Source organism: Acinetobacter sp. CY73, from assembly GCF_059515865.1.
The window spans coordinates 57,672-115,342 of the sequence record NZ_JCAKMZ010000001.1 but is presented as its reverse complement, the minus strand read 5'-3'; the positions used below and the strand labels follow the sequence as shown (position 1 = coordinate 115,342).

53 protein-coding genes and 3 pseudogenes (2 of these 56 cut by a window edge) are annotated in these 57,671 nt (G+C 38.8%); 12 read left to right on the top strand and 44 right to left on the bottom strand.

The genetic code is table 11. The features are described from left to right. Nucleotides 1–447: pseudogene (gene rluB / locus AC5YD2_RS00545) on the top strand (23S rRNA pseudouridine(2605) synthase RluB); its annotated part reaches 519 nt to the left of the window's first position; the annotation flags it as partial. Between the two features lie 352 nt (nucleotides 448–799). Here rluB and bioD read toward each other — a convergent pair. The 8 genes from bioD to rlmF all read right to left on the bottom strand — a co-directional run bounded on the left by bioD (nucleotide 800) and on the right by rlmF (nucleotide 8,103). Further along, nucleotides 800–1,441 (bottom strand): dethiobiotin synthase, encoded by a 642-nt coding sequence (bioD, locus tag AC5YD2_RS00540; protein WP_496124442.1) that lies wholly within the window; start codon nucleotides 1,439–1,441, stop codon nucleotides 800–802. Further along, nucleotides 1,438–2,310: a malonyl-ACP O-methyltransferase BioC gene (gene bioC / locus AC5YD2_RS00535; protein ID WP_496124441.1), complete on the bottom strand. Its 873-nt coding sequence runs from the start codon at nucleotides 2,308–2,310 to the stop codon at nucleotides 1,438–1,440. The genes bioD and bioC overlap by 4 nt, the downstream gene beginning before the upstream one ends. A gap of 7 nt (nucleotides 2,311–2,317) precedes the next feature. Beyond that, nucleotides 2,318–3,475 (bottom strand): 8-amino-7-oxononanoate synthase, encoded by a 1,158-nt coding sequence (locus AC5YD2_RS00530; RefSeq protein WP_496124440.1) that lies wholly within the window; start codon nucleotides 3,473–3,475, stop codon nucleotides 2,318–2,320. Next, on the bottom strand, nucleotides 3,472–4,755 hold the full coding sequence (gene bioA / locus AC5YD2_RS00525; RefSeq protein ID WP_496124439.1) for an adenosylmethionine--8-amino-7-oxononanoate transaminase: 1,284 nt from the start codon (nucleotides 4,753–4,755) through the stop codon (nucleotides 3,472–3,474). The genes AC5YD2_RS00530 and bioA overlap by 4 nt, the downstream gene beginning before the upstream one ends. Before the next feature lie 84 nt (nucleotides 4,756–4,839). Further along, nucleotides 4,840–5,562, bottom strand: coding sequence for an alpha/beta hydrolase family protein (locus tag AC5YD2_RS00520; protein ID WP_496124438.1), 723 nt, complete (start codon nucleotides 5,560–5,562; stop codon nucleotides 4,840–4,842). A gap of 164 nt (nucleotides 5,563–5,726) precedes the next feature. Further along, complete coding sequence (locus AC5YD2_RS00515; RefSeq protein WP_496124437.1) at nucleotides 5,727–6,050, bottom strand: DUF6176 family protein; 324 nt, start codon at nucleotides 6,048–6,050, stop codon at nucleotides 5,727–5,729. A gap of 233 nt (nucleotides 6,051–6,283) precedes the next feature. Next, nucleotides 6,284–6,748: a heteropolymeric bacterioferritin subunit Ftn gene (ftn, locus tag AC5YD2_RS00510; RefSeq protein WP_496124436.1), complete on the bottom strand. Its 465-nt coding sequence runs from the start codon at nucleotides 6,746–6,748 to the stop codon at nucleotides 6,284–6,286. A 389-nt stretch (nucleotides 6,749–7,137) separates the two neighbouring features. After that, nucleotides 7,138–8,103 (bottom strand): 23S rRNA (adenine(1618)-N(6))-methyltransferase RlmF, encoded by a 966-nt coding sequence (gene rlmF, locus AC5YD2_RS00505; RefSeq protein WP_496124435.1) that lies wholly within the window; start codon nucleotides 8,101–8,103, stop codon nucleotides 7,138–7,140. 329 nt (nucleotides 8,104–8,432) lie between these two features. On the opposite strand from rlmF, the gene AC5YD2_RS00500 reads away from it, so the two are divergent. Together AC5YD2_RS00500 and curA are read left to right on the top strand one after the other, a co-directional pair. Beyond that, nucleotides 8,433–9,497 carry an SDR family oxidoreductase gene (locus tag AC5YD2_RS00500; RefSeq protein WP_496124434.1) on the top strand — a complete coding sequence of 355 codons (1,065 nt, stop codon included), beginning with the start codon at nucleotides 8,433–8,435 and terminating at the stop codon, nucleotides 9,495–9,497. Nucleotides 9,498–9,863: 366 nt separating this feature from the next. After that, a complete protein-coding gene (gene curA / locus AC5YD2_RS00495) occupies nucleotides 9,864–10,928 on the top strand; it encodes an NADPH-dependent curcumin/dihydrocurcumin reductase (RefSeq protein WP_496124433.1) in 1,065 nt (354 codons plus the stop codon). 78 nt (nucleotides 10,929–11,006) lie between these two features. Here curA and AC5YD2_RS00490 read toward each other — a convergent pair whose 3' ends face one another. The 7 genes and pseudogenes from AC5YD2_RS00490 to AC5YD2_RS00460 all read right to left on the bottom strand — a co-directional run bounded on the left by AC5YD2_RS00490 (nucleotide 11,007) and on the right by AC5YD2_RS00460 (nucleotide 21,715). After that, entirely contained in the window at nucleotides 11,007–12,977 is a 1,971-nt protein-coding gene (locus AC5YD2_RS00490) for a glycine betaine transporter (protein WP_496124432.1), read from the bottom strand. 321 nt (nucleotides 12,978–13,298) lie between these two features. Continuing rightward, entirely contained in the window at nucleotides 13,299–15,338 is a 2,040-nt protein-coding gene (ligA, locus tag AC5YD2_RS00485) for an NAD-dependent DNA ligase LigA (RefSeq protein WP_496124431.1), read from the bottom strand. A gap of 169 nt (nucleotides 15,339–15,507) precedes the next feature. Further along, a pseudogene (locus AC5YD2_RS00480) lies at nucleotides 15,508–16,065 on the bottom strand (cell division protein ZipA C-terminal FtsZ-binding domain-containing protein); the annotation flags it as partial. A gap of 302 nt (nucleotides 16,066–16,367) precedes the next feature. Continuing rightward, nucleotides 16,368–16,584, bottom strand: a pseudogene (locus AC5YD2_RS00475) (cell division protein ZipA C-terminal FtsZ-binding domain-containing protein); the annotation flags it as partial. A gap of 1 nt (nucleotide 16,585) precedes the next feature. Then, nucleotides 16,586–20,050 (bottom strand): chromosome segregation protein SMC, encoded by a 3,465-nt coding sequence (gene smc, locus AC5YD2_RS00470; RefSeq protein WP_496124430.1) that lies wholly within the window; start codon nucleotides 20,048–20,050, stop codon nucleotides 16,586–16,588. Between the two features lie 10 nt (nucleotides 20,051–20,060). Next, nucleotides 20,061–20,756 carry a GntR family transcriptional regulator gene (locus AC5YD2_RS00465; protein WP_496124429.1) on the bottom strand — a complete coding sequence of 232 codons (696 nt, stop codon included), beginning with the start codon at nucleotides 20,754–20,756 and terminating at the stop codon, nucleotides 20,061–20,063. Nucleotides 20,757–20,914: 158 nt separating this feature from the next. Further along, nucleotides 20,915–21,715 carry a sulfite exporter TauE/SafE family protein gene (locus tag AC5YD2_RS00460; protein WP_496124428.1) on the bottom strand — a complete coding sequence of 267 codons (801 nt, stop codon included), beginning with the start codon at nucleotides 21,713–21,715 and terminating at the stop codon, nucleotides 20,915–20,917. Between the two features lie 27 nt (nucleotides 21,716–21,742). Between AC5YD2_RS00460 and AC5YD2_RS00455 the strand changes: the two genes are divergently transcribed. From AC5YD2_RS00455 to AC5YD2_RS00445, 3 genes are all read left to right on the top strand, one after another. Continuing rightward, nucleotides 21,743–22,495 (top strand): biotin--[acetyl-CoA-carboxylase] ligase, encoded by a 753-nt coding sequence (locus AC5YD2_RS00455; RefSeq protein WP_496124427.1) that lies wholly within the window; start codon nucleotides 21,743–21,745, stop codon nucleotides 22,493–22,495. A 36-nt stretch (nucleotides 22,496–22,531) separates the two neighbouring features. Then, nucleotides 22,532–23,260 (top strand): type III pantothenate kinase, encoded by a 729-nt coding sequence (locus tag AC5YD2_RS00450; RefSeq protein ID WP_496124426.1) that lies wholly within the window; start codon nucleotides 22,532–22,534, stop codon nucleotides 23,258–23,260. Nucleotides 23,261–23,471: 211 nt separating this feature from the next. Further along, a complete protein-coding gene (locus AC5YD2_RS00445; protein WP_496124425.1) occupies nucleotides 23,472–24,170 on the top strand; it encodes a toxin-antitoxin system YwqK family antitoxin in 699 nt (232 codons plus the stop codon). A 125-nt stretch (nucleotides 24,171–24,295) separates the two neighbouring features. Here the strand turns inward: AC5YD2_RS00445 and AC5YD2_RS00440 are convergent, their stop codons facing one another. Together AC5YD2_RS00440 and ffh are read right to left on the bottom strand one after the other, a co-directional pair. Then, nucleotides 24,296–24,859 (bottom strand): RBBP9/YdeN family alpha/beta hydrolase, encoded by a 564-nt coding sequence (locus tag AC5YD2_RS00440; protein ID WP_496124424.1) that lies wholly within the window; start codon nucleotides 24,857–24,859, stop codon nucleotides 24,296–24,298. Between the two features lie 107 nt (nucleotides 24,860–24,966). Continuing rightward, nucleotides 24,967–26,373 carry a signal recognition particle protein gene (gene ffh, locus AC5YD2_RS00435; protein ID WP_496124423.1) on the bottom strand — a complete coding sequence of 469 codons (1,407 nt, stop codon included), beginning with the start codon at nucleotides 26,371–26,373 and terminating at the stop codon, nucleotides 24,967–24,969. A 143-nt stretch (nucleotides 26,374–26,516) separates the two neighbouring features. On the opposite strand from ffh, the gene AC5YD2_RS00430 reads away from it, so the two are divergent. Continuing rightward, complete coding sequence (locus AC5YD2_RS00430) at nucleotides 26,517–27,329, top strand: cytochrome C assembly family protein (protein WP_496124422.1); 813 nt, start codon at nucleotides 26,517–26,519, stop codon at nucleotides 27,327–27,329. A gap of 99 nt (nucleotides 27,330–27,428) precedes the next feature. Further along, nucleotides 27,429–28,358, top strand: coding sequence for a tRNA dihydrouridine synthase (locus AC5YD2_RS00425; protein ID WP_496124421.1), 930 nt, complete (start codon nucleotides 27,429–27,431; stop codon nucleotides 28,356–28,358). A gap of 176 nt (nucleotides 28,359–28,534) precedes the next feature. On the opposite strand, the gene AC5YD2_RS00420 is transcribed toward AC5YD2_RS00425, so the two are convergent. The 21 genes from AC5YD2_RS00420 to acnD all read right to left on the bottom strand — a co-directional run bounded on the left by AC5YD2_RS00420 (nucleotide 28,535) and on the right by acnD (nucleotide 48,666). Continuing rightward, on the bottom strand, nucleotides 28,535–29,353 hold the full coding sequence (locus tag AC5YD2_RS00420; RefSeq protein WP_496124420.1) for a putative type VI secretion system effector: 819 nt from the start codon (nucleotides 29,351–29,353) through the stop codon (nucleotides 28,535–28,537). Nucleotides 29,354–29,367: 14 nt separating this feature from the next. Continuing rightward, nucleotides 29,368–32,304 (bottom strand): T6SS effector BTH_I2691 family protein, encoded by a 2,937-nt coding sequence (locus AC5YD2_RS00415; protein ID WP_496124419.1) that lies wholly within the window; start codon nucleotides 32,302–32,304, stop codon nucleotides 29,368–29,370. Then, nucleotides 32,297–33,253, bottom strand: coding sequence for a DUF4123 domain-containing protein (locus AC5YD2_RS00410; RefSeq protein WP_496124418.1), 957 nt, complete (start codon nucleotides 33,251–33,253; stop codon nucleotides 32,297–32,299). Before AC5YD2_RS00410 ends, AC5YD2_RS00415 begins: the two co-directional genes overlap by 8 nt. Next, nucleotides 33,250–35,871, bottom strand: coding sequence for a type VI secretion system Vgr family protein (locus tag AC5YD2_RS00405; protein WP_496124417.1), 2,622 nt, complete (start codon nucleotides 35,869–35,871; stop codon nucleotides 33,250–33,252). The genes AC5YD2_RS00410 and AC5YD2_RS00405 overlap by 4 nt, the downstream gene beginning before the upstream one ends. 162 nt (nucleotides 35,872–36,033) lie before the next feature. Beyond that, the gene (locus AC5YD2_RS00400; RefSeq protein ID WP_496124416.1) at nucleotides 36,034–36,402 is read right to left on the bottom strand and encodes an SseB family protein; all 369 of its coding nucleotides are present in this window, start codon (nucleotides 36,400–36,402) and stop codon (nucleotides 36,034–36,036) included. A 74-nt stretch (nucleotides 36,403–36,476) separates the two neighbouring features. Continuing rightward, nucleotides 36,477–36,833 (bottom strand): hypothetical protein, encoded by a 357-nt coding sequence (locus tag AC5YD2_RS00395; RefSeq protein ID WP_496124415.1) that lies wholly within the window; start codon nucleotides 36,831–36,833, stop codon nucleotides 36,477–36,479. A gap of 8 nt (nucleotides 36,834–36,841) precedes the next feature. Continuing rightward, nucleotides 36,842–37,255, bottom strand: coding sequence for an NUDIX hydrolase (locus AC5YD2_RS00390; RefSeq protein WP_496124414.1), 414 nt, complete (start codon nucleotides 37,253–37,255; stop codon nucleotides 36,842–36,844). A 219-nt stretch (nucleotides 37,256–37,474) separates the two neighbouring features. Beyond that, nucleotides 37,475–37,939: a YybH family protein gene (locus tag AC5YD2_RS00385; RefSeq protein WP_496124413.1), complete on the bottom strand. Its 465-nt coding sequence runs from the start codon at nucleotides 37,937–37,939 to the stop codon at nucleotides 37,475–37,477. A gap of 611 nt (nucleotides 37,940–38,550) precedes the next feature. Beyond that, entirely contained in the window at nucleotides 38,551–38,889 is a 339-nt protein-coding gene (locus AC5YD2_RS00380) for a zinc ribbon domain-containing protein YjdM (protein ID WP_496124412.1), read from the bottom strand. A gap of 244 nt (nucleotides 38,890–39,133) precedes the next feature. Further along, nucleotides 39,134–39,517 (bottom strand): ribonuclease E inhibitor RraB, encoded by a 384-nt coding sequence (locus AC5YD2_RS00375; protein WP_496124411.1) that lies wholly within the window; start codon nucleotides 39,515–39,517, stop codon nucleotides 39,134–39,136. A 108-nt stretch (nucleotides 39,518–39,625) separates the two neighbouring features. Further along, nucleotides 39,626–39,988 (bottom strand): hypothetical protein, encoded by a 363-nt coding sequence (locus AC5YD2_RS00370; protein ID WP_496124410.1) that lies wholly within the window; start codon nucleotides 39,986–39,988, stop codon nucleotides 39,626–39,628. Nucleotides 39,989–40,052: 64 nt separating this feature from the next. Next, nucleotides 40,053–40,718: an RluA family pseudouridine synthase gene (locus AC5YD2_RS00365; protein ID WP_496124409.1), complete on the bottom strand. Its 666-nt coding sequence runs from the start codon at nucleotides 40,716–40,718 to the stop codon at nucleotides 40,053–40,055. Between the two features lie 95 nt (nucleotides 40,719–40,813). Then, complete coding sequence (locus tag AC5YD2_RS00360) at nucleotides 40,814–41,167, bottom strand: hypothetical protein (protein WP_496124408.1); 354 nt, start codon at nucleotides 41,165–41,167, stop codon at nucleotides 40,814–40,816. Between the two features lie 978 nt (nucleotides 41,168–42,145). Continuing rightward, nucleotides 42,146–42,352 (bottom strand): hypothetical protein, encoded by a 207-nt coding sequence (locus AC5YD2_RS00355; protein WP_496124407.1) that lies wholly within the window; start codon nucleotides 42,350–42,352, stop codon nucleotides 42,146–42,148. A 312-nt stretch (nucleotides 42,353–42,664) separates the two neighbouring features. Continuing rightward, complete coding sequence (locus AC5YD2_RS00350; RefSeq protein WP_496124406.1) at nucleotides 42,665–43,351, bottom strand: hypothetical protein; 687 nt, start codon at nucleotides 43,349–43,351, stop codon at nucleotides 42,665–42,667. A 21-nt stretch (nucleotides 43,352–43,372) separates the two neighbouring features. Continuing rightward, nucleotides 43,373–43,948 carry a DUF4126 domain-containing protein gene (locus AC5YD2_RS00345; protein ID WP_496124405.1) on the bottom strand — a complete coding sequence of 192 codons (576 nt, stop codon included), beginning with the start codon at nucleotides 43,946–43,948 and terminating at the stop codon, nucleotides 43,373–43,375. 126 nt (nucleotides 43,949–44,074) lie between these two features. Then, entirely contained in the window at nucleotides 44,075–44,218 is a 144-nt protein-coding gene (locus AC5YD2_RS00340) for a zinc ribbon-containing protein (protein ID WP_004647987.1), read from the bottom strand. A 131-nt stretch (nucleotides 44,219–44,349) separates the two neighbouring features. Continuing rightward, nucleotides 44,350–44,769, bottom strand: coding sequence for a type II toxin-antitoxin system tRNA(fMet)-specific endonuclease VapC (vapC, locus tag AC5YD2_RS00335; protein WP_496124404.1), 420 nt, complete (start codon nucleotides 44,767–44,769; stop codon nucleotides 44,350–44,352). Beyond that, a complete protein-coding gene (locus AC5YD2_RS00330; RefSeq protein WP_496124403.1) occupies nucleotides 44,769–44,999 on the bottom strand; it encodes an antitoxin in 231 nt (76 codons plus the stop codon). The genes vapC and AC5YD2_RS00330 overlap by 1 nt, the downstream gene beginning before the upstream one ends. Nucleotides 45,000–45,380: 381 nt before the next feature. Beyond that, the gene (locus AC5YD2_RS00325; RefSeq protein ID WP_496124402.1) at nucleotides 45,381–45,998 is read right to left on the bottom strand and encodes a hypothetical protein; all 618 of its coding nucleotides are present in this window, start codon (nucleotides 45,996–45,998) and stop codon (nucleotides 45,381–45,383) included. A 52-nt stretch (nucleotides 45,999–46,050) separates the two neighbouring features. Further along, on the bottom strand, nucleotides 46,051–48,666 hold the full coding sequence (acnD, locus tag AC5YD2_RS00320; RefSeq protein WP_496124401.1) for a Fe/S-dependent 2-methylisocitrate dehydratase AcnD: 2,616 nt from the start codon (nucleotides 48,664–48,666) through the stop codon (nucleotides 46,051–46,053). Nucleotides 48,667–48,921: 255 nt separating this feature from the next. Here acnD and ygfZ point away from each other — a divergent pair, with 255 nt between their 5' ends. Both ygfZ and AC5YD2_RS00310 read left to right on the top strand, forming a co-directional pair. Next, a complete protein-coding gene (gene ygfZ, locus AC5YD2_RS00315) occupies nucleotides 48,922–49,647 on the top strand; it encodes a CAF17-like 4Fe-4S cluster assembly/insertion protein YgfZ (RefSeq protein WP_496124400.1) in 726 nt (241 codons plus the stop codon). Between the two features lie 103 nt (nucleotides 49,648–49,750). Continuing rightward, nucleotides 49,751–50,671 carry a TPM domain-containing protein gene (locus AC5YD2_RS00310; RefSeq protein WP_496124399.1) on the top strand — a complete coding sequence of 307 codons (921 nt, stop codon included), beginning with the start codon at nucleotides 49,751–49,753 and terminating at the stop codon, nucleotides 50,669–50,671. A 90-nt stretch (nucleotides 50,672–50,761) separates the two neighbouring features. Here the strand turns inward: AC5YD2_RS00310 and AC5YD2_RS00305 are convergent, their stop codons facing one another. Together AC5YD2_RS00305 and AC5YD2_RS00300 are read right to left on the bottom strand one after the other, a co-directional pair. Then, the gene (locus AC5YD2_RS00305) at nucleotides 50,762–51,394 is read right to left on the bottom strand and encodes an NAD(P)H-dependent oxidoreductase (protein ID WP_496124398.1); all 633 of its coding nucleotides are present in this window, start codon (nucleotides 51,392–51,394) and stop codon (nucleotides 50,762–50,764) included. A gap of 38 nt (nucleotides 51,395–51,432) precedes the next feature. Then, the gene (locus AC5YD2_RS00300) at nucleotides 51,433–52,290 is read right to left on the bottom strand and encodes an SDR family oxidoreductase (RefSeq protein WP_496124397.1); all 858 of its coding nucleotides are present in this window, start codon (nucleotides 52,288–52,290) and stop codon (nucleotides 51,433–51,435) included. 209 nt (nucleotides 52,291–52,499) lie between these two features. Here AC5YD2_RS00300 and AC5YD2_RS00295 point away from each other — a divergent pair, with 209 nt between their 5' ends. After that, nucleotides 52,500–52,862 (top strand): winged helix-turn-helix transcriptional regulator, encoded by a 363-nt coding sequence (locus tag AC5YD2_RS00295; protein WP_496124396.1) that lies wholly within the window; start codon nucleotides 52,500–52,502, stop codon nucleotides 52,860–52,862. Between the two features lie 389 nt (nucleotides 52,863–53,251). On the opposite strand, the gene AC5YD2_RS00290 is transcribed toward AC5YD2_RS00295, so the two are convergent. Beyond that, complete coding sequence (locus AC5YD2_RS00290) at nucleotides 53,252–53,500, bottom strand: hypothetical protein (RefSeq protein WP_496124395.1); 249 nt, start codon at nucleotides 53,498–53,500, stop codon at nucleotides 53,252–53,254. Between the two features lie 313 nt (nucleotides 53,501–53,813). On the opposite strand from AC5YD2_RS00290, the gene AC5YD2_RS00285 reads away from it, so the two are divergent. Then, nucleotides 53,814–54,608 carry a tetratricopeptide repeat protein gene (locus AC5YD2_RS00285; protein WP_496124394.1) on the top strand — a complete coding sequence of 265 codons (795 nt, stop codon included), beginning with the start codon at nucleotides 53,814–53,816 and terminating at the stop codon, nucleotides 54,606–54,608. A 157-nt stretch (nucleotides 54,609–54,765) separates the two neighbouring features. Here AC5YD2_RS00285 and AC5YD2_RS00280 read toward each other — a convergent pair whose 3' ends face one another. From AC5YD2_RS00280 to AC5YD2_RS00270, 3 genes are all read right to left on the bottom strand, one after another. Next, entirely contained in the window at nucleotides 54,766–55,686 is a 921-nt protein-coding gene (locus AC5YD2_RS00280; RefSeq protein ID WP_496124393.1) for an AEC family transporter, read from the bottom strand. 88 nt (nucleotides 55,687–55,774) lie between these two features. Then, a complete protein-coding gene (locus AC5YD2_RS00275; protein WP_496124392.1) occupies nucleotides 55,775–56,884 on the bottom strand; it encodes an NADH:flavin oxidoreductase/NADH oxidase in 1,110 nt (369 codons plus the stop codon). Between the two features lie 157 nt (nucleotides 56,885–57,041). After that, nucleotides 57,042–57,671, bottom strand: the end of a protein-coding gene (locus AC5YD2_RS00270; RefSeq protein ID WP_496124391.1) for a carbohydrate porin. It continues 633 nt past the right edge of the window; 630 of the gene's 1,263 nt are visible here — the last part of the coding sequence; its start codon lies off the right edge, out of view — the gene reads right to left on this strand; its stop codon occupies nucleotides 57,042–57,044.

Genomic DNA, 57,671 nt, shown 5'->3' with positions numbered 1-57,671 from the left:
GGTGGTGAAGGGATTAACCGTTGGTATCAAGTGGTTGTAAAAGAAGGTCGTAACCGTGAAGTACGTCGTATCTTTGAATCACAAGGCCTAAAAGTAAGCCGTTTATTACGTACGCGTTACGGTACTGTGATTTTGCCACGTGAACTTCGTACTGGTCGTTGGGTTGAATTGGATAAAAATGATATCGACAACTTGACCAAAGCGGTAGAGCTTAAACCACGTCAAGGTACAGGTTTGTTTGGGATGGCGAAACGTCGTAACGAACGTATGCAAGACAAACCCCTTGCTGCACGTCGTGGGGGATACTTACGTCAACAGCGCCGTGACGAAGGTGAAGCTCAACCTGAGTTTAACCGCGAATCTCGTCCAGACCAACGTCGTGACTCACGTCCAATGAATACAGATAACCGTCGTGAATCACGTCCTATGAATACGGATAACCGCCGTGATTCTCGTCAGCCAAATTTCGATCAGCGCCGTGACAATCGTCCATCAGGTGAGCCAGGTCGTAGTGACAATCGTAGCTTCCGTCAAGATCGCCCAACAGGCGCACCTCGTCGCCATGAAAGCACTAACTACAACAGTGGCAATCGCTTTGAGCGTAAAGAAGTGAATGGAAACACTGCTGAAACACAGCAACGTGAAGAATCTCGCTTTACACAGCGCAAACCTTTTACAGTGAATAAAGGTTTCAAAAAGTTCTAATTGCTGAGCGTATTTCAGCTTCAGACAAGAAATAATCAAAAAAAGCCACTCTCATGAGTGGCTTTTTTTATACGTTGATCTGTGACTACAGAACTTATAGCGCAGGAATATCGATCCATTGAGCTTGAGGAAAATGTAATTCTAAATATCGTTTTAAGTAGGCAGCCGTATCTTGTGAAATTTTCGGATCTTGAGATTCATCTTTAAGGTTATAAGCCACGGCAAATAAATTTAATCCACGGTGTTGAATTGCTTCTAAGCTCAACAAGGTATGATTAATACTGCCCAATCGACCTGAAGAAACCAAAATAATCGGATAATTCTTTTCAACCAAGTAGTCAATTGTGAGCAATTCAGTTGTGAGTGGTACCATCAAACCACCAGCACCCTCCAATAACACCACATCAAATGTATCTGCAAGTTTTTGAGTCGCTTCTTCAATCTTTTTAAAATCAATATTGCGTCCATCAATTTGTGCGGCTAAATGTGGAGAAGCTGGATAACTCAAGATTTCAGGCATTGTGAGTTTTGAATCGTCTTCAGCAAACCATCCACGCCCCATAATGTCACGATGCTTCTCAATATCTTCAGAAACACCATCATTACCTGTTTGTATCAGTTTCTGCGTAATCACATTTTGACCTTGCTCAAACCATCGCTTTGCTAGATAGCCTGTCGTATAAGTCTTACCAATGCCTGTATCAATGCCACTTACAAAGTAAATCTGACCACTCATACCACGCTCCGCGCAATCACATAAATAGGATGATAACTCAAAGGATAAACCAGATTTTCATGTTCATCGGTCGTGATAAATTGACGATACGCTTGGTAAAAATTCTCTAAGGATTGCTTTGTCCAACGAAATTTACTGGCCGTAGCTGTCACCCCTGTTGCTTTTAAATGCTGCAACACATCCTTTGGATGCTTAAAATTCAAAGTATCGACTTGTTCTGAAATATGTAAAATCTCAAAGCCTTGATCTTCTAGTTTGAGTTGAATCTCACTGATGTCGTAATAACTTAATCCCTGTTGGGTTAAGGCTTTTATTTCTTTCAAATTCTGCGTACCGAAGGTCGAGAAGCAAAACAGTCCTTGTTTGAATAAAGCTTGATTCACCTTTTTCAATAAACCATCTAAATTGTGCATCCACTGTATCACTGAACTTGAAACGATCAGGTCTAATTCTTTCGGAAAGTCAATCTGCTCTGCATCGCCAATATGCCATTCGATTGTGTGCTGATTTTCAAGTCTATTTATCTCGAAGCTATTTTCCTCAAACTCGAAGCTATTTTCCTCAAAACTGTTTTCTGCTAAACCCACAGTTTCAAAGTGTTGTTTAACTTCCTCATATAGATCATTGAGATAAATGCTTTTAAAGATTTGATTTTCCATATAGAGCTTGGTCAGATTTCCTGATCCGCAACCGATCTCAAAAATACGTTTTGGATGAGCTAGATCTCCATCTATACAATGGTATTTAGACATCAATTGCATCAATCGTAGCGCAATCTTTTTCTGAATAATGGCATGCTCATCATAACTTTGCCCTGCTTGAGCAAAGCGCTTAGCGATCTCTAACGTATCGATATGAATTAATTCCATTTAAACCTCAGAGCAAAGCCACAAGACGGTCAAGATCATGCTGATCAATTCGCGTATTTAAACAAATCCTCAAACGAGAGCCACCTTGGGGAACGGTCGGTGGGCGTACTGGCATGATATAGAAACCTGCGTGTTGTAGCTGATTGGCCAGTGCCACGGTTTGAATCGAATCCCCTACGATCACGGGGACAATCTGGCTACTCGAAGGGCAATCATAGTTTTTTGCAAGAATTTGAATATTCAATGAATGACTCAGACGTTTTAAATACTGTCTTTGATCACTCATCTTCACAACTTTCTGTAAGATAAAATTTGTCCATGCCATACACATCGGAGGCTGTGCAGTACTAAAAATCAATGGGCGCATTTTATTGATCAAGAAATCTCGAATGATCGGATGACAAATCAAATATCCACTGACAGAGGCTAAGGCCTTACCAAATGTTCCGACGATAAAATCAACCTCTTGAATTACACCTGCCTGTTCGACGATGCCTAAACCCTGCTCACCTCGAACACCAATCGCATGTGCTTCATCCACATAGAGCATCACATTCGAATATTGTTTTTTAAGCGCCACCAACGCGACCAAATCTGCCTCATCGCCGTCCATACTAAAAATAGATTCAGTCACGATAATGATGTGCTTAAAATTTTGATCAGCTTGGTATTTTCTTAATAGTGCATCCAAATGCTCAAGATCGTTGTGGCGATATCGTACATATTGCGCAGTTGAAAGTCGCATGCCATCAATCAAACTGGCATGCACCAACTTATCTGCCAAAACCAATGTTTTATTGTCACATAAGGCTGGCAAGATCCCGATATTCATGTGATAGCCACTGTTAAACAACAGCGCAGACCGATTTTCAAATAACTGACTTAAACTATGTTCAAGTTGTTTATATGCAGGAAAGTTCCCTGTTAAAAGGCGTGAAGATGAAGAACTCATTCGTCGCTCTGAAACGGGAGTCAGGTCAAAGAACTCTTCCCGAAGTGACTCATCACTCGCCAATCCCAAATAGTCATTGGATGAAAGATTCAACATCCATCGATCATTGATTTGAATATCACGACCCAATTGAATATTTGCAGTGAATTGTCTGAGATTCCCTTGTTTTTTTAACTCATCCAAATGCGCTGCATAATGATCTAATACACTCATGACAGCGCTTCCTGCATGTTTTGAACAACATCGACCAACTGCGTGAGTAAAAACTCAAGTTCATGCTCCGCAATGATATAAGGCGGCATGACATAAACCAGCTTTCCGAAAGGACGAATCCACACACCTCGTTCTACAAATTGCTGTTGTAATGAACGCATATCCACATCGAATTTTAATTCTACTACGCCGATAGCACCCAATACACGTACATCATTGACATGATCAAGATGATTTAAAACCGTCAGCTTAGTTTTTAAATGGCTTTCGATACGCAGAATATTGGCTTGCCAATCTTGTGACAACAGTAATTGCGTACTTTTTAAAGCCACAGCACAAGCTAAAGGATTCGCCATAAAGGTCGGGCCATGCATGAACACCCCAGCTTGACCACGACTAATGTTTTCTGCAACATGTTGAGTCGTTAGCGTCGCAGAGAGTGTCATATAGCCACCCGTTAGGGCTTTACCCATACACATAATATCAGGCGCAACTTGTGCATGTTCCCATGCGAACATTTTTCCTGTACGTCCAAATCCTGTTGCGATTTCATCAAAAATCATCAAGATATTGTATTGTTCACACAGTCTTTTGGCTGCTTTGAGATATTCAGGATGATAGAAATGCATTCCCCCTGCACCCTGAACGATTGGTTCAATAATGAAAGCAGCAATGGTTTGATGATGTTGCTGAATCATCTGTTCTAAAGATGTCATTTCGGAAGCATGCCACGTTTGATCAAATCCTATAGACGGTGCATCAACAAAAATACGATTGGGTAAGCTTGAACCAAACACTTGATGCATCCCTGTCTCAGGGTCACACACGGACATAGCATTCCACGTGTCACCGTGGTAACCCGAGCGTGGTGTTATAAAATTGGTTTTATGTGTTGAACCTTGAACAGTCCAATATTGCACTGCCATTTTCAGTGCAACTTCTACGGCAACTGAACCTGAATCTGCATAGAAAATTTTGTCGAGATTGGGTGGTGTGATTTTTAATAACAGTTTACCCAATTCAATCGCGGGATCATGGGTGAGTCCACCAAACATGATATGCGACATCTTTTGCAGTTGATCAATTGCAGCTTGATTTAAATCAGCATGGTTATAACCATGAATCGCACACCACCAAGATGACATCCCATCAATCAACTGGCGACCATCTTCTAACTCAATCGTCGCGCCATATGCCTGCTTCACTTTATAGGTTGGCAATGGATCAAGCATCGAAGTATATGGATGCCAGAGATGTGCTTGATCAAAACTATCCGTCATTCCTAATTTGACTCATTTCTTTATGCTTTTTTGATCATAACGTGCACATAAAGATTAAGGTATTGCCTGATCGGACAATCTTGATTAAGTTTTCTCGAGTCGTTTTAAATATTGAGTGATTTTGTCACTTAAGGCTTCATATTGGAAAACTGGAAATCCATGCGATCCATGAACGGAATCTACATTTAAAAACTTTGCGCCTAATTTTCTAAAATTATCCATAATTTTGTAACTAACTAGACCATCAGCCTCAGCAAAGACATGTAACTGACTTCCGGGATAATTTTGGATAGTGTCAACAGTATTGAATTGCTCCAACATCTCTAAACCACAACTTTTCAGCGCAAGTTCCTCGTCATTTACCGAACTTTGTAATTTTTGCCAGTCTAATTTTGCATTACTACGCCCTTGAGTCACCAAGTAACAGAAACGCTTTAAAGTGGTTATAGGGTTTTTCTCAAATGCGCTTTTAAAACTTAAAAAGGTAGAATTCTCCATTCCAATCCCCCATGTATCATTGGCAATGAAACAAGGATTACTGGCCAAAGTGATCAAAGCTTTCAATTCCCCTGTCTGCTCATGGATGTGTTGCGCAAGCTTTGTCGCAAGCTGTCCACCTAAGGACCAGCCCATAATCACATCAAATTGCTCAGCAAGCTTTACATGTTTGATGAAATCATCGGCATCAAAACCATTAAATATATTGATCAATTCAACCTCAAAACCTTTTTGAATCAGTGCATCTTTCAGCGCTTGTAATGGCTGCGTCCCTACAGCCCACCCCGTGATAAGTAATATCTTCTGCATCCCTTCAAACTCGTTATCCTCATTTGTTATTACTATATAAAGTCTTCACCACAACTACATTGTGAAATAACGACAAAATTCAGTGTATTAAATGATAGTGACGAAGAAAGAATTCTTAACATTAAGTGTGTGCTTTAAAAAAATTCGCAAATTAAATACACATTTTATTCATTATTTTCTAAATCGAGTAACAGTTTAGCTGGATAAACCTTGAACCAATTTGTCTTAAACTGTTTATGAACCTGATCGATCTCGAAGGTGCTGCTACGACCAATCTGTTGTGCCTTTGCAATATCGTGGGCGCGCATATAAGCAATAAGATAATCCTTAGCCTCTAAATTTAAATAAAACCAAGATTCAATCAAGACACCTTCTGCTTTAAGTGTTTCAATCGCTTCTATTTTTCTATTTTCTAATTCTTTTTGCCAATCATTTATTTGTTTCAAGCGATCTTGTTTTAGCTCAATGAGTACTGCACCCACATCCATTTTATTCTCTTTTTGTGTGCTGAATGAACACTTAAAATATAGCGAACACTTTGAGATTAATAGTCAAAATTTGTGATTATCCTTAAATATCTTTCATGCACTGCTGTTATTTAGAACGCTTGCGATAAAGCACTCAGAAACAAAATAAAAGTCCCGACATGAAAAAAGCCCAACTTTCATTGAGCTTTCAAATGGGTACTTTATCTACACTTTAGGGCATATGCCAGCCAAAATTACATTTGTGATTGAATATAGTTTTGCAAACCAATCAATTCAATCAGACGTAATTGCTTTTCAAGCCAATAGGTATGGTCTTCTTCAGTATCTGACATTTGTTGACGTAGCATATCACGGGTAACGTAATCACCTTTTTCTTCACACAGCTTTACACCTTGTGCAAGTTTCTCACGCACTTCATATTCAAGTTTTAAATCCGCTTTTAAACAGCTCACCACATCTTCGCCAACATCAATATCTTCACGGTTCATGTTTGGTGTTCCTTCTAGGAACAATACACGGCGAATGATCGCATCAGCATGCTGTGCTTCTTCTTGCATTTCATGATCGATACGCTCGAAGATCTTGGTTAAGCCCCAATCTTCATACATACGCGAATGGATCAGATATTGATCACGTGCAGCCAGCTCACCACCGATCAACATATTCAGATAATCTACAACTTCTGGATTGCCACGCATTTCATTATCTCCATTTCTTTGTGGACATTATGATGAAAACGGTGATATTTTGCAAAGATTAAAAAAATGTAAACCCATGATTTATATAAAATAAAAATGAGAAACATACGCATTTACACACATCAAATATCGAATTAACATATATAAAAGAACATCTTGCATTAGTTACAGGGCAGAAATTTTCCGATAAAACTATTTTTATGCAGTATTGATTTTTTGTAACCAAATTCAAAATCTTGGCTGTGCCTGTTCATCTTAGCGTATATGAAGAAGTTTAAATTGCACGATCACATCAGCAATACTGCAATACTTAGGCAAATTTTTACCTTAATTAAGCCAACTAATGGCAAAACCCAGCGTCCAATAGCTAAAAATTCATCGAGTTGAGCTTAGCGCCAATGAGTCTGCTTCCAATCTTGTTGTTGCTGTTTATTCAAGAACGTCCAAGCCACAAAACGGCTCTCTTTTTGCCCTTGAGCCATCTGAATCGTTTGGACTTCCAAAGCACCAATACGTTGTAAGGCTTTTAACAGCGCTGGTAAAGTGGTCTTTTTCGATACAAGCGTAGTAAACCAAAAACACTGTTGACTAAAGACTGAACTTTCTTCAACCATTTGGCATACGAAACGTTCTTCTCCACCGTCACACCATAACTCATTTTTTTGACCGCCAAAGTTCAAGACCGACTTAACATTCTCTCGCTTGCCAAGATTATGCAGTTTCTTCGATGCTGTAGAATTGGCTTCTTCTTGCGAAGCATGAAATGGTGGATTACACAAAGTCAGATCAAAACGGTCTGTGGGCTTGATGATGCCTTTAAAAATATTTTGAGGCGATTTTTGCAAACGAATATGAATCCCCTTGCTTAGATTAGGGTTGGCTTGTGTAATGAGCTGAGCACTACTCACCGATGCAGGATGAATATCCGATCCGACAAATTTCCAACCATAACTACGATGACCAATCATAGGATAGATGCAGTTCGCCCCAACACCAATATCAAGTACATGAACTTTATGCCCTTGGGGTATCTGATCGCCATTACTCCCACCAAGTAGGTCAGCCAAATAATGAATATAGTCTGCTCGCCCGGGAATCGGCGGGCAAAGAAAACCCTGAGGAATATCCCAATGTTGAATGTGGTAATAATGCTTAAGCAGGGCTTTATTCAGCGTTTTCACTGCGTCAGGATCAGAAAAATCAACGGAAAGATCATCATATTTATTCAGTGATACAAAAGGAGCAAGTTCAGAACAACTTTTAATCAGCTGAGGAAAATCGTAACGACTGCGATGTAAGTTCCGTACATGTAATTCCGATTTTTGTTTCGGAAATAATTTCTTTGCTTGCGCCATTTTTTTGCCAATAATCAACGAAGGACGAGAATAATCTGGTGATACAGGATTTAATCCTGCGTAAGAACTGACATTGTACGTGAATTCAATTCAGGATGACGATCAAAAACTTTCATTCAGTTACAATTGCCAATTCATCAAACAGGCTTTTAGATATTCGGTATATAAACATAATGATATAGGCTGAGCTATGTACAGGCGACGGTGCCAATGCTTTATTTGAACAAAAATAAATGGGGCAATATGAAAAGCTGATCAAATTAATCACAGACAAATCTTGAGATTCTCAATATGATAAAAACAAAGTTGATGAATCAAAGTTGATGAATATGAATACCAAGACAATAACAACACCCATTTTAGTCACAGGAGCAACAGGTTACATTGCAAGTTGGGTGATTCAAAAATTACTTGAACAAGGACACACTGTTCATGCAACGGTTCGTGATTTAAATAAGACAGCAAGTTTTGCTCATCTAGAAAAAATTGCTCAAGAACTCAATGCCAATCTCAAATTATTCAAAGCCAATCTCCTTGATGAAGGCTCATTTGATGAAGCTATGCAAGGCTGTGAAGTCGTGATTCACATGGCATCTCCTTTTCTAGTGACCAACTTTAAAGACCCGATTGCAGATTTAGTCGATCCAGCAGTAAAAGGCACAATTAATGTTTTAAACAGTGTCAATCGCACTGAATGTGTTAAGCGTGTCGTGGTGACTTCGAGTATTGCTTCAACCTATGGCGATGCAATTGATATCTTAAAAACTGAAAATAATGCCTTTGACGAAAGCCATTGGAATACCACCAGCTCTCCTGAACATCAGCCCTATTATTATTCTAAAGTGGCTGCTGAACGTAAAGCATGGCAAATGCAAAAAGCGCAATCACGTTGGGATTTGGTCTGTGTAAACCCTGCATTGGTGATTGGCCCTTCGCTTACTCCTATGACTAAATCCGGTAGCGTTGAAGTGCTTCAACAATTTGGCAGTGGTGTAACGCGTTTTGGCGTTCCCAAACTATGGAGCGCTTTGGTTGATGTCCGAGATGTGGCCGATGCACATTTAATCGCTGCATTTAAATCAGATGCGAAGGGTCGATATATTATTAGTGCGAAATCATTATCTCTATTGGAAATGGGACAAACCTTGGCCCAACATTTTGGATCCAAATATCCCTTCCCTAAAATGGAAACGCCAAAGTTTCTCATCAAAGCTGTAGGACCTTTTCTTGGACATTCACGTAAATATGTCGAGCTGAATGTCGGTTATCCAATCTACTTCAATGCACAGAAGAGTAAAGATGAACTAGGAATGGAATATCGTGAAGTTGAGAACAGTTTGGTTGAACATTTCCAACAATTGATTGACGATGGGATTGTCAAAAATCGTGCATGAAAACCTTATTTAAAGTCCTCGTTGAGGGCTTTTTTTAATTACAATTGTGAGTAATATTTAATTAACCCGAATCCTGCTTAAGAAAATAAGACCATTCATCTTGAGGCTTATCCATCATTTTGATCATCAAAAAGTCTGTGCCTTGATCTGATAGCGCTAAAAATTAATCATAAATTATATTTATATTATGATTTTAAAGAAGAATCCTTATCCGTGATTCGCATTAATTAAAAAATATATTAAGCAAACAATCCGTTTACTAAATTTTACAGATCCATTTATAGAATACATTGTTCCAAAAACATCTCTCCCAAGATAAATATATTAGTTTAGAGTCCATAATTAGACGTTTTATTGGGCTTAGATATGGAACATTCACCTTCAGACAATATCATGGTCACTTTAAATAAAAGACCAGTTAGTCTTCCAAATAAAAATGACTTTTTAATTAAAACTTCTACTGTCCCTAAGCTAAAAACAGGTCAAATACTGTTAAGAACCTTATATTTATCACTTGATCCCTATATGAGAAATCGTATGGATGAGTTTTTCGAAACACATCAAACTTATGTCACGCCTTTGAAAATTGGAGATGTGATCATTGGGTCGACCATCAGTGTCGTTGAAAACTCTCAAAACTCAAATTTTAAAGTTGGTGATATTGTTTTAGCCAATTCTGGATGGCAAAAATATTCAATATCTGATGGAAATGATATACAAAAGATTAATAAAGATATTCCAAAGCTTTCCTTGGCCCTCAGCCTATTTGGCTTACCTGCATTTACTGCCTATTATGGAATGGTAGAAATTGGCCAACCTAAAAAAGGAGAAACTGTTGTGATCTCTTCTGCAGCAGGCGCGATTGGTTCAGTTGCAGGACAGATAGCAAAAATTAATGGAGCTAGAGTCATTGGTATTGCTGGTGGCAAGGAAAAATGTCGATTTGTCGTTGAAAAGTTTGGATTTGACCAATGTCTTGATTATAAAGATCCAAATTTTGAATCACTACTTGAACAATCTACTCCTAATGGAATTGATGTGTACTTTGAAAATGTTGGTGGTCGTGTTCTAGAAACGATCTTTCCACGACTCAATTTGAGTGCACGTATACCATTATGTGGTTTAATTTCGTACTATAATCAGCAACCATTACCACATGGACAAATAAAACTTTCTGAATTTCTTTATGATGTTTTATTAAAACAATTAAAACTCACTCCCTATATCATTACAGATTATTATTCCACGCATTATGACAATTTCATTAAAGATGTAAGCTATTGGTTTAAGAACGATCTAATCACAAATCAAGAAGACATTTTTGAGGGGATTGAAGCAGCTCCTGATGCTTTTATCCGCTTATTATCTGGCAATAACCAAGGAAAAGTTTTAGTTAAAGTTTCTCAATTTGACGAGAAAAATGTACCGTAAGTTACGGTACATTTACTTAATCATAACAATGATTTAGAACATGTAAATCAACTTTAAAAATTTTAGAGTTGACGATGTTTAATCAGGTGTGCGCACCAAGCTCAGGAAATGCAAATGACGCTCATATTGATCAATGATGTCTTGAAGTAAATCCTCCCGCGTCCAATCCATCACATCATAGGCCTGACCACCTTCTCGCAAGAACACTTCCGCTTGAAAATATCGAATATTTTCTTCACTCGATTCAGGCATGAAGCTTGGCGGTAAAGTCTCACGAGCCACCACTTGATAGATAAAATTCACTTCATTGTGATGATCCACTTTTAATGCCAAACCATTTTCAATGGTCTCAATAGTCACGTTTAAGTAACGTCGTTCAAATTCGACTTGTACACTTTCAAAAGCAGACTTTACTTCAATATCAATATAATGGCGCACTTCAGCTTCACTATGCGGATAATGCATAATCAAGCCTAAACGTTGTTGCCAACTACGTGGTGTTTGAATCGCTCGCGGTGTGATTCTCGCATCTTGAAGTGCATACATTTTGGTGACATCCAGTTTTAAGGCTTTCAGCAAACCCCAACTGATAAACAACATGATCAATGTAAAAGGCAAGGCACTCATCATCGTTGCAGATTGCAAGGCGCTTAAGCCACCCACTAAAAGCAAAACGATCGCAAGAAACGCCATCAAGAATGTCCAAAATAAACGTTGCCAAGCTGGAGATTGATCAGATTTTGCAGTGAGATAATCTGTGACTAAAGCACCTGAATCCGCTGAGGTGACAAAAAACAACATGATCAATAAGGTAGCAACTAAACTCATGACAGAAGAGAATGGAAGCGTTTGTAAAAACTCAAACAGTGCAACAGAGGAATCCGTTTGAACCGCAGTGACCAGTCCATGGTTGGCTTCATGCAAAATGCTATACAGTGCAGCATTACCCATAAAGCCCATCCAAATCAGGGTAAAGCCTGACGGAATAAGCAATACTCCCACGATAAACTCTCGAATACTCCGCCCTTCTGAGACCCGGGCAATAAACATCCCTACAAATGGTGACCATGAAATCCACCATGCCCAGTACATAATGGTCCAACCACCAATCCAGCCATTTGGTTGATAGGCATAGAGATTGAAAGTCATACTAAATAAATTAGAAACATACTGACCTGCATTTTGAATCGTAGTTTGTAATAAATAAATGCTTGAACTTGCAAAGAAAACAAAGAGCAACAAGGTAACTGCCAAAATCAGATTAAGCTCTGATAAGCGTTTAATTCCCTTGTCTAATCCGAAAAATACAGACAGTGATGCCATCGCGCTGACAATCATCACCAAAAAAATTTGCGTCGTTGATGATTGCTCTATACCAAATAAATAATTTAGCCCTGAGTTAATCTGTGTTACACCAAAGCCAAGTGTCGTCGCCACACCAAATACCGTACCGATGGTGGCAAAGGTATCTACAGCATCTCCAATTGGGCCATAAATTTTCTTACCAATGATCGGGTATAGTGCTGAGCGAATCTTTAAGGGTAAATGATGTCGATATGCAAAGTAAGCTAATGCTAAACCGACAATGGTGTAGATCGCCCATGCATGAAAACCCCAATGGAAAAAGGTAACACGCATGGCTTGTTGTGCTGCTGATATCGTCTCACCTTCACCGACGGGTGGTGAGACATAATGCATCACAGGTTCAGCAACACCAAAGAACATTAAGCCAATGCCCATTCCCGCAGTAAACAGCATAGCGAACCATGAACCATTGCTATAGGTCGGTTGGCTGTGATCAGGACCGAGTTTGATTTTACCCATGTCTGAAAATGCAATGTAAATGAGTAAAATCAGGAAAATAGCGACAGAAAGAACGTAGAACCAACTAAAGGAGTCTGTAATCCATTGATTCAATTGTTTGGTCAGAAGATCAAAAGCGTTGGGTGCTAAAACCACTAAGGTGAGAAATAACGCAATAATAATGACTGTACTTAAAAAGACATTTGGATTCACATTGGAATACCAAGATGTATTTTTGGAAGGCATAAATCCCCCATTTCATTTTTAATTTAGGTGATTGACCACGATGGTCTTAAAAGCATTCACACGAGGCGAATAAAGAACAGGTTCTGAAGACAAACATCGAACTGGGCATTGATAATAAATTATGATTAAAAATAAAGCAGTTAACTTAATGTAACTTTGGCTATACATAAATATGTAGGCTAATATATGGGTTATGTTCGAGGCAACTTTCTTATAGTGTGGCTTAAATCAGTTCTATATTTAGATTGTTTTACCTAAGCTCAAACAAGTGACCTACTCCATCAACATAATAAGAGTAGGTCAATATTTTTCTAAAAAATTTTAGCCCTCAATGCCTTGTCCATACTCAGCCATGAGCGCTAAAAATGCGTGTTCATCCAACACAGGCACACCGAGCTTTTCAGCTTTATCCAGTTTTGAACCTGCTTTTTCACCTGCAACGACACATTTGGTTTTACTGGATACACTGCCGCTTACACGCGCACCTAAAGCTTGCAGCATCTGAGTCGCTTCATCACGCCCCATAGAACTTAAAGTTCCAGTCACCACCCAACTTTCACCATTCAACGGCTGACGTGTAGGCGCAACAGGTGCATCCCAATGAATCCCGGCTTCGATTAAACGATTCACCACTTCAACATTATGCTCAGCTTGGAAAAAATCTAAAATCCACTCAGCCGTAATATCACCGACATCAGGCGTCTTCTTCAACGCGTCAAGATCCGCTGCTTTCAGCGCATCCAAAGTTTGGAAGGTATTTGCAAGCATGCGTGCTGTTGTTTCGCCCACACCACGAATCCCCAATGCAAAAATAAAACTCGCAAATGTGGTTTTCTTACTTTTTTCAATCGAATCGATTAAGTTCTGAACTGATTTTTCACCCATTTTTTCAATGGTCAATAACTTTTCACGATGTGTGTGTAAGTGGTAAATATCAGCAACATCTTTGAGTAAATCTAAATGCAATAAAGACTCCGCCCAACGATCTCCCAAACCCTCAATATCCATGGCTTTACGCGAAACAAAGTGTCGAATTGCCTCAATACGCTGTGCCGCACAATATAAACCACCTGAACAGCGTGCAAGCGCTTCACCCTCAGGCATCACCACTGGAGAATCACATACAGGACAGTTCGATGGTAAATGCACTTCTATAGCATCGACAGGGCGGAACTCAGGCCAAACCTTTTCAACCTTTGGAATCACATCACCACTACGATAAACACTTACCGTATCGCCTATACGTACATCGAGACGATGAATTTCTCCGATATTGTGCAGTGTCACATTTGAAACCGTTACACCACCCACGGCAACTGGGTTTAAACGTGCCACAGGAGTCAAAGTCCCTGTTCGCCCTACTTGCCAATCAATGTTATCCACGGTGGTCAAAGCAGCGACCGCAGGAAATTTATAAGCCGTCGCCCAACGTGGCTCACGACTCAAGAAACCAAGCTGTTTTTGTTGTTTAAGATCATCAACTTTGATGACCATACCATCAATTTCAACACTCAGGTTTGGACGTTCTGCATTGATTTTTTCATAAGCAGTTTGTACATCTTGAATAGAATCACAGACAAAATGCTGTTCACCAATCGCAAAGCCAAACTGCGTTAACCATTCTAAGCTTGCCGACATCGTCGTTTGCCCATGATGTGGTTCGCACTGTGCAATCCCATAGGCATAAAATGCCAATGGGCGTGATGCCGCTATACTTGGGTCGAGTTGACGTAAGCTTCCTGCTGCAGCATTCCTTGGATTGGCAAAAGTTTTTTCACCCTTCGCTTCATTTTCAGCATTTAATTTTTCAAAGCCTGCTTTTGGCATGAGTACTTCACCACGAACTTCCAATAATGCTGGAACAGGTGCTTTATCCGAATTCAGTACTTTCGGTAAGTTACGAATGGTTTTGACATTTTCAGTAATCACTTCGCCTGATTCACCATCCCCACGTGTCACTGCACGAGTCAATACTCCATTTTCATACCACAATGAAATCGCTAGACCATCAAATTTCAGTTCCACATCATATTGAATTTTTTGATTGGGTAAGCGCTCTTCTATACGACGTGCAAATGCATAAAGTTCTTCTTGGTTAAATACATTGCCAAGTGACAGCATAGGTACGGCATGCGTGATATTTTCAAACTTAGACAACGCCTTTCCACCCACTTTATTGGTCGGCGTATCGGATTGAATCAGGTTTGGATATTGTTGTTCTAAAGCTTTAAGTTGATGAAATAATTGGTCATATTCACTGTCTTCAATCGTTGGCTGATCCATTACATAATAGGCATGATTATGTTGTGCAAGCAGTTGAATGAGCTGACGCATTTGCTCCAATACAGCAGTTTGATCCATGAAATTTCACCATATAAAAAGGCGGAAAATTCCGCCTAAATTCGTCTGAGCTGATTATAACCATTTTATTGAAATCGTTTGAACTCAATTCAGTCATTGAGCTATGGCAATGCTGAGTTTACATCACTGAGCATTGCCGATTTTTTTCAAATCCGATTTAAATACTCAATCAAACGTCTTGTCCAGAACGATAGTCGATGGCTTTATGACGCCAATGCTCTTTGAGCTGTGGCGTAAATTCAAGATTATTTTCATCATAAACCGTACCGTCCGTTTCACGCGCAATTAAGCCTGCAATACTGACCATACTGTCGTAACCCTTTTGAACATTTTGATGTGGTAAAGCCAAGAAGAAAGCTAAACCTTTGACTTGTTCAACAGACAAGGCTTCAAGATCAAAGCCCGCAGGACCTTCTTCAGTGATACGCAGTACAGAGAACATCAAAGGACTCACCTTCTCAGGATCTTCATAGCGGTGGAAACAATTCATTTCACCAAAACGTAGACCATATTTCAGCAAAACTTTCAGTGTTTTATCACCAGACAAGGCTTTACGTGGATTTGGATATACATTCAAACTGATAATGTGCTCAGCTCTGGCCAACTCACTTTCATCATCAAAGCGTTGTTGTTCATGCAAGTGCACATCTAAAATACTGCTTTCATCTTCATAATCCTTAATTTCAGCAGCTTGAATATTAGGATTTAAAGAAAATTCAGGCTCTTTTAGAATTTTAGTCGCATCAGCTTCATTTGGTTCAGGTGGATGTTGAGCTTCGGCACTCAGCTCTACTTTTTGATCTGTCTTTGTTTGGACTGGTGTTGTCTGCACTTGCGAAGCTTGATCTACTTGAATCTGTTCAGCTTTTTCAGAATTAACTTTCTGCTCGCTGCTAACTTCTGTATTCGTACGAGATAGGTCGTGTGGAATCGCTATTTCAGCGCCTTGCTCAGCCGTTGGTTCTTCCATTTGCTGATCATTCGCTTGCTTGTTATTCACGAGTTCGGTTTTTTCAGTGCTTTGAATACTCGGCTCAATGCGTGCTACTGTCTGAGCTTCAACAGTTTCAGTCTGTAGTTGATCTCGTACATGGCGAGGAATAATCGGGATGTTACTGTCTTCGTTAATATGTAATTCAGCTTCCAATGATGGTGGCGCTTCATTTGGTGAACGCAACATCATTCGCAAACCCACAACACAAATGATGATTGCAACCACAATTCCAATAATTGTACTGATTTCCATATTATGACTCCGCAACTAAACCGTATTCTTTCGCATCTTCCAAATTCACAGTGACGAGCTTCGATGTACCTGGTTCAGGCATCGTCACACCTAATAAATCTGTTGCCATCGTCATCGCAACTTTATTATGGGTAATGTAAATGAATTGCACCTGATCAGAAAGCTCTTTTACCAAATTACAGAATCTTCCTACATTTGCATCATCCAATGGTGCATCCACTTCATCAAGCACACAGAATGGTGCAGGGTTCAATCTAAAGATCGCAAAAACCAAAGCCAAAGCCGTTAACGCTTTTTCACCACCCGATAAAAGTACTAATGAACTATTCCGTTTACCTGGTGGGCGTGCCATGAGTTTTACCCCTGACTGCCAATCATCTTCAAGACTTAAAGTTGCCTCACCGCCATTAAAGACTTTTGGAAAGAGCTCCGCCAACTCTTTATTGACCTGATCAAAAGTGGTCATAAACAGCTTTTTAGTTTCTTGATCAATGCTTTTCATTGCATCTTTCAATTGCTCAACGGTGTTTTCCAAATCTTCAATTTGATGACTTAACTCTTCAAATCTTTTAGAGACTTCTTCATATTCTTCTGATGCGGCTAAATTGACTGCACCAATTTTCTCGAAGCTGTGTTGAGATTTTTCCAATTTCATCTGATGTCCATTCAGATCAATGTTCAGATTTTCAAGTACATCACTATTCAGCTCTTTCAACTGTTCAGAATAATGCTGCAAGTCAGATTTTGCGACTTGCCAAGCCAGCCTTTTTTCTTCCAACTGCGTTCTAAATGTCTCGTCACTTTGTTGATGTTGATGGCGTAACTCAGTCAAGTTTTGCTGTTTGGATTGAACATTATTCAGTTCAACTTGCCATTCAGCCCATGTTTTTTGCAATTTTTCAGTGATTTGAAGTTGTTCATCAAATTGACTTTGCAAGCTTGGCAATTCTAACTGAATCGGGTCGACAAACTTTTTCGCTTGTTCAATTTGACTCAAAATTTGTTGATATTGTGATTTTAAAAATGAAACATCTTTTTCCAACAATTCAATCTGCTGTTGATTTTGAACCGCTAAACGGCGAGATGATTCCAGATCTTGTTGCTTCAGCTGAATCTGCTGTTGTAACTCTTCGACTTGATCGGTCAATGCTTCCAACTGGAATTGTTGCGTTTTATAGGCAGGAAGATTTTGTTCAAGCTTGAGAATAAGTGCATGCAAATCGATTTCAAGATCATCTTTTTGCATCGCATCTTCTTCAAGTTGTGCATCCAACTGAGCCAATTGTGATTGTAATTGTTGCTTTTGTACATCAAATGCCTGAACTGCGGTTTGCTGTTTTGCAATGAATACATCTAATTTTTGAGCTTCGATTTGCTGATTTTTCAAATTGCTTTGTAAAGCTTGTAATTCAGTTTGTAATTCTGAAGCTTGTGCAGTGAGTTGAGGTAGAGCCGCTTCAGCTTGGATCAGTTGTGGTTCAAGTTGAGCCAAAGCCTGATCAATTTCATCCAAACGTATGCGATGACTCAGTGCGCCTTGTGCGGATTGACTGGCTTCATCAAAGAATAAACCGATGACCCAATCTATACCAACATGATAGCCATCTAAACTGAGAATCGATTGACCTACGCTTAGCTGTGATTGATGTGCTAAAGCTGACTGTAAATCCTTACAAATGGCCACCTGACTCCACAGACTATGAGCAGGAGAATCAATCCAATCGGCTAGACAACTCAAATCACCGAGTTGAGTTTTTTCACCATGACTTAAATCGATCTGTTGAGCTTTGATCTGACGGGCAATATTTTCTTTAAATGCGCCATCTTGATCTAACACTTGTGCGGAGAGCCACTTTGCCAAAAATTTTTCAATCAAATTGGCATGGGGTTTAGCAGCATCCTTTAATTTTAATACTTGCATCAATTGCGTGACATTTTGATCACTTTGTTTTGAGACTTTGACCACCAACTGATTTAAGTTTTTTTGTTCCGATAACAACACGTGTATTTCAGACTTTAAAGCTGAAATTTGAGATTTTTGCGTTTGAATTTGAGCCTGAATGGCTTCGAGTTTGTTCTTTTGCTCAGCAATCATCTGTTCAGAGTGTTCAGTTTGAATCTGATATTTGGCTTTATCGAGGTTCAATTGCTCCAAGTCTTGATCTTGAAACTGCTGTTGAATCTGAATGGACTGAGACCTCAATGTTTCTTTTTGCTGTTCTATTCGCACGATATTTTTAGCCAATTGTTCACTCTGCGCCAACATCTGTGCTTGTTGTTGTTGCTGTTTTTCGACCTGAGCTTTGATTTGAGTAAAACTTTGCTGTGCTTGAGCATGTTGTGCTTTCAGATCCGCAAATTGTTGCTGGGACTGCTGTCCATCACTTTCACTGCATTGCAAATGTTCAGTCTGCATTTCTTGTTGGCTATATAAGCTCTCAAGCTGTAAATCAATTAACTGTATCCGCTCTTTGGTGTGTATTTTCTGCTGTTCAAGCTGTGCCAAAGTTTCAGTATTTTGTTGGAACAAACTTTGTTTCTGTTCCAAATTCATTTTCAACTCAGCCAGTTTTTTCTCAGCGTGTTGCCATTCATTTTGTAAAGGTGTCGATTGTTGAATCAAGCGTTGAAATAATTCACTGGTCGAGGCCAAGTCATGTTCAACCGTGGTGAGCTCTGAACGGACTAATTTAAATTGCTCACCCAAATCGGTCATTTGCGTACTGTATTCTTGTTGAATGCGCTGACTTTGTTGGCATTGAAAAGATAAAATTTCGATTTTTAAAGTACGAATTTCAGTTTCTAAAGCTTTGTATTGAATCGCTGTTTCAGCTTGGCGCTTTAAGGTTTTTAACTGTGATTTTAGTTCGGAAGCAATATCCTCCAAACGACTTAAATTTTGCGTGGTATGGTCTAAATGTTGCATCGTCTCACGACGGCGTGCTTGGTAACGAGAAACCCCTGCGGCCTCTTCGATATATACGCGCATCTCATCAGGTTTAGCATCGACCAAACGGTTGATCATGCCCTGTTCAATAATCGCGTATGAACGAGGTCCTAAACCTGTCCCTAAAAATATATCGGTAATATCACGTCGTCGACATTTGGTGCCATTGAGGAAATATTCTGATTTTCCATCTCGGTTGACTTGGCGACGAACAGCAAGCTCAGTATAGGCATTATAAGCCCCACCTAACTTGCCATAGGTATTTTCAAAGCGTAATTCTACACTTGCCATACCCACGGGTTTACGCTTTGCCGTGCCTGTGAAAATCACATCTTGCATACTGCCACCGCGCAACTGGCGCGCGCTAGACTCCCCCATGACCCAACGAATCGCATCAATGACATTGGATTTACCACATCCATTTGGCCCCACAACCGCAGTACGATTGTTTTTAAATTGTAATGTGCTACTGTCGGCAAAAGATTTAAAGCCTGATAGTTTTAAGCTGCTTAAACGCATAGTGTCCTGATTATCTGCGCGATCTCCGCGCCCAAGCTAATTCGATTTGTTTCATCCGTGTTAATGACTCTAACACTAGGTTGCGCAAGTGTCGGCAAAAATCGTCCATAAATAAAGTGGCTTGTTGTGATTTTCGGATCAAAATTGCATCAATCACTAACTTAATCAGTTCTAAAGCATCTTGAAGTTCGCGTCTAGAGGTATTCAACGTTAAAAAATAACTACGGCGCAAAGAGGGTAACAATTCTTTAAAAAATTTCATGAGATAAGGATTGGCGACCATATCATCTTGCTGGGCTAAAAACTCAAACACCCCATCATAAAATTTCTCCGTATTACTGTGTTTAACCTGCTCCATCAAATGGATCAATAACTGTTGTATTGCTTCTGCTTCATGGGTACGCCAGGTCTCACTCATCCGTTGTACAATTTGTCCCAACATCAATGCACACGTATCAAATAGCGCCCGCACTTGTTGTGCAGACATCTCCGATACAATCGCACCACGCCGTGGGTAAATCTCAATCAAATGCGTTCTTTCCAACAAAAGTAGGGCTTCACGTACTGAACCACGACTGACATCAAGCTCTTTTGCGATACGAAGTTCTTGTATTCGCTCACCTTCGACCAATTCGCCACTAATAATTTGTTCACTAATATGTTTGGCAATTTGCTCTGAAAGGCTATCTTTCTCTTCCAATTGCATAAAATTCCTATTTATTTTTATATTTAGCTCAACTTAGCAGAGCTCACATTTCGTTTTTATATGAACACGCTATGATTTGGCTATGTCTTTGTCTGACAATTTTAAGAATTTAAAGTCAATTGGATTACCTTTTAGAGCATTTCAAAATATAGCTATGCTTATAAAAACCCTTGATATATAAAATAAATCCCCACGGTACTGAGCAGTAAAGCAAAACATTTCTTCAGCATTGCAGCAGATAACGCATGTGCAACTTTTGCACCGAGTTTAGCCGTGATAAAACTCATTACACTAATCCCAATGAAAGCATAAATATGTACATAACCAATTGCATTTTCGATATTGCCCTGTGCTTTTGCACCAAAGAACATAAAACCGAGTGCACCTGCAACAGCAATTGGTAAGCCACAAGCGGCGGATGTTGCGACGGCTTTTTGCATCACCACACCATTTTTATTCAAATAAGGTACGGTTAAGCTTCCTCCACCAATCCCAAAGATCGCTGATGCAATCCCGATTCCACCACCAGCAAGCGTTTGTATAAGTGGTGATGGCAATTGCTTAGATTCATCAATTACAGCTTTTGATGTACTGAACATGCGATAAGCGACCCAAAGTGCAAATACACCGATCACCAATTGAAGATTGCCACCCGACATCATGCCTGCAATTGCAGCGCCAAAAAATGACCCTAAAACCAGTCCAGGTGCTAAGTTTTTAAAGACCCCCCACAATACGGCACCCTTTTTGTGATGCGCCATGACTGAGCTGATTGAAGTCACCATAATGGTCGCTAAAGAGGTACCCAATGCCATGTGCATAATCACATTCGGGTCATAGCCCATTTGGCTAAACACCACAAATAAAATCGGTACAATGATCAAGCCACCGCCCACCCCAAATAATCCTGCGGTGAATCCAGCAATTGCGCCAATGGCTAAATATATGATTAACTCCATCAATCTTTTACTCTTCTCAGATTCAACATGGATTTAGAGACTCGTCATCTTCGACAACTTCTCAGTAACGCTCAGCAACTTCCTGAGGTGCTTTTAGTTAAACAAACCACCACATCGACCAATGACGAAGTACGTGCATTGGCGAAACAAGATGTACAGGGTATTTTAGTTTGTAGCGAACAGCAAACACAGGGACGAGGTCAACATCAAAGAAAGTGGGTATCGCCGATTGGTAATATTTATTTAAGTACACTCCTTGAAACACGTCTCCCCTTAGATGGACGTCTCGCACTCGAAATTGGTTTAAATATTCTTCAAATCCCTGCATTAAAAAAACTGAATAACTTACAAATTAAATGGCCGAATGACTTATTCAGCGACCAAGGCAAATGGGGTGGAATTTTGGTTGAACCGATCAATACGCATCAAGCCATTGTCGGTGTCGGCATTAACCTACTACCCGTCTCTCAAGAAGGGATAGATCAGCAAGCGACTTCATTATTTCAATTGGGTTTAGACCATCCCAATCGGATTCAAATCATTGCTGAACTGTATCTCGCTATTCAACAAGCAGGTCAATGGTTTGATCATGGTAGTTATAACCTCTCAGGTCGATTTAATCATTATGCTGCGTTTATGGATCAGTCCGTTGAGTTTGAACAGATCAATGAGACGGTTTCTGGCACATTTAAAGGCATCTCTGATGATGGTCAAATTCATATCTTGACCGAGCAAGGACTGCAAGGTTTTTATCAGGGTCGCTTACGTGCAAAAAATTAAAATCAAAAGCATGCTTAAAGTATTTTGGAAAAGATCATGAAACAACTGTGGCTAGATATCGGAAATACACGACTTAAATATTGGATCACCGAGAACGATCATATCATTGAACATGCGGCTGAATTACATCTCCAATCCCCTGCCGACTTGATGCTGGGATTGATTCAGCATTTTAAAAATCAAAATCTGAGTAAGGTCGGCATTTCATCGGTACAAGATAAAAAGAACAATGAAAGGATTATCAAAATCTTAAAAATGCTCGATATTCCTGTCAGTTTTGCCAAAGTACATGCTGAATATGCGGGCTTAAAATGTGGTTATGATGATATTGGGCAGCTGGGAATCGATCGGTGGTTACAAGTCTTGGCTGTAGCAAATGCAGATCAAAATTTATGTGTCGTGAGCTGTGGTACGGCACTGACTATTGACTTGACTGAAGGGTTACAGCACTTAGGCGGATATATCTTACCCAACTTGCATCTACAGCGTAATTCACTGATTCAAAACACCAAAGGCATCAAGATTCCCGATATCGCGTTCAATGAACTGTGCCCAGGTCGCAATACCATTGATGCTGTGCATCACGGCATCTTTTTAGGACTCCTCAGCACCATTCAAAATGTAATGAAGCAGTCCCCTCGACAACTTATATTAACTGGTGGCGATGCGCCACTTTTTGCTCGGTATTTACAAGAATATCAACCCATGATTGAACATGATCTTCTGCTCAAAGGGCTTCAGCTTTATCTATCCAAACAAGATTAATTTTTGGATCGAAAGTTCTTTTCAATCAGAAATGAATGTTGATTTTTTGTGATTTTTAAACAGGATTCAACATTCAGCTTACACAATTCAATTATACTGAAATCAAGTGCAACATCATAACGTTATAAAAAGCTATCGTTTGCACACTGACACTTCAAATCATCAATAATTTTAATGATTGATAACAACAGAACTTAACCGGATTACGACAATGAAATTAACGCATTTACTCTGCGGCACGATGCTTGGACTCACGGCAATTTTGACTGGTTGTACCAGCATGCAGTCTCAATCCAACCATATTCCTCAGAATATTCAACAACAACTCAATACTAAACAACCAATCATCTCATATTTTAGTAAAACCCCGAATGAGCAAGATTGCGGTTGCGCATCAACAGTTGATCAAACTTACTCACTTAAGCCCATTGAAGACGGTTATTACCGCACCTTACTGGGTCGTGATCAGGAAGGTCGTTTCTTAGTCCAAGATTTTTTCCAAAAAACACAAAAGCCTCAGTCTTCTCCAATTTGGATTCAAGACCCAATGGGACTTTTCAGCTTTGAAAACAAATACGTCAGTGGTCCAGTCACGCTTTATTTTGAAAATGGCAATGTCTCATTCCAAGGGACGTTGGAGCAAGGTGAAGAGATTGGGACATCACAAACCTACTATAAAAATGGCAAACTTGGTCTCGAAAGTGAAATCGTAGACGGCGAAACAGTGAAGCAGAAACTGTGGTACTCAACAGGGAATAAAGCAGCTGATTTTAGCATTTCAGATGATGCATCAATCCAAGTGACTGATAACAAAGTCTGGAACAAAGAAGGTCAATTGGTTGAAGATGAAGCTCAAAAAAGCGAAATCGTAGAATCTATTTATAATGAGTTAAATGCAGATCGCGAATAAAACGTTGTGATATCTGAACTCTTCACCCTTCGATTGAATACGTTAAAAAGCCACCTTTTAAGGTGGCTTTTTATTTTTCAGAAGTGCCTTCAAAATACAATTTAATTGAAGATTCTTTGACTCCATTAAGCAGTTAAGATGCTCTGAATCAGTTCCCATAATTGAGGAAATTCTCGATAATGGTCTGCTTCCAGAAAATGTCCCGCACCCTTAATTTCCATCATTTGTGCATTAATACGCTGACCTAAACAGATCGTTAAGGGTGCAGGTACATACACGTCATTATTTGAAAAAATCACATAGCGTTGTTGAATATTCAAACGAATAATGCTGTCATTTAAATGTATTTGATCAATAAATTGGTTCAACTCTGGCAAAGATTTGAGCTTCTCTTGAAAACCCGACACCCCAATAAAAGCTTTTATTTTCTGCTGTTGAAGTGCTGAAGACAAATAATCCAGGGCGGTGATACAAGCTAGACTATGTGCAATTACAATCGTATCTTGATCTAGAGCCTGAAGCTGATGACTTAAATCCTGCTTCCACTTTGTATAATCAGGATGCGTCGAATCAGTTAAGTTCAGCACATGACAATCAACCCGAATACTTTCAAGTTGTTGCTTTAACCACGGAAACCAATGACTTTGAGGAGAAGCTTGAAAACCATGAATAATAAATACTTTTTTCATTATTTTTAGTTCTAATAAAGAATTTAATTTTTAAAACTAAATAATAGCGAATTCTCAAGCATGAAAAAAGGTGCTTAGCGCACCTTTTCTTTGTCACAATGGTCAGATTATTTCTTCGGCGTTTCGCCAAAAAGTGGACCCATGTTACTGCCACCACCGAACTTTTTCTGCATACCCGTCAATGATTTCATCATTTTTGCCATCCCCGATGGATTAGCAAACTTCTTCATCATTTTCGCCATTTGTGCATGTTGTTTAATTAGTTTATTCACTTCAACAACATCCATGCCACAACCCGCGGCAATACGTTTCTTACGGCTTGGATTCATCAAGTCTGGATTACGGCGTTCTTTAATGGTCATCGATTGAATAATCGCTTCCATTTTTTTCACTTGCTTTTCAGGGTTCGCCTGCGCAATCGCATCTTGAATACCTGAATTACTCATGCCAGGCAACTTGTCTAAGAAGCCCATCATACCGCCCATTTTGTTCATTTGCTCAAATTGCATCAGCATATCTTCAAAGTTGAAGCTGCCGCCTTTTTGCAATTTCTTCGCCATTTTTTCGGCTTTTTCTTTGTCGACTTTACGTTCAAGCTCTTCGACTAAAGAAAGTACATCACCCATCCCCAAGATACGTTGTGCAACACGCTCAGGATGGAAAGGCTCGAGGGCATCAAGTTTTTCACCCATACCTAAGAATTTGATTGGCTTGCCTGTAATCGCACGAACAGAAAGTGCAGCACCACCGCGGGCATCACCATCAGTCTTGGTAAGGATCACACCTGTTAACGGCAAGGCATCATTAAAGGCTTTTGCAGTATTGGCCGCATCTTGACCGGTCATCGCATCGACAACGAACAACGTTTCAGTCGGCTTAATTGCTGCATGAAGCTCTTTGATTTCGTCCATCATATCGCCATCGATATGTAAACGACCTGCTGTATCGACAATCAAGACATCAGCAAATTGAATCTTGGCTTGTTCAATCGCACGATTGGCAATCACGATTGGATTTTCATTGGCATTTGATTCAAAGAATATCGCACCAACTTCAGCTGCAACCGTTTGTAGCTGTTTGATTGCTGCTGGACGGTAAACGTCGGCAGACACCATGGCTACTTTTTTCTTTTGACGTTCTTGTAAGAAGCGTGCAAGTTTAGCTGCAGTCGTCGTTTTACCCGCACCTTGTAAACCTGCAAGTAAAATCACCACTGGTGGTTTAGCCGCTAAATCAAGGGTTTCATTCGCATCACCCATCATCTTCGTTAATTCGTCATGGACGATCTTAACGAAAGCTTGACCAGGTGAAAGTTGGGTCATGACTTCTTGACCCAATGCCTCTTCCTTAACTTTCGCGATAAACTCACGAGTCACAGGTAAGGCAACATCCGCCTCAAGTAAGGCCATACGAACTTCACGTAACGTATCTTTAATATTGTCTTCGGTCAGTTGCCCTGAGCCAGTAACATTTCTTAAACTCTGCGTGAGTCGTTCTGTTAAGGTATCAAACATTGCAAAATCCGCTTAAAATGGTTGTTGCAAAAAAATCTTTCTTAAAATAGAAAATTTATGCATAAGATGCTATAGGATACTGTAGTTCGCATGGAATTTATATCGCATAACATGAATATTCTGCATCCAGAAAAAGGTTTGACATGATTAGCCTCCCTTTGGTTTACACAATTTTAGCATTAATTGCTTATACCACATCTTTTTGGTATTTGTTTTTACACTTAATGTCAAAGCGTGCTCCAAATCATTGGTTTATTGGCATCATTTCAGCTTTGGGTCTTATTCTGCATGCCACAGTGTTATATCACGATATGACCACGCCTATGGGCATAAATTATGACGTTTTTAGTCTAATGTCATTTACCTCTGCCCTCATGCTCTTACTCAGCTTGCTTTATAGTTCCTACCGCCCGGTTATCGCACTAAATCTCACTGGGATTCCTGTTGCAGCTCTTGGACTCATCTTAGGGTTTACCCTGAGTCAACCCAAAGAATTTACAATTGCACAAAATACCTTAGCCTTAGACATTCATGTGATTTTGTCCTTATCTGCCTATGCGGTCCTACTCATGGCAACCATTCACGCTGTATTGCTTTGGCTACAAAACCGTGAACTTAAGAATAAGCAAAAGAATCGTGTTTGGGTCAGTTTACTGCCTTCTTATCAAGCGATGGAAAGTTTACTGTTTGATATGCTGATCACGGGATTTGGTTTACTTTCTGTGGCATTACTCTTCGGTTTCTTCACCATTGATGATTTCTTTGCACAGCATTTAGCGCATAAGACCGCATTTAGTATTGTCTCTTGGATTGTATATGGTGCTCTACTTTTTGGACACTATCGCTTTGGATGGCGTGGTCAAAAAGCGATTCGTTTTACCATCGTTGGATTTGTACTATTGGCTGTCGGATTTATCGGCTCTAAGTTTGTTTTAGAAATGATCTTAGGTCGCTAAATCTGCTGTTCAAATCCTGATTAACTCACAATGATAAAAGTAGACAACCGATCATAAAATGCGTATAACCCTGTTTTTTGATTCAACAGGCGGATTGCTTTGAAACTCATCCTTGCACCGATGGAAGGCTTAACTGATCCAATTATGCGTGATGTACTGACATCCGTGGGCAGTTTTGACTGGTGTGTGACTGAGTTTATTCGAGTGACCAACTCTGTTCTGCCTGATCATGTTTATCACACCTATTGCCCTGAACTATTCAATGGCGGCAAAACTGCTGCCGGTACGCCTGTTCATGTTCAGTTTCTTGGTAATGACCCTGAAATGCTTGCAGCCAATGCAATCAAAGCGGTTCAATTGGGTGCGCCCGCGATTGATATGAATTTTGGTTGTCCTGCAAAGACAGTGAATCGTCATCGTGGCGGTTCTGTTTTATTAGATGAACCTGAAGTGGTTCATGAACTGGTCAAAGCAGTTCGTGATGCTGTCCCTGCACATATCCCTGTATCAGCCAAAATGCGTTTGGGCTATATGGATCGGAATTTCACTTTAGAAAATGCCCATGCTATTGAGGATGCTGGTGCGTCATGGCTCACTGTTCATGCGCGTACTAAAGCGGAAGGATACACACCTCCTGCTTATTGGGATCAGTTGAAACCGATTCGTGAAGCTTTAAATATTAATGTGATCGCCAATGGTGAAATTTGGAACAACACCGATGCCAAGCAATGCCAAATTGAATCAGGATGTGAAGATTTAATGATTGGTCGGGCTGCGGTCACTACACCTGATGTTACTCAATGCATCCGCCGAAATACCGATGAGGCTTTGATCACTTGGGATGAATTGGTCGCACTGCAAGTGCGTTTTTTGAGTGGTCCTTATAAAAAAGAAGTGAATCTGGTCGGACGTTATAAACAATGGATTGGGATGATGTCGAAGCACTACCCTGAAGCGAAAGAGCTTTGGGGTGAAGTGAAGCGACTGAAAAAAGTCGATGAAGTGATTGATAAGTTAAAAATGCCATAACTGCTCCAATCTGCCTGCTAAGGCAGAACCAACGGCAATCGAATCTCACCTGTTGCATTTTGACTACTTTCATTTAGGTTTTGCATCGTTTCACGAGTGAGTAAATCTGTGATATCACCGTCTACAAGAATAAGTCGTTGCGCTAATTCATCGATTATTTGATTTTTTTTTGAAGTTCATTTTTTTCCATATTTTTCTTCATCATATTGTTTTGCTAAATCAATCCGATAGGTATAATCCTTCCATCGCTCATGCTCAAAATCTTTTTCTTTACCTTGCCAAGATAAATCTGTTAAAGCATATTTTTGGAAATCCATACGGCTCGGTTTATTAAATCCTAATTTTTTTAAGATTGCTTCAAATTCAAAACTTTGACTATCGAAGCTTGCTCCGATACGCCAACCAATGAGCAAAGAAGCAAGTAAGCAAGTAAGCAATGTAATCAAAATATAAGATTTAGTTAAAAAAATTATTCCGGCCTTCCCATCAAAAATTGCAAATAAACAAAAAGTCATTACACCAAGAAAGCCAAAAAACAGCCCTCCTTTCATTCCAAAAATTCTATATCGCAATCTTCCTTTAACTACTTCTTGAGCTGTCCATATATAACTCTTCTTTTGATCAATGATTGCAGCGGCGCGTGCATATTTTTCATTATCAGGTTCTGCTATGACTTTAACTGTATCGCCTTTTTTAAATATGATCACTGGAAAACAACCTGTAAAATAATGTTTTAATCCTTCTTGATCTGTGACCTCTAATGCAAAATCACTTACTTCGATCCCGTCATCACTGGCTGCAAAACTCGCCAGAGCTGCACTCCCTATTTGTCCTGCAAGTGCCGAACTTACTGCTATAGCTCCTGTCGTATTTTGACTACTTTCATTTAGGTTTTGCATCGTTTCACGAGTGAGTAAATCTGTGATCTCACCTTCAATGATAAAAAGCTGTGAAGCTAATTCATCGATTATTTTATCTGTTTTTTTTAAATTCATTAGCTGCACCTTAATTATGCAAATAGTGCCTGATAATCTTCCACTTCTTGCTTTTCAGGCATCAACTCCTCACTTTTGTCCTTTCTAAAGGTGGAATGTTCACACCAACGCCGTAGTTTAGTGGAATCCATATAAATCAATATCACTACTTCAGCAATGCTTAAAATTAATCCTATCCCACTCACCCAACTAATCCCACGTAATAATACATTTCTGACAATTTCTCGAGTCATTTTTTTAACACTGTATTGAAAGGTTGCTTTACCAAAAACTGTTGCACCCATACGCTGAATAAAAGGGCTTGCTCCTACTCGTTGTAAATAAGTCATTAATGGACCTATATAGGTAAGCGCCGCAAAGATTCCTAAAAACATTCCTAAAGCCCCCGAAGCTGAACGGACTGAATACAGAACAATCAATGAAGTGGGTATTCCTTCTTTTTCACTTAGACTCATTGCTTTTTTATAATCCAACCATGCCGTGATTCCACCTGCAAAAGCACTTAAACTTCCTGCCACCCATTTTATTCCAGCACGTTGAATATTTGCAGCCCCTCTGGTTGCAGCAGCACCTGCACCTGCATATCCTGCTGCACTGGCAGTTTCACGTACACTTTTGGCCAAGCCATAAAAGATATCTAAACCGAATGCTGTTAATGCAGAGATCGAAGCAACCAATGCTGCTATTTGCGTCCCATCTTGATACTTACCCGACTTTAACATATGCGCCAAATTAATGGCTTCAATGAACACCAAAGCACCAGAAGCTCGAACTTGATGATAATTATTGGTATGATTTTTTGCCATCCCTTTACTACCATTTTGATCAATTTCCTCTAACGTCAAAGCCACTTGTTGTTTTTTGGTCATGGCATCATCAATGAGTAAATCCAAAGAACGAATCGTTGCTTCCTTGGTTTTTACACCTGCACGCTTTGCTAAATCAGGATTTATACCTGTATTTTTACCAATCGTTTGTGTTTCAGGATCGATATTGTGTACAACTTGATCAAACCTCAACTTTTCGGCAAGCTCACCCATTTGTGCAAACAATAACTTTTGTGAAATCGCTCGTACAAAGCGACTTTCGGCATTACTCCCCATACCCGCTTTAAATACGATTCGGGAAAAGTTAGAAACAAAGAGCATCACTTTTTTTTCTGCCTTATAAAAGCCAATATTTCCTTTATTTTTATCTGAGCCTTGATTTCTTGCCCATTCATCCCAAGCTGAATCAGTTTTCTTTAAAAAATCTACCAATGCTTTAGTGGTTTTTATTCCTGCAGCGGTTAAATCATTTGCTGTATTTTTAACTTCATCATGCTTTGCTTTGGCTTCTAACTGATTACTATATAACCCGAGAATAAATAAATTTTTACGCTCAAATTCAGGTTTCTTTATCCATTCATCTAATTGCTTTGCACCTGGATCAGCACCCTCCATTCCAAATAACATACATGCCACATGTGCTTTAAAGGCACAACCGTTTTGTAAATCCTTGTCATCATAAATATCTAAAGCATTTAATAAACTTTGGGATTTAATCCAATTTAAATGATCTTGAGCTCTACTATTTGCTAATTTTTGTGCTGTTTCAACTATAGATGAAGCAATTTTTTTAAAATTTTCTGCTTCTTCAAAATTAAGATTGTCATCACATACTTTAAAATCAGCTTTTGTCTTTTCTTCAATAATGATTTGTTTATTATCTTCTCGTTTATTCATTAAGTCGGCATGTTGTTTCAACACTTCCTGCTTGCTTTTTTCTAGCCGAGCTACTTCTTGGACATCTCCTTTTTTTTGCGCAGCTTTTGACAATTCCTCTATAGTTAAAAGACGTCCCTGCAAACGCCCATCTATTGGTGTACGAGTGCCCATTTCTCCTGAAGTGTGAAATTGGGTAATACTTTGAGCTAGAGAACCTTTCAATGTATCTAAACGTTGTGCAGCATCTAACTTTCTTTGATTAGTTACATCATTTTTATCTTTTGCCTCTAAAAAATCATCTACTGGCGCATATGCATCATTTCTATAATCATTTAATTTGACTGTAATTCCTATTGGATCATACAAAGCAATACTTGCAAAAAACTGAGGCTGAGCATTAAATTTATCTGCCGCTTGATTAATCCTTCCACCAAAACTACTTATATTATCAATGGAAGATTTTAAATTTTTATTATTCAAACAATGTTTTTGAGACTGACTCCCACCTTTCCAAGATGATACATCTATTTTTTGCCAATGACCTTTCTTATAGAAATCATCTGGATTTGCTTCTAATTTTTTTATCATTCTTTGCGTTAGTGCGACATGTGAATACAAAATATATGCTGCTTTTTCTATATCTTTAGGATTATGAGGAACTGTAATTAAAGAAGCTGCAAAGTTATGATTTGCAGACTTACATGCAAACTCTGGAACTGAAACTGGTGCTGGTTTTTGTATAGGAAATAATGATAAGTAACCCGAAGGTGTAACTTTATATGCCCACCATTCCTTCTTGCCTGAAGTTCTAACAATCAATTGGTAAATATAACCAGAATCAACCATTTCAACCGTATATTTCGAATGGCTTAGACTTATTGATTTAACATTTTCACCTAGATTCGTAGGTAAAGTTGGAACCTTTCCTTGCTTAACGCTATAACGGAGTGGCAATATATGAAAACCCTCCTCTCGGCAAAACGTTTTACAATTTTCCCCATTTTGTTTAGCTACAACATTTGGCTTATTATTCGGTATTGGTTGAAGCGAAATCCCAGATTTTTTTGCAGCTTCTTCTAATTTTTTTTTTGTTTTTGTTGGATCTAAAGACACGGGTTGCTTAGTTTCCAGCGACTTTTTCCACTCTTGGACTTTTGCTGAATCAATTTTAATTTCTTTAGCTTTAGACAAAGGTGATTTCAAGTCTGTCGCATTTATTGTTGGAATTTTTCTATCGTTACCCATGAGATATCCCCTCTAAATTATTTAATTCTTTTTTTATCGATATCCATTTATCCCTATCAAGAAAATTTATAGCTTCATTAAACTCATATTCATGAGTTGAAGTCATCCAATAATCTTTTAGTATAATTTGAATCTCTGGATGAATAAAGAAATGCTGACCTAGTATTTCAGCATATAAACCATAACTAAAAAGATCCGAATACTTATGAATTTTATAATTTTCATGTGCTAAATATAAATTCAATAATACGTTCTTGGGATCTAATTTATCTCTGTCTATTTCATCATAATTATAAGCTTCTACAAAAACTAGATTACTAATTTCAATAAGATCTAAAGCGATGGATTGATCGTATGACAGTTCATAGATTTTTCGAGAAATAAACTTTTTATTTTTATCCTTTTTCCAACTAAAGTATCCTGTGGGATGTATAAAATGCCAAGTTTCAAATATTCCCAATAAACCATGTAGTTCAATTTCATTAAAGATTTGATCTAAATGGATTAAAACTCTAGGATCATACCAACGGAATAAAATTTTCGAGTTTACATCCTGAACAACTAAACTTTTTTTAAATCTCGAGTTTATCTGATCATTTTCAAGTAAACTTGTTCCAAACCCATGCACTACATATTTATTATTAGTAATTTCAGAGTTATGTAAAATTTTTCCAGAAATTACTCTCCCTACTTTTTCTAATATTTCTTTTGTATTTATTTCCGCAAAAAATAAATTTGTATCCGTGGGCTTATTACCTAAAGCTAAAGGCAAATAGACAATATTTTCTTCTTTAAAAAAAAATTTTATCTCACTAAAACTACCCGGCTCTAAAGTTTCATCTAATAAAACTAACAGCCGTCCATTTCGATCAAAAAGAGCTCTCATATCCTCATAAATTTTAGCTTCAGAACTATCTGGCTCCAAATTAGCTAAATGAAAACCACTCATAAAATCACCTTCGCTGAGCCCATTTCTGCTGCTTGGCCTTGCTTAGCAGAACAATCAGGTAAATTCAATGCTGGCTGATTTATCGATGCGGGCGAGGTAAACTTATGCTGCCCCGCCTTCACCTCAAACTTTCCACCTGTGGTTGGGAATATCCCTGAACCATTAATTTTTATCTGTGAGCCGCCCGCGGTTAAATTAATCTCTTTCGGGCTGGTGATATAGACCGTGTCTTCCGTAGAGATAATTTGAATGCCTTTTCTGGCAATTAAATCCAACGCATCGCCCTGCGCTTGTACTTCTATTTTGCCTTTACCTGCATATAGCCTTGCGCCTTCTTGTGCTGCAAATAGACTGATCTTAGAGCTCGCATGCCCAATCAGAGACTTTTGCGTAGAGATATTAATACTGTCCCCTGCACTCTGACTGATCTGCCCATCTGCGGAGAGATGAATATCTTCATTGCTGGCAAGTGCAATTGAATTCGATGCTGCTAAAATCATTAAGGCTTGTTTAAAGGCATCAGCTTTATCTTTTTCACCTTTTTCAATTTGATCTAGAAAACTCTTAAGCTGGTCTAGTACTTCAAGCGGATCCGTCTGCTGGTTCTTCGCCACTTCACTTAAAGCTTTGGCATTGTTATGTGAGCTTTCAAGTTGGCTCTTGGCTTCATTGGCATCTAGTTGTGTGCCACTGGCTTGACCTTGGGCGTGTGTGCTCAGCAATAAACCTTGTCCAGCTCGCACTGCCCCCCACTGGTCAGTTCTAAGCTCAAATCCTTCTCCTCGTCCATCACTTTTATCGGATGATTTTGGATGACTTAGATTTCCCAAGTTGAGTTGACTTGCTCCATGACTACTCTGAAGCTGTGCACTAATTTGCCCAGTTGTATCATCAAATCTTAACTGGTTAAATCCTCCACCAGCTACTTCTTTAGAACGGATACCACTCAATTTCTTGGTATCTGGTAACTGACCTTGTACATCGAACTTAGTCGGACTGCGTTGAGCCTCATGCAAGCGTCCCACTACAAAAGGACGATCAATATTCCCATCAAAGAAATCAATGACGACAATTTCATCGATACGCGGTAAAAAGCGAGCACCATATCCATCACCCGCCCAAGGAGTAAGAACATCTACCCAAGCAGAGTCAGTATCATTTTCATTTGCACCCGCCCCTCCATCGTGTTGATGATCTTCACTACGAGTGAATAAAAAACGGACTTTAATACGTCCCCATTCATCTACATGAATCACCTCGCCAGGCGGTCCAACAACTTTGGCACGTTGTGGATGAGCTGCAGGACGATGCTTCAATGGATTAAATTCAGGAACAATACTGACGTTTCGTCGTTGTAATATTAGATTATTAAGCTGTCTCTCTTGATTAGCTTGGCTTAAATTTGAAGGCAACCAATTACTCTGCACAAGTAGTTGACCAATTTGATCATCCAAATCTTTAGGCAAATTATTTTGGTTGTAATAACTCTTACCAACAATCAAAAACTCTTTATCAGCACCACTATGCTCATCAACTTCAGGATGGTCATTAAATTCAAACCAATAACCAACTTGTGTATCTCTAACAGTTGACCTTGCTACAAACTGCTTACTTTGAGTATCGTAATAATTACTTAGATTCTTATTAAATTTTTCAATTTGACTATTATTTGATGCTGTCGCCTGATCTTCACCCTTTAGATCTTGCATCCATGCAGGGCTGAAATGCCAAGCCTGTTCTAAAGCCAAACTCGCATTATCATAGTTATCACTATGTTTATGCTTGCTTTGAACCGTGCCTGCTCCTTCTTCTTGTTCCAGCACATCTGATTGCCAACGCTGTACATGCACAGCAGTGGGTTGAATACTACGTTGCCCCACAAAACTAATGATACTGTCTTTTCTTTCAGTTGCACTACTGCGATGGAAGCGGATGTTTCTGCGTTCAAGTGCTTGGTATTGGCTACTATCGTCTATCAGCCTGAGCTTTTGAGCTTCTATGGAAGTTGATGAGACAGGTACTTGGAGTTGAGCTTCGTCAATCAGCCAATTGATACCTTCACTGCGCATGAGACGCGTCAAGAAGTCGTAATCGGTTTCATTACTTTGCATAATGAAAGGACGCACATCATACTGTTGTTTAAGTCCACCAAGATCTAAACTGAGACTTGCAGCAAATAGTGCACTTTTGCTTTGCCATTCCTGAAAAATGGTTTCGATCACCTCTATCGCAGACTTATTCATAAAAACACGGTTATTCAGCCGTTTATGCCATAGAGATGTAGGATCTTGAAGTGTAAGTTTGTACAGGGTCAGTGAACCGTCACTTTGCCCTTGCGCTGCTTCGGTAATAATCCCTGTGGTACGAAACAGCTTACCCTGATCGGTGACTTGATCCACAGCGACTTGGCAACCAATAAATTGTTTAAGCGAGATAGTTGCGTTAGTGGATAAACAAATCAACTCTGCCTTAAGCCCCTCATTGAGCGCATGTTGACCATCTATTCGTTGTAGAAACACTTCTTCATTTAAGCTTGGATTACTAAACTGTGCGTGTATGGCTCTTTTTTGAGCGGTTAAGCCAAGTTTTTCTATAGCCGAAAATATATTGGAAAGCATATTTATTATCTTTTTTAGCGTATCTTTGAATGCTGTCTATTTAATCAAATTTTATGCAAATTAAACAGCTTTTTTAGCTAAAAAGTTGTTTTAGTGCGTAAAAAAGACGATCAATAGATCGTCTTTTTTCAAATTGAACTGTAAAATTGAATCGATTTCAGATCACAATTCATCCACATCCATATTCAATATAGAGTTCACCTCATCTGGGGAAAACTCTTTGGCCAAATCAGAGGTCGGATTCATGACCAAAGTTGCTCCACTGGTCATGGAGAAAAGCTCGCGAGTAATCATTTTAAAATATTCAGCATCCAGACCTACATCTGAATGAATCATGTCTAGCGATAAGAAAAATGGAATTGCCTGTTCACCCTCTGCCGACTCCAATACGCGGAATTGGAAGTTTTTTGCATCATCCTGTGTACCCAGACAAAAAACTTCAGCGTCCAATAATTCCGTTATAAATTGCGGAATCAACTCATAGTTTTGTTGGGTTTGCTCAAATAGAGCTTGTAAATTTTGATTATTCATTATGATTACTGATCATCTTATTAAAATATAAATTTAAAAATCATCCACCAAGTTTGGTGAACCGTTGTTCATGATTAGAACACAAAAGCATGATCAACTCTATATTGATCATCTTCAATCAGCATGACCATTTCAGCAACATAGTCACCTTCGGCTTTACTGTATTTTTGCGTCCAAATTACCGCTACAGATTCAGGGCGTCGGAACAGTTTTACAAATTCTCGTTCTGTAAATAGACCCATCTTCTCTTGATAAACACCGCACACAATCTTAAATTGCGTTTCATCCAATGCGCTTTTAGCACGTTGACTAAAATACTGAATATGCTTGGCATAGTCTTTTTCAATCGATGCCTGCATAAGTGAATCCATCATCTGATTGGCGATATTCAGCAACTCAGCATCGGTTAATTGATCAAATGAAATAGCCATATTTGCTCCTAAAAAGCGCGACTGATGACAGAACCATTGAAAGCAAGACAATCTGCCACTCTTAACTGTTGAATTTTGGATAAAGCCTCTACATCAAACCAAGCATATTCCGAATGTTCATCACTGAGCTGTATTTTTGTGTTTTCATTATGTTTAATCAGCTCGCATCGAAATATAAACGCATGTGAATTCATAGCTGAATGGTAATAGACACCTGACAAATATTTTACTTCCACCTCACAACCTAGCTCTTCTTGGCATTCACGAATTAGCGCATCATGTATCGTTTCACCGACATCTAAACCGCCACCAGGTAATCCCCAAGCATGATCAGCATAGTTCGCTTTGAGTAACAGTATCTGTCCATCTTGGTTACAAATCACCGCATGTGAACTCATTCGATACAGATCATGAAATCCCATTATTCATTTCCGAAATTCGTTATTTTAATCACCAGCATATAACACCTGATTTAAAGATCACCACACACATCCTATAACTGAATTTATTAAGCTTAGGCATCAGATTGACATTTTGGACCCTTCAATAAAAATACCCGTAAAGGTGATTACAGGTCTATTTATTTCTTTAGATCTCTTGGGAGAAGCTCTTTAGAATAAATTTTGCTCAAAGAGTAAACTTTAAACCACCAGCCGCAGCTTAGGCTTATCCTTCAATAGAACGGCCTTTCCCGTGATGATGTCCACAGGCATAGAAATATGTTGATGTACGATGCGCCATTCATCACCCAGCTTTTTCAAACATAGAGTCGTACGACACCAAGGCATTTGCAACTTCCCTTTTAAAGCACTATGTTCAACTTTAGAGAGACAATGTAAAACAGCCAAAGAGTCGCTGGTATGTAATTTAATTTCACGGCGTGAAATCTGCATACCTTCCATGAAGTAAGGGCTGAACTTCGCCCATTCTGTTTTATATTCTTCGATGTTATTCAACTGACTACTGACATCGAACATACGCATTTCAGGACAGCATTGATTCGCAAGTGCTTTAATATTTGTGCCGACCACAGCTTGATCCCACAACTCAATTTGAGCCAAAACTTCTTGTGCAATGATTTTGTCACCGTCTATTTGAATTGACACGGTTTGCTTCCTCATTTTTCTTATATTTGTGATGAAGTTAACACTTTTAATCCATTAAAGTAAGGGGGAATTTTGGGATTTTAATCATTTATTATGATTTTTTTGTGAACAATTTTATTAAAATTTGACAAACCAAGACTATTTTTTAATACAACTAAATAAATAGTCCGCCAAGATTTATTTTATACAAATAAGGTAGTTAGATAAATTATTTTTAAAATAATGAATGCTCTCCAAGATTAAAAAATACTGAACTACAACTGAACAGTATTTTAACCGCTTCAAAGTAGAGTGCAATGAGTCTAATTGAATAGAAATATGAATTTGCGATGCCGTATTCGACTAAGAAATCGCCCCGTTCCAATTCAATATCTGCACTGATCAAATTGAAAATAGGTTTTTAAAATAAAGCGATAAGAGACAACGTCCAAGCGTATTTGCCTGACAAAACTGCTTTTTTGACTATCTTCATTATGTCTAGTCGGATAATTTTGGATTTACTATGCTGTGTGCATTATGGAAAATCTTAAAGTGAAGCACTGACTTAAAGTGTGCCTATATTTCTAAACACACTGAATCTTAAAACCAGCTATTCACAAGAATTGTAGAATTTATGCTTTTTTTACAAATTCGGATTTGAGTTTCATTGGACCAAAACCTTCTACTTTACAATCAATATCGTGACCATCATTTGCATCTGGAAGCAAACGAATATTTTTTGCTTTCGTGCCGACTTTAACGACGGATGATGAGCCTTTAATTTTAAGATCTTTAATCACTGTCACAGTATCGCCATCGGCTAAAACATTACCAACAGCATCTTTAATAATCGCAACATCTTCAGCGACTTCACCTTCTTTCCATTCATGTGAACATTCAGGACAAATCAATAGTTCGCCATCTTCATACGTATATTCTGAGTTACATTTTGGGCAGCTTGGTAAAGACATAATAATTTCCAAATTTAAAAAATGAAGCAAAAAAGAAAGTCTGTATTATAACATTAATTTATAGCTATCAAAGCATTCCAATATTTTAGTTATGATTTAAATCAGTCTTATTGTTCAGCGTAGAGTGAGTAAGTTCGCTTTATCATAAGTTTCATTGTTCATCTAAAAATAAGCCCCAATATTTTTAAATATTAGGGCTGATTTGAATTTTATTGGCTATTTTAACAAAAACGCTTCAAAAAAATTAACTTTGGAATTCTTCATCAATGTCTTCGTCATCATAGACATATGCCATGCAACCCCAACCATCGTATTCACCGCCATGTTCATTGGCAATTTTGGTGAACCATTCTTCTAGATCGACGATGTCTGAATATTCAGGTTCCATGTAGACATAAATAGTAATAATCCACTCTTGGGTTTCTGATTCTTCATCAATAAAGAGACTGACTTTTTGCTCTTCATGTAAAAGAAATAATGCACACTGTTCAGCTTTTGCTTTGTCTGTGAATGCAATTGAATATTCAATTTCATGTGCTTCAGTGAGGTCGTCACCGTCTTGAGCCATTTGCCAAAGGACATCACCATTATCATCATTTGGAAATAGTTCTAGGTCGCGTTCAGTCATTGTAGAATCCTTGTGTTTCTTTTCATCAGGTTAGAACCACCTTAGCTTAATTCTATTTCAATTTGGAGATATATTTTTTAATCTTAAATTTAATCTGACACAATCATATTAAAGCTTTAGGTTTCGATAGATTTTTTGTGGATCTTTTTGGCATTGATAATCAAACCAAAAATGATAATTGCGCGGATCACTTAAACGATTTATATAGTTTGACAATGCCTCATTTGAATCGACTAGATATTTAGGGTCATTCCATTGCTGAGCAAACACCGCAATCGGTTGATTTTGGAATGTTAAAACCCAAGTCGCTTCACCTCCCTGAATAGGAGGTAAATAATCACTTTCAATCATTAAATGACAAAAATCTGCCACTGTAGAATCTTGCGCTACTTCGAATTCTCGTTTATTCGGGGCAGTACAATCATCGCCCAGCGCAACACTATCACGTGCGACTTTAATTATTATTTTCATCGATAATTTTCTTTTAAGATATTCACATCATACGATTTTTAATGTTGATTGCCACTTTTATCCCTTAAAAAGCAGTTTCACAAACAATCTCTAATTCTGTGCCACTCAATGGCTGAGTAAATGCCAAATAACTTGCATGCAATGCCATACGCCCTAATGGACTACGTGTCGGCTCAGGATGATAAAGCTTATCTCCTGTAATCGGGTGCCCGATATATTGTAGATGCACACGAAGTTGATGCGAACGACCTGTAATCGGTGTCAATAACACGCGACTGACATCGTTTACTTCATCGTATTCGACACGATCATACAAAGTCAGTGCTGGCTTACCCAATTCAAAATGCACGATTTGACGTGGACGATTTTCCCAATCGGTAATCAGAGGCACTTCGATACGACCTGTATCAGGCAATTTCCCTTGTACCAAAGCGATATAATTCTTTTTGACAGTACGCGCTTGGAACATTTTACTCACCGCAACTTCGGCATCCCGATGCTTGGCAAACATCAAAATACCTGACGTTGCCATATCTAAACGATGGGTGATTTTGGCATTTGGAAATTGCTCTAAAACACGATAATACGCACTGTCATGATGCTCAGGTAAACGCCCCGGGACAGACAATAGTCCTGCAGGTTTTTCAATGATGACCAGATCATCATCCTCATAAAGAATTGAAAGTTCACCCTGAGGAGGCATATAGACAAAATTATCGTTCAGCGCCATGAAATAACAGCTTCAGCAAAAGTGCGCGCAAAATAACAAGTGGTGCTTAGACTGTCAATCTTCGACAGCCCAGCACATTTATTCTATGAAACTGATTACTTCATATTGCTATGTTGAATGCCTAAACCTTGCCAAAACTCATCGGGATATTTGATTTCAGGCTGTCCAACCCATCCATTTACCACGTCTAGGTCATAACCTTCAGCATTTTGCTTATAGCTCACTGATTGCAATGCCATCAAATCCCAACTTCCCGTAAATTTAATTTGCTCTAAATTTTCAGGATATTGTCCATATCTTATTTTATGCAATTCGATTAATGAAATAGCTGTTTTGAAATGTTGATCACCAAATGCATTATCTGCATTTTTTTGAATATTAGAGATTTGATCACATGCAAAAAGATTAAGCGTTAACAAAAGGAGCATGATCGTTTTTAATTTTTTCATATCATTATTTTAAAATGTAAATTGTGTGCATATGTTATCAATGGATTGAAATAACTTCAATTTTATAGCGCTGTAATAAATATAAGATGGCGTTTTACTTGAGGGAGGTTGTTGTTTTGATTTTTATGTTGATGGGTTCTATTTTTTTATTGGTTTTGTCTTTCAGAATTTTTAAGGGTGTTGGGAAAAACATAATGTTTAACTTCAACGAGCATAACTTTGTAAGTTATAACCATGTGCCTATAAATTGGTAATCTATAGCGTCCTAAGTCGAATCGAGACCTTTTGGGTGAGTACTGCATTCGCGTTTTGCGCCGCTAACAGCATGCTACTCTTTTCAATTCCCGTCACACCCTTGATATATATAGTAGTCAAAGTTGTTCGGGATTAATTTCCTAAGATGCGCTATTTTTTAATCTATTTGAGAAATATTTTCACTTTAGTTTAAATTTTAAATAATATTTTCCAAATGAATCAAAATAAGTCTTTTATTTACCAACAATCATCCTTTTAAGAGAATTTTTAATACAAAGATTTCAATTACAGATTATGCAACTCGAATTGTGGTTTGTGATTTACCTTTTACTTTTGATGTGTATATCAGCTGGTCAGTGAGATGGGTGGCCTCATCAAGGTTAGCAGGAAGTTCATTGAATAACCGACCTCGGTACTGAAATCAACAGCGTAGCGCTGCTTTAATCCGCTTTCAAAAATCTCTCTAAGACGTTTTGCATATTTCTCTGTGCCCGCTTGATCCGTGTTTTGTAAGATCACCACGAATTCATCGCCAACTCATCGTGCAACTGTATCGCTTTTGCATTTAATTGATATCGACCTTAACTCACATAAGGTGCTTGTTGCCAATGATGATTTATAGAATGAATCATCAATTTTGTTCAGTTGAGTTCGAGTCCTCATTGCATCGACTTAATTTAAACTCTAAATCTCCAAAATAAATAGAAAGCCATCTATAGATCACTAGTCTACACAGCATTTCGGGCATGGAACGACTTTTTCTCTGGGCCAATTCATACGCGCACGTTTGAGTGCAAGATCACAATCGGCAAAGTTGCCAATGAATATTTGGTTTTTAAGATTGGGGATGTCTTCACAGCCTCGTGTTGCATTATGCATTTGATAAGCGCCACTCGGTAATGCATTTTCATCGACGATATATTTGATCATTAGTCTTCTCCCCTACATTTCAAATTTTCATGGCAAATGCACAAAAACAACAATCCCATATAAATTTTATGTCTTTATAATTACATAATTTTTATATGGGATTTACAAGGATAAATCAATCTTTTATAGCACAAATATTAAACTATTTTTCCTCTTCATAAAATTACTTAAAATACTGATTATTTTAACTTTTAAATAAAATCATTAAATCAATATCGAATAGCACTATGTCTTATCAATTACTTTTTTTCGTTTATGTTAGTAGTGATACATTATTTATTGAACAAAATTTTAGTTTTAATCAGTCTTAAATTAATCAAAGTCTAAGTTTTCAAAGTCTTTAATTTTTGATAAATGTATTGGTGCAATGTTGATTTTCGACCATGATTCTTTAAATCGCTCAGGCTTATCTCGGTCTGTTAAGTTAATATTTTCTTTTAATAATTTCTTCTGAGTAAGGAAGTTAATACTGGTGACGTAGTCTGTATAAGGACCACGATTTTCAAATAGATCATAACCAATTAAACGGAAGTCTTGTCCTTCCAATCTAAAAGTATAGTTCCAATGGCCATAACGCCCATGAGCATAGTTGAATTTTAGAAATCCTTTTTCAATCGAGGTATATAACTCGGGTGGGAAGTAAAGACCACCCTCTTCATTATCTGAACTAAAACAGTTTAAGTTCTGCATCCATTTTTGATATTTGCCATTTTGATTCAGAAAGACCAACACACCACGGCGGTTTTGATCTAGCTTTCCTTTATATTCATCATTGACCCATTTTGTTGGATCTGTCGCTTTGACGATGAGGACTAAATCAGCTTTGCCATCTTTATTGAGATCCCCATGTACAGCTTCAAATAATGTGTATTTTTCAGGAATGAGATTTTTATATTTGGCTTGATCTTCTTTGAGTTGAAGTTGTTCTTCAGTGAAAACGGTTTGCGCACTCAATGTAGAAGAGAACAGAACAACCGAAATCCATACAAATGCTTTCATACCCAACTCCACTCAATCTATTTATATCGTTGTACTTGCTTGCTCAGCTTTTTTACGACTAATCCAACGTACCACCCAAATCAATGCAATAACAAACACGATCACCACTAAAACAGGAACGATGAGCGACAAGATTGACACTACAAATGCACCGATCCATTCACCTGTTGAAACCACAGGATTGCCTACACCACCTGTCGTTGCTGTTGAAAGTCCACGAACTGCTACGGTACTCATTTGTACTGCAGTTGCTGTACCACCACCGACGATGAGTGCCGATGCCCAACTGGCAAACTGTGACATTTCCCCTGTGCCTGCTGCCATCGTGGTCAGTGTGCCTGCAACCAGTGCTGCGGGTGTGGCAATGGTATCGAGTAAGTTATCGACCCAAGGAATGTAGTACGCTCCAATTTCAAAAACGGTTGCGACAGCCAGTGCGATACAGACTGATGGCATCGCCAACCAATCAAAGCCTTTCATCGGTTCAAACCAGCCCATGAGGGATGCGACACTCATCACGAGGAGTGGGACAAATACACGGAATCCACACGCTGCGCTTAAGCCAATGCCGATACATAATCCTAAGATGGTTTCCATGATGATGATTCCTGTTTTTCTTGTTGGTTATTGTGATTGAAGTCTAGTTTTAAAGATAACAAAAAAGCCCTATGGAGTAATAGGGCTTTTTATTTAAAACAGGGATCGCTGTTTTAGTGTGTTGGCTTAGGCGTTCTTGTTGTTAAACTGATTGCCTTGGCACTTGGTACACGGTGGTAGACGGTCTGTACCAATTTCTAAGTAAGTGCGATGTCCGCACTGAACGCAAAAATAGAAACCTGTTCCCGGTTTTGAGCCAGCAGTTACCATCTTGGTTCTCCGTAGTTATTAGAAATGGTGAGTCTAATATACTCCACTCATGATGATGTTTTATTGTCCATTTCGACGGATGATGATGTCGATTGGGCGAAGTGATATTTACAATCGAAATTTTGATTGCTTTACGTAGGTTTAGTGACCCAATTTTCGACATTTAGTCCTTCAACACGTAAAAACTCTTTTTCATTATTCGTCACCATGACCCAATTATTTGCTCTTGCATGTGCTGCAAGCCATAAGTCATTGTTTCCAATAATTTGACCTTTAGATGTCAGGTCTTTACGAATCTGTGCATAGTGCTCTGCAACATTTTCATCTAATTCAATCACTGGAATAATTGAAACTAATTCATCTATAACACGTAAGGCTTTTGCTTTGTTTTGGCTTTTTTCTGCACCAAAACGTAATTCTCCTAATGTAATCACTGAAATAAAAATATTTCCATTCGGTAAATGTTTTTCAAAATGCTTACAAACGATTTCAGGTTGATGTTTGGTGATGTAGATACAAATATTGGTATCCAATAAATATTGTGTTGGCATTAGAACTCTTCTCGTCCTTGCGGTGGTTCATCCACTCTTTCATCAGCATAAAAGTCATCAGGCATTTGTGCCAATACTTTAAATAAATAGTCTGCTGTCACAGGTTTTTCGCGCAATATCACTTCGTCCCCACGGCGAAAGATTTCGACTTCTTTGCCTTCGAAGCGAAACTCTTTAGGTAAACGAATAGCTTGGCTACGCCCTGTCATAAAAACTTTTGCGGTAGTCATACGGCGACTCCATGAGTTTTGATATATATCTTATGATAGGTATTTATTGAGTGATTTTCAATCATATTCTTTTTTGTTTAAAAACCTACCTCTTAATGTACTTTACTTTAAATCAGTTGGGCATCATTTTAATCGGGTTGATTAAGCATTCTTTTGCCACTCACTACCTTTTTTTAGCAACGATCAGTACTAATTTCTGAGTACTTGCGAACCGCACTAAAAGCAAAAAATAGAAGCCTTTTCCTAGTGCTTCAGCTGGAACCAATCGTTCTACAGAATTATTAGAAATGGTGCAGGAACTACAACCGAATTCTGATGGAGCTAATACTCGTCTATTTCCACAAATGATGTCGATTAACCAAAGATAATTTTGTAAATTATTTAACAACCAGACCTAAATACCAAAATACCACTACTATTTTTAATAAAAAAATCTGAATATTTATCTTTCATATTATTTTTATTTGCAATTGTAAGTATTTCATTATACAAATTATTTGCTTGATTATATGCTTTTTTTTCCTCTGAAGATAAACAATTGGGATTAATACTTCTATCAACACCCAAACGTGTGAATTGTGAAATTAAGTTTTCAATTTGTTGTTCTCTTTGTCTTAAGGTAACTTCTTCACTTAGTGCATTTTCTTGAATTTTTAATTGTGCAAGATCTAACTGATAGTCTTGAATTTTTAAGTCAGTCTCAGTTTTATAACTATTAAGTTTATTTTCAATCTCTTGTCTCTGCTGACTAAAGTTTTTTTCTTTGATACCTAACTCTTGTTCTCTTTTTAAAATATTTAATTCTTTCTGATCTAATTCAACACTTTTAGTTAACATTTCTTGATTAAACTTTTCTTTAGCACCATTTAGCTCTTTATATTCTTCGATCAATTTATAACTTAGACCTCCTATAATAGAACCCATAACGAATAATACAATCATCAAAGATAAGAGATGCTCTTTTACAAACCGAACAATTTCTTCGAAATTTAAATTCATAAATACTCCTAAACCCTGTATACAAAATACAGGGTTTATCATGTTTTATTAATCAAACATTCCCTTCTAAAAAATCCTGTGCAAAGCGCTGTAGCACCCCACCCGCTTCATACACAGACACTTCCTCTTCCGTATCCAAACGACACGTTACAGGTATCTCCAAGATCTCATTTTGACCATTCGCTGTTGAACGCTCAACCACCAAAGTTAAAGTCGAACGAGGCGCAATGTTACCAATCACGCTATACAACTCAGTACCATCAAAACCGAAAGTTTTACGATCCATACCCGCTTTAAACTCAAGCGGTAACACGCCCATCCCCACAAGATTCGTACGGTGAATACGCTCAAACCCTTCCGCGACAATCGCTTCAACCCCTGCAAGACGAACACCTTTCGCAGCCCAGTCACGGCTCGAACCTTGACCATAGTCCTTACCCGCAATGATGATCAGCGGTTGCTTACGGTTCATGTACGTCTCAATCGCTTCCCACATACGCATCACTTCGCCTTCAGGCTCGACACGCGCTTTCGAACCTTGCTTAATGGTGCCGTCAGAGCGAACCACCATTTCGTTATACAGTTTCGGGTTGGCAAATGTTGCACGTTGCGTAGTGAGGTGATCGCCACGATGCGTTGCATAGGAGTTAAAGTCTTCTTCAGGCAAGCCCATTTTCTTCAAGTATTCACCTGAAGCAGAATCTAAAACAATCGCATTCGATGGAGATAAATGGTCGGTGGTGATGTTGTCACCCAAAATCGCAAGCGGACGCATATTGGCGAGTGTACGCGGTGCTGCAAGTGCGCCTTCCCAATACGGCGGACGGCGGATATAGGTACTTTGCGGACGCCAGTCGTAAAGTGGACTGATCGCTTTTTCATTCACACCCAAATCAAACATTGGAATGTAAATCTTTTTGAATTGTTCAGGCTTCACCGCTATCTTGACTAACGCATCAATTTCTTCATCAGACGGCCAAATGTCTTTGAGGTAAATTGGATTGCCATCTTTATCATTTCCTAATGAATCCGTTTCAATGTCAAAACGGATGGTGCCTGCAATCGCATACGCAACCACAAGCGGAGGCGATGCCAAGAATGCTTGTTTTGCATAAGGATGGATACGACCATCAAAGTTGCGGTTACCTGACAATACCGCTGTCGCGTATAGGTCACGTTCAATAATTTCTTGTTGGATTTTTGGATCGAGTGCACCTGACATGCCGTTACACGTGGTACATGCATAGGCCACGATACCAAAGCCCAATTTTTCTAAATCTTTGAGTACACCTGCTTCTTCTAAGTAAAGCGCAGCTGCTTTAGACCCCGGTGCAAATGATGATTTCACCCAAGGTTTACGCACTAAGCCCAACTCGTTGGCTTTACGTGCAAGCAATCCTGCTGCAACCGTATTACGTGGGTTTGAGGTATTGGTACATGAAGTAATGGCTGCAATGATGATTGCACCATCAGGCATTAAACCTTCAGCTTCTTGAGCACGAGCCGCATCTAAATTCCCTGCAATGCCTTTGGCTTTTAAGTCAGAGGTGGACACACGTGCATGTGGGTTTGATGGACCTGCAATATTACGAGTCACAGTCGATAAATCAAAACGAAGCACACGTGGATATTGCGCCCCAGTCATGTCACTTGCCCAAAGACCAATTTCTTTGGCATAGCTTTCTACAAGTTTCACTTGCTCAGGTTCACGACCAGTCAGGGTTAAGTAATCAATGGTGTTTTGGTCGATATAGAACATCGCAGCCGTTGCACCGTATTCAGGGGTCATGTTCGAGATCGTTGCACGATCCCCCACTGACATGCTGTCCGCACCTTCACCAAAGAACTCAAGATAGGCACCGACCACACGCTCTTTACGTAAGAACTCGGTTAAAGCCAATACGATATCGGTTGCTGTAATGCCCGGCTTACGCTGACCAACCAATTCCACACCAATGATGTCAGGTAGACGCATCCACGATGCACGGCCGAGCATCACATTTTCAGCCTCGAGTCCGCCTACACCAATCGAAATCACACCGAGCGCATCGGTATGCGGGGTATGTGAATCTGTACCGACACAAGTATCTGGATAAGCGATGCCACCACGGTTTTGAATCACTGGAGACATTTTCTCCAAGTTAATTTGGTGCATGATGCCGTTACCCGCAGGAATCACATCCACATTTTCAAAAGCTGTTTTGGTCCACTCAATAAAATGGAAACGGTCTTCGTTACGACGGTCTTCAATCGCACGGTTTTTCTCAAATGCATCTGGGTCAAAACCGCCAAACTCTACTGCTAATGAGTGATCAACAATGAGTTGTGTTGGTACAACAGGATTGACTTTTGATGGATCTCCCCCTTGTTCTGCAATCGCATCACGTAAACCTGCCAAGTCAACCAATGCGGTTTGACCTAGAATGTCGTGACACACCACACGCGCTGGATACCATGGAAAATCGTGGTCTTGTTTCGAGTAAATCAGTTCTTTTAAAGATTGCTCTAAAATGGCAGGATCACAACGGCGTACCAATTGTTCAGCCAAGACTTTTGAGGTGTATGGAAGTTTCGCATATGCGCCTGGCTGAATATCTTCTACGGCTTGACGCACGTCATAGTATTCAAGCTGGGTACCCTGCAGTGGTTTACGATAATTGTTATTCATTGCTTACCTGCCTTATCACTTTTCTAGCTATCTTTCTTTTCGATTGGAATCAATCAAGTTTTAGGCATTGTACGCTGTCAAAAGTCCATTTCCCAAATTTTATATATTTCATATAGTTAAGTATAAAAATCAGGGTTTTTGAAATAATTAGTTACAGAAATCTTAGTATAAATGCTCTAAATGTGCTTTTTTGCTGAAAATAGTGGAAAATTAGGATAATTCTTTAGTATTAGACTTGATTCGTGAGATGAATAAATGAGCACTTTAGCTTTCTCCTCATTCACCTTAAATGGTGTAGATGCACAAAAATTTCTTCAAGGTCAAGTGACTTTACACGTTGAACGTCTTGAAGAAAATCAGACTCGTTATACTGCAATCTGCGATTTAAAAGGTCGTATTCACTTTGGTTTATGGTTAACCAAGTTAAACTCAGAAAGCTTTGAGATTGTGACCACTGCCGATCAAGCTGAAGAATTTGCGAAGCATATTCAAAAGTTTGGCGCTTTTTCAAAAATAAAGCTTGAAGAAACAGGTCAAGTTTATCCAACGCTCAATGATGGCATTACCACTTTTTCTACCGATGTAACCGATGTTCATGCTTGGGAAGTTCAAGCCATTCAAAACGGTCAAGCTTATATCAATCAAGCGATTGAGCATGTGTTCCAACCACAGGAATTGCGTTTGCATCAACGTGAAGGCGTTCACTATGACAAAGGCTGTTACTTGGGTCAGGAAGTCATTGCTCGTTTATGGTTTAAAGCAAAGCCAAAAGCATGGTTACATGCGATTCAAGGCACAGGGACTGCCCCTGCTCAAGCCGAACAACTCCATGCTCATGTTCAGGTGGTGAATAGCACAGCGATTGACAATGGTTATGTCGCACTGGTGGTGGCACGCCCTGATGCATTGGCTGAATTAAGTGATATTACAGTTTTAGACTTACCAGAATACTTAAATGGTGATGTAGCTCGTCCTAATTGATCATTGCAAATTTGAAAATAAAGCCAAATAACAAAAGTTGTTTGGCTTTTTTATTTCAGCAAATTAAAATCAAAACATATTAAGAAAAAGATTTATAAAAATAATGTTTTCCAATGCCTCGTATCACCATTTTATAGTTCGTTTTTTTGTCCTTTTGTTGAGTCTCATCAGTACTACATTAACTTATGCCGAGATTAATTCTTCAGTATTAGAACAACTTAAAAAAGACCACATCGTTGACACAACACAAACGCTCACCATTGATCAAATCCAACACCTTCAACAGCAAAATGAACTACTTTATAAAGAAAAAAATATCGATTTTAAAATTTTAATGATTCCCACAACAGATAATGAATCTGTCGAACAATATGCGCTTGATATTTTTAATACGCTCAAAATTGGCAATGAAAAACTCGATAATGGGTTATTACTGGTAATCGCCAAAGATGAGCGCAAGATGCGTTTTGAGGTGGGGTATGGTTTGGAAGGAGAACTGACGGATATCGAGGCAGGACGAATCATTCGACACGATCTTGCACCCTATTTTCAACAGCACCAATATTACGATGGTATCCAAATCGCGATGAATTCGGTGTTCAGAAGTGTTTCTAGTTTAAATAAAAACAACGATTTATCACACACAGAAAATGAAGTGGAATTGAATGCAGATGAAGAGTATTCATTGGGCACAATGATTTTGATTCTCATGCTTTATGGCATCAGTGGCTTAATCTGTGCGATTCCCTTTCTGCTGCTGTTCTTATATTTTAGAAACAGCAACAAAGCCAAGACGCCACTACCTGAGATCGTGATCGGTACGGATGGTAAGCAATATATAAGAGTCAAAAAAAACCGTGAACGTCCCTTTGAACCATATAGCAAACTGACCGCCCCAAAAGAGCAAAAATCATCTTCAGGTTCAACATTCAATCTTAATCCCTCTTCATCCTCAAAAGCGTCCTCAACTCCACGTGATTCAGGCGGAAGCTCTGGCGGTGGCGGTGCTTCAGGTTCATGGTAGATTTAATTAAAAAAAACCTAGCATACTGAGCATATAGAAGAAAAAAGACCACATTCATGTGGTCTTTTTTCTTCTCAACAACACCTAATACTATTGAATATCGGTCACAAATTCTTCTTTAGAAATACGGAATTTCTTTAAACCCAATAACCAATCTTTTTCAGGATTCCGACGACCTAAAGCCAATAAAACCACTGATTTTAAGCCTTTTTCTTTTAAGCCTAATAGTTCATCCAACCCATCTTTATCAAAGCCTTCCATCGGTGTTGCATCTACACCCAATTCTGCCGCAGCCGCAATCGCCATACCAAACCCAATATGCGCTTGCTTCGCTGTATGGTGATATTGCTGTTCTTCAGTAAATGTGGCAAATAAGTTTTTCAAATTTTGTACCACATCCATGGTCGTATCTAAAGGCAAATTCCGTTCGCGGTTCATTGAATTATAGCGTTCATCAATACGCTCATCTGGAATCGTGTCCCATGAGGTGAATACCAATAAATGCGAGGATTGCGTAATTTGAGGTTGGTTTAAAGCAACTGGAGCGATTTTTTCTTTAAGTTCTTGGTTACTAATAGAGATGATATGGAAAGGTTGCAAACCTGCCGATGTCGGTGCTAACCGTGCAGCTTCTAAAATCTGATCCACGATCTGTTGTGGTAATTTCTCACCAGTCATTTGTTTGGTAGCGTAGCGCCATTTTAAAGCATCTAAAAGTTGCATGAAGTGATTCCTCTATTTTATTAATTAAATTTCAATTTTTATGCGTAGATGGTTGTTAGATATTTCTTTAAAGGTGCACTCTTACGACCTAATAGTTTTTCTAAATCAGTACTTGCAACTTCATATTGATGATTTGCGATATCAAGCACCGTGCCATGTGTGAGGTAAATCAGAAAGTCTGGCAATCCGATGTTTTGTAAAAGCTCACGATAATTTTGGACAGGTAAATCTTGATAAGAGACAGTTGTTTGCTTCATTTCTTCTAAAAGATCAGCAATGTCTTGATAGCTATAGGCTTGACTGCCGACTAAATTGTAGATTTGATTTTCATGTCCCGTTTGATGCAATAGATTTGCAATGGCTTCACCCAGTTCTGCACGCGTGACATAAGGGACTTTGCCTTCACCGCCTGCAACGGAAATTCCTGTTTTTACAGCGTTTTCCCCAATAATTTGTGGAATTGCCTCTGCATACATTGTATTTCGTGCAAAGGTATACAAAAGTCCACGTTCACGAATGTAATCTTCAGTTTCAAAGTGACTGATCATCAAATCTTTTATGGCTGAAGTTTCTATATCTTGTATCGCTAAACCTGTATAAATAATATGCCGAACGCCAGCTTGCTTGGCAGCATCGACTACATTTTTATGTTGTTGTAAGCGGTTCATATCCATGGTTGAAATGAGAAGTAATTTGCTCACCCCCGCAAATGCTTTGACCAAATTTTCTGGTTCATCAAAATCGCCCAAGCGTACTTCTATGCCTTGTTCGACATAGGCTTGTGCTTTATCAATATTGCGTGCCAATACAGCAAATTGGTCTAAGCTCAAATGTTGTTTCAAATGTGAGACCACATGCTCACCTAAGTTACCTGTCGCACCCGTGACTAAAATCATTGTTTTCACCTATCATTCTTGTGTTGATCGATCTGCTGGATTTAATATCTATACAGATCTAGATCGATCATTTAAAAGTTAGGCTTAGTTATAAGAATTTTATGGGGCATATTCACTATACAAAAGTATAGTGCTTTAAACGCGTTTTATTCTTAGCGTATACGACATAATCATCCGTTTATAATCTATTGATTCAAAAGAATTATGATATGAATGAAAATAACCTTAAATTAGAAGATGAATGCAATGTTGCCTTTATCGTTGCCTTGAAAAACGCCACCAATGTAATCAATGGCAAATGGAAATTGGCGATTGTTGCTACTATGATTAAGCAACCTCGACGCTTCAATGATATAGAACGTTTGCTCCAAGGCATTACCCCTCGGATGATCTCTAAAGAACTCAAAGAATTAGAATTAAACGACGTGGTCATGAAAATAGAAATGAATGAAGTGGCTACAGGACGAAAGATTGCGATGTATGATTTAACCCCTTCAGGCAGAGCGCTAGAAGGTTTAATGGTACAAATGGCGACGTGGGGACAATTACATCGTGAAAGACAGTCACCATAAATCATCTAAGTCTTTATTCTTGATGGTCAATCACAGCGAAACAATCATTAAATGATAAAAACTTAAATGGATAAACTCCACGTATACCGTAACTCAAATTTTAACGTTTTAACCAATGCTTTAACCCACCGTTTTAAAGCTTTGAATTCGATTGATTGAATCCAGTTGAGTTCAATCTAAGTGAAAGGCTCTTGGGCATACCAAAAGCCTGAGAGAAATACTTTAGTTAACCCGAATCCTGCTTAAAGAAATGAGATCATTCATCTTGAGACTTATCCATCATTTTGAGCATAAAAAAGTCTATGCTTTGGTCTGATAACACTAAAAACTGATCATAAAATTACATTGAGCTTATGATTTTAAAGAAAAATCCTTATCCACGATTCGGGTTAGTTAAAGTCGTGGAATAACTTATTCATATCTTTCACAACATAATCTTTAAAATGATATGCACGCGCATGCTTTGCATCAAATTTGGCTTCAGCATCGCCGTTTTTGAAAACATAGACACGGTCGTCTTTACTCACCAAATAGTCAGCACCAAGCTTCATTAAAAGCGCATCAATTTTTTCTTCATCAGGAATCGAATCATCTTCAAGAACTTTTAAATAATTACGTTTAATGCCTTTTACAAACATGGTTTTCTCACAAGCGATACAGATGGGTATTTAAACAGACTCAACACCTGAAACCTAGCCTAAAAACATTAAATAATGACCAAATAATCAACTGCATCGGATTCATTTAAAACATCATCGAGTAAGATAAATGCTGAGTACATACAAAAATGAGCGCACAAATATGAATAGAGTGCGTCAATATAGGTACATTTTCTATATTTACATTCACACAATAGCGACTATGATAAAAATGTAATTTAGAAACCTCTTTTCATTGAATAAATGGATTTAGAAACAATTGTTGTAGAAAGCCAAGTATAAAGGTCAAAAAATGAAAAAAATTCTATGTGGAGCATTGCTTGCGGTATCAAGCACGTTTGCGATGGCAAATACACCTGTTGTAGATCCACAATTTGCAAAAATTGAAACCCTCATCAAAGCCAATAATTTTGAACAGGCTTATAAAGAACTTGAAACGCTTTCTAAAGCTGGAAATGGTCAAGCCACGTATAATTTAGGCTATTTAACTCAAACGGGTAAAGGCACCAAGCAAGATTCTAAAAAAGCTGTGGCACTTTATGATCAAGCAGGTCAACAAGGCTATGCTTTGGCAAACTATATCTTGTCACAAGGGTATGCAGCGGGTAGTTTAGGTTTGACAAAGAATCCAGCCAAAGCTACTGAATATCTAGAAAAAGCAGCCAAACAAGGTTTTGAAGAAGCGATTGTAGAACAAGCGGTCATTTTATTTGCTCAAGGTAAACCTGAAACGGATAAGCAAGCCTTACAAAAACTTGATCCTTTAATCAAAAAAGGCAGTTATTCAGCACTGTACTCAAAAGCGATCTATGATTTATCTGTCGCTGCGAAAACCAACAATCGTGCTTTAGGCGACAAAGCGCTTAACTCGATTTCATCCTTAGCACAAAAGAACTTTATCCCTGCGCTGTTGTCGGTTGCGAATATGTATGCCAATGGTGATATCGTGACCCAAAACCTACCGGAAGCGAAGAAAATTTTTACTGCTTTAGCACAACAAAACGTGCCTACGGCAAAAGAAAAATTAGACATTGTAAATAAAGCGATTGCTGAAAAAGCCAAGAATCCACCGAAAGCCAAGTCTTAATTTAAACCATAAATTTCGATATTTATTTTTAAGTTGAATAAAAACTCCATCTATCGTTGATGGAGTTTTTTTAATGGCATCTTTTAAAAATCTGATTTAAATAATGATATAACTCAATCCATATAATCATCAAATCAATGCCATTAGATCAATGCCATTAGATCAATGCAATAATCCCACTGGTCATAGCAAAACCGACAATAGTACTCATTAACAATGGGGTCATGGCTTTATCATCTAGCCCATATGCTTGACCCAACATACCGAAAATGGTCGGCATCGGCAAAGCGGCAATAATGGTTCCTGCATAAATCATCTCTTCACTGGCATCAGTCAGATAACTTAATCCCAAAAATACCAATAGTGGCATGACGATATTATTTGAAAATACCAAATAAAAAGTTTGTGCATTGACGTATTTTAGGGTCATCCCGACAATCCCACCACCGATACTAAATAATGCAAGAGGAGAAGCCGCCTGCCCAAGTAAGGTCAGAGATTGATCGATCAGTAAAGGGATTTTAAAGTCTAAAATTGATAAAGAAATACCGAGTACCACACTCATAAACAGCGGATTTTTGAGCAGCGTAGTCAACATTTCTTTGATAATTTTGAGCACGGAAACATGGGTCTTACTATTCATCTCCGCCAAAATCAGTACCACAGGAATCAACACTACACTTTCTAAAATGACCACCAATGAAATATAGGTCATGCCTTTTTGACCCATTAATAATGTCAGCACCGCCGTTCCAATGAGACCAGTATTTGACATACACGCACCCAATGATAATACGGCAGCATGGCTAGAATTGTTTTGATAAACCCGTGTGACGACAAAATAAGCAGTTATAAAAAGTGCCGTTGTTGCTAGGCTATACACCCAAAAAAACTGGGGTAACCATATTTCATGTAAGTCTTTCGCAGCAAGTGAGTGAAGTAAAAGCGCAGGCAATGCAATTCTAATCACAAAAGCACCCACCGCTTTCACTTGCTCTTGGGTCAGCAAATTTAATTTTACAGTGCAGTAACCAAGCGCCAATAAAAAGAAGATGGGTACAATGACCTGAAATATCATTACGACATGTCCAACATGCACAAAAGCCTTATTTCTGTGGTTGATTCATCACATCAGAAATAAGGCGAGTGTCTAAAATAGAAAAGAATCAAAATGCTTTAAAGCGTGATTTTACGCCATGCGGCTGACAACGCAAGTATTGTGGACTGATGGCGATTTCATCACCTAATGCAACTGCTGCATGCCAAGGCCAACGAGGCTCATATAAAATGGCTCTTGCGATTGCAATGGCATCCGCTTGTTGACATTGTAGAATGTCTTCTGCTTGCTGAGGCTCAGTAATCAATCCCACAGCAATCACAGGTATGGTGACATTCTTTTTAATTGCCTCTGCAAATGGAACTTGATATCCCGCACCAATTTGAATGTTTTGCTGTTCATGTAATCCACCGCTCGACACATGGATATATACCACCCCCAGTTGCTCTAAGGCTTTTGATAAGCCAATACTCGACTCGATATCCCAACTCTCTGTATGTTCCATCCAATCAGTTGCAGAAATGCGTATGCCTACTGGATAATCTTCGGGTACTGCATTTTGGATGGCTTGTACGACTTCTAAGGTTAGACGTATCCGATTTTCAAAACTTCCACCATATTCATCCGTGCGTTGATTGGATAAAGGTGACATAAATTGGTGTAGCAGATAGCCATGCGCTGCATGGATTTCAATGAGATCAAAACCAGCATCTACAGCTCTAACTGCAGCAGCAACAAAGTCGTTGATCAGTTTTTGAATTTCATCGATGGTGAGTTCGTGAGGAGCTAAATCTTGCGACCCAAAAGGAATAGCGCTAGCAGAAACCGTTTGCCATCCTTGTTCATGTTCAGGTGTTAATTGACCTCGCCCTAACCAAGGACGATCTGTCGATGCCTTGCGCCCAGCATGCGCCAATTGAATTCCAAATGGCATAGGAGATAATGATTTTACTTGGGTGAGCAACGCTTTAATTTGAGCACGTTGTAAGTCATTCCATAAGCCTAAGTCTGCATAACTGATACGCCCTTCAGCCTGAACCGCTGTAGCCTCAATAATACACATTCCCGCACCAGATAAAGCATAATTCGCCCACTGCTGTTCATGCCAGTAGCTCAATTCTCCTTGCTCATTTGCTGAATACTGACACATTGGTGCAATGATAATTTTATTACTGAGGTTCAAGAATCCAAAGCGTATCGATTGAAATAATTGTGACATCTGTACTCTCCTTGTGCGAACTCACAGCTATAGCAAACAATCAGGATGAATTTCAACCTTGTTATCAATAAAAAACAGGTTCTACTGAACCTGTTTTTTATTGTTTGTTCGCTAAATAGAAATCAGTAAACCACTTTCTATTTGGAGATCATCACGCTTAGAAAATAACGCGAGTCCCTAAACCAAGAACCAATGCATTGTCTACACGATTAGTTGAACCTGGATTAATCACATATTGAACATTTGGACGTAACATTAACCACTTGGTCTGATTATAGCTATAGTTTAACTCGACGTTATATTCTGCACTTGCGTCAAATATATTTTGATTCAAACGATTATTGACATGCACACGGTTAACAGCTAAACCCAGAATGTCGTTAGGTTGAGACTGTATTAAACCAATATATTTCACACCCAGCTGTTGAGAATTATCCACTTTATTGGTGGTACGATCATGCCAAGTAAAGTTCGCAAATGAATGTAAACCTTGACGACCTGAACCTGTTGAAGTGAGTTGTTGCTCTACCGCTAACCAACCTGCAAAAGTACGATCTTCAGCTTCACCACTGATAATATCTTTTTGATTTTTAGCATCATCAGCCGTGTTATACATACCACCAACACGGTAGCTCCCTGGTAAATCATTCAACCATGATTTTGGTGTCCAAACGACTTCTACTGGAATGGTTACACCATCTGCATGATCCGTGTCCAGACTCCACCCCTGACCTTCTGCTGCTCCATTTCCATTATCAGGGTTAAATTCATAAACACCCACTTGTAC

Bases quoted from the DNA above. Each gene is read 5' to 3' on its own strand.
- bioD (WP_496124442.1), bottom strand. From the start codon at position 1,441: ATGAGTGGTCAGATTTACTTTGTAAGTGGCATTGATACAGGCATTGGT.
- bioC (WP_496124441.1), bottom strand. From the start codon at position 2,310: ATGGAATTAATTCATATCGATACGTTAGAGATCGCTAAGCGCTTTGCT.
- AC5YD2_RS00530 (WP_496124440.1), bottom strand. From the start codon at position 3,475: ATGAGTGTATTAGATCATTATGCAGCGCATTTGGATGAGTTAAAAAAA.
- bioA (WP_496124439.1), bottom strand. From the start codon at position 4,755: ATGACGGATAGTTTTGATCAAGCACATCTCTGGCATCCATATACTTCG.
- AC5YD2_RS00520 (WP_496124438.1), bottom strand. From the start codon at position 5,562: ATGCAGAAGATATTACTTATCACGGGGTGGGCTGTAGGGACGCAGCCA.
- AC5YD2_RS00515 (WP_496124437.1), bottom strand. From the start codon at position 6,050: ATGGATGTGGGTGCAGTACTCATTGAGCTAAAACAAGATCGCTTGAAA.
- ftn (WP_496124436.1), bottom strand. From the start codon at position 6,748: ATGCGTGGCAATCCAGAAGTTGTAGATTATCTGAATATGTTGATCGGT.
- rlmF (WP_496124435.1), bottom strand. From the start codon at position 8,103: ATGGCGCAAGCAAAGAAATTATTTCCGAAACAAAAATCGGAATTACAT.
- AC5YD2_RS00500 (WP_496124434.1), top strand. From the start codon at position 8,433: ATGAATACCAAGACAATAACAACACCCATTTTAGTCACAGGAGCAACA.
- curA (WP_496124433.1), top strand. From the start codon at position 9,864: ATGGAACATTCACCTTCAGACAATATCATGGTCACTTTAAATAAAAGA.
- AC5YD2_RS00490 (WP_496124432.1), bottom strand. From the start codon at position 12,977: ATGCCTTCCAAAAATACATCTTGGTATTCCAATGTGAATCCAAATGTC.
- ligA (WP_496124431.1), bottom strand. From the start codon at position 15,338: ATGGATCAAACTGCTGTATTGGAGCAAATGCGTCAGCTCATTCAACTG.
- smc (WP_496124430.1), bottom strand. From the start codon at position 20,050: ATGCGTTTAAGCAGCTTAAAACTATCAGGCTTTAAATCTTTTGCCGAC.
- AC5YD2_RS00465 (WP_496124429.1), bottom strand. From the start codon at position 20,756: ATGCAATTGGAAGAGAAAGATAGCCTTTCAGAGCAAATTGCCAAACAT.
- AC5YD2_RS00460 (WP_496124428.1), bottom strand. From the start codon at position 21,715: ATGGAGTTAATCATATATTTAGCCATTGGCGCAATTGCTGGATTCACC.
- AC5YD2_RS00455 (WP_496124427.1), top strand. From the start codon at position 21,743: ATGGATTTAGAGACTCGTCATCTTCGACAACTTCTCAGTAACGCTCAG.
- AC5YD2_RS00450 (WP_496124426.1), top strand. From the start codon at position 22,532: ATGAAACAACTGTGGCTAGATATCGGAAATACACGACTTAAATATTGG.
- AC5YD2_RS00445 (WP_496124425.1), top strand. From the start codon at position 23,472: ATGAAATTAACGCATTTACTCTGCGGCACGATGCTTGGACTCACGGCA.
- AC5YD2_RS00440 (WP_496124424.1), bottom strand. From the start codon at position 24,859: ATGAAAAAAGTATTTATTATTCATGGTTTTCAAGCTTCTCCTCAAAGT.
- ffh (WP_496124423.1), bottom strand. From the start codon at position 26,373: ATGTTTGATACCTTAACAGAACGACTCACGCAGAGTTTAAGAAATGTT.
- AC5YD2_RS00430 (WP_496124422.1), top strand. From the start codon at position 26,517: ATGATTAGCCTCCCTTTGGTTTACACAATTTTAGCATTAATTGCTTAT.
- AC5YD2_RS00420 (WP_496124420.1), bottom strand. From the start codon at position 29,353: ATGAATTTAAAAAAAACAGATAAAATAATCGATGAATTAGCTTCACAG.
- AC5YD2_RS00415 (WP_496124419.1), bottom strand. From the start codon at position 32,304: ATGGGTAACGATAGAAAAATTCCAACAATAAATGCGACAGACTTGAAA.
- AC5YD2_RS00410 (WP_496124418.1), bottom strand. From the start codon at position 33,253: ATGAGTGGTTTTCATTTAGCTAATTTGGAGCCAGATAGTTCTGAAGCT.
- AC5YD2_RS00405 (WP_496124417.1), bottom strand. From the start codon at position 35,871: ATGCTTTCCAATATATTTTCGGCTATAGAAAAACTTGGCTTAACCGCT.
- AC5YD2_RS00400 (WP_496124416.1), bottom strand. From the start codon at position 36,402: ATGAATAATCAAAATTTACAAGCTCTATTTGAGCAAACCCAACAAAAC.
- AC5YD2_RS00395 (WP_496124415.1), bottom strand. From the start codon at position 36,833: ATGGCTATTTCATTTGATCAATTAACCGATGCTGAGTTGCTGAATATC.
- AC5YD2_RS00390 (WP_496124414.1), bottom strand. From the start codon at position 37,255: ATGGGATTTCATGATCTGTATCGAATGAGTTCACATGCGGTGATTTGT.
- AC5YD2_RS00380 (WP_496124412.1), bottom strand. From the start codon at position 38,889: ATGTCTTTACCAAGCTGCCCAAAATGTAACTCAGAATATACGTATGAA.
- AC5YD2_RS00375 (WP_496124411.1), bottom strand. From the start codon at position 39,517: ATGACTGAACGCGACCTAGAACTATTTCCAAATGATGATAATGGTGAT.
- AC5YD2_RS00370 (WP_496124410.1), bottom strand. From the start codon at position 39,988: ATGAAAATAATAATTAAAGTCGCACGTGATAGTGTTGCGCTGGGCGAT.
- AC5YD2_RS00365 (WP_496124409.1), bottom strand. From the start codon at position 40,718: ATGGCGCTGAACGATAATTTTGTCTATATGCCTCCTCAGGGTGAACTT.
- AC5YD2_RS00360 (WP_496124408.1), bottom strand. From the start codon at position 41,167: ATGAAAAAATTAAAAACGATCATGCTCCTTTTGTTAACGCTTAATCTT.
- AC5YD2_RS00355 (WP_496124407.1), bottom strand. From the start codon at position 42,352: ATGATCAAATATATCGTCGATGAAAATGCATTACCGAGTGGCGCTTAT.
- AC5YD2_RS00350 (WP_496124406.1), bottom strand. From the start codon at position 43,351: ATGAAAGCATTTGTATGGATTTCGGTTGTTCTGTTCTCTTCTACATTG.
- AC5YD2_RS00345 (WP_496124405.1), bottom strand. From the start codon at position 43,948: ATGGAAACCATCTTAGGATTATGTATCGGCATTGGCTTAAGCGCAGCG.
- AC5YD2_RS00340 (WP_004647987.1), bottom strand. From the start codon at position 44,218: ATGGTAACTGCTGGCTCAAAACCGGGAACAGGTTTCTATTTTTGCGTT.
- vapC (WP_496124404.1), bottom strand. From the start codon at position 44,769: ATGCCAACACAATATTTATTGGATACCAATATTTGTATCTACATCACC.
- AC5YD2_RS00330 (WP_496124403.1), bottom strand. From the start codon at position 44,999: ATGACTACCGCAAAAGTTTTTATGACAGGGCGTAGCCAAGCTATTCGT.
- AC5YD2_RS00325 (WP_496124402.1), bottom strand. From the start codon at position 45,998: ATGAATTTAAATTTCGAAGAAATTGTTCGGTTTGTAAAAGAGCATCTC.
- acnD (WP_496124401.1), bottom strand. From the start codon at position 48,666: ATGAATAACAATTATCGTAAACCACTGCAGGGTACCCAGCTTGAATAC.
- ygfZ (WP_496124400.1), top strand. From the start codon at position 48,922: ATGAGCACTTTAGCTTTCTCCTCATTCACCTTAAATGGTGTAGATGCA.
- AC5YD2_RS00310 (WP_496124399.1), top strand. From the start codon at position 49,751: ATGTTTTCCAATGCCTCGTATCACCATTTTATAGTTCGTTTTTTTGTC.
- AC5YD2_RS00305 (WP_496124398.1), bottom strand. From the start codon at position 51,394: ATGCAACTTTTAGATGCTTTAAAATGGCGCTACGCTACCAAACAAATG.
- AC5YD2_RS00300 (WP_496124397.1), bottom strand. From the start codon at position 52,290: ATGATTTTAGTCACGGGTGCGACAGGTAACTTAGGTGAGCATGTGGTC.
- AC5YD2_RS00295 (WP_496124396.1), top strand. From the start codon at position 52,500: ATGAATGAAAATAACCTTAAATTAGAAGATGAATGCAATGTTGCCTTT.
- AC5YD2_RS00290 (WP_496124395.1), bottom strand. From the start codon at position 53,500: ATGTTTGTAAAAGGCATTAAACGTAATTATTTAAAAGTTCTTGAAGAT.
- AC5YD2_RS00285 (WP_496124394.1), top strand. From the start codon at position 53,814: ATGAAAAAAATTCTATGTGGAGCATTGCTTGCGGTATCAAGCACGTTT.
- AC5YD2_RS00280 (WP_496124393.1), bottom strand. From the start codon at position 55,686: ATGATATTTCAGGTCATTGTACCCATCTTCTTTTTATTGGCGCTTGGT.
- AC5YD2_RS00275 (WP_496124392.1), bottom strand. From the start codon at position 56,884: ATGTCACAATTATTTCAATCGATACGCTTTGGATTCTTGAACCTCAGT.